Raw genomic sequence first — 55,609 nt, forward strand, 5'->3', positions numbered from 1 at the left:
CGGCCGTGCCCTTCATGGACACCACCCTGTTCGTCGGCCCGGTCGCGGCCGCGCTGCATGGTGCCGATTTCGCGTACTACGTGGCATTCCTGGTCTCTGTGGCGGTCTATGCGCCTTTGCGGCTTTTTGTGCGCACCGGTAGCGACGAGGCGGCGGAGATGGTCGCGGCTGCGCCGGGAACGGGCGGCTGAGCCGGGCTCACGGGTGGCCGGCCCGGAGTGCGGGGCGGGGCACGCACTCCGAGACGGTGTCCTAAGCGTGCGCTGAGCAGCGTGTTCAGGCCCGGCGCGCGGGTGGAGGGGGCGGCGACTCCGGCGCGCGCGAGTGACCGGGGCCGACGCCCCTCAGGCGGGGAGGCGGGTCCGGGACTGCCGTCATTCGCCCTGCCGCGCAACGAAAGGAACGCAGTCCCTTTTACCCGACGGATCGTGCAGCAAACCGGGGGTGATTTCCGATTGTCCGCGGCGGATACGGGCACCCGAATGTCCGGAGGATGACAACTGTGGTTCCCCTTCTTCTGTTGCATGCCGCACTGATCATTTCCGGTGCCGGAATCGCAGGGAAGGCCTGATGGTCGTGGCGGTCCTCGTGCTCACCGTGCGGCTACCGGCCCGGTGAGGTGTTCCGCGGCACTCCGCTTGTCCGTATCCGTTTGGGCAGGCCGGGGTTCGATCATTCCGATGTTGCGAAGAGCAAACATTTTCGTCCGAACTCGGAAATGTGTGGTTGATACCGCGGGGAGAGGGCACGCTTTCCGGCCTGAAGGCAAGTCGACGCGATACGAGGTGAGCTTTATCATGAGCACCGCCGAGGCTCCGCGCACAGTCACGGCGTCGCCGGTGCTGGAGCTTCAACTGGACTGCTATTCCGAAGCCGTCGGGCCCGCACGGCACCTTGCGGCCACGTTCCTGGAGCGCCTGGAACCCTCCCTGGAAAAGGATGCCAGGGACGCGGTGATCCTGGTCGTCTCCGAACTGGTCACCAACGCCGTACGTCATGCGGGCGGCAAGCTCTGCACTCTGCGGCTGACGACCGACCCGCAGTCGGTCGTGGTCGCCGTGGGCGACTCCAGCCCCGTTCTGCCGCGCCCCCGTACGCCCGACGTGACCGGAGAGGGCGGCGGCTTCGGCTGGTCGATGGTCTGTCGCCTCGCGGCATCCGTGGAGATCCGCAGGGAGCCGGCCGGCAAAACCGTGACGGTGGTCATCTCCCGTCAGGGTGCCTCGTGCAGCGGCGGCTCAGGCCGCGACGCAAGAGTCACGGCCTGAGCGGGAACCGTCCGCCCCGTATTTCTCCGTGATCCCTGTCACCCCTGAGTGGCCCGGCGGATATTGCCGGGGGTATGCACGGAATCCGCGCCACCGGCGGCGAGAAACGTGGGGCTATCAGTCTTCTTGCGGCATCCTGGGTGGCCCATCCGCCGGCATTGGGGGCGTCCCTGTTGGGTAAGGGCGGCGTGACCGAGCGTATTTGGGGAACCAGCAACTCCCCGCCGGCCATCGGGCCGGACCTCCACTGACGAGGTCGTCATGGCTGACGAAACCGGAATGGGTGAGGAAGCTGCCCAGTTGTCGTCCGAATTCCTTGACGGTGGAATCGACATCCGATGGTTCCGTGTCGCAGCCGGTCGAATCCATGGCACCGTCAACAGCCCGGTCGGCGCGCAGAGTTACCCGGCAAACCGGCGGAGGCGAAAGCGCGATCGCTGATCGCCCCGGTGAAGGCCACTCGGCGCCCTTGTCTTCACAGCTGTCGGGCGCGCGGCGGCATTCGTCCCGCGGTCAGGAGAGGGCGTCCGGCCAAGGGACCTGAGTGACGGTCGGGGCCGTGTAGTCGACCCCCGGTACCGCGAAACCGTAGAGCCGCTGGACCTCGGCGTGGAACCAGTCGAGGTCGGCGAGGCGGGTGATGGTCTCGGTGGTGGCCGTCTCCCACCGCTCGGTGACGGCGGCCTGCACCGCGCTGTTGAGTTCCCAGGCGTCGAGACGGACCCGGCCGTCATCGTCGACATCGAGGGGCCGGGCACCGGTGAGCTGGTCCCACAGGCCGGCCAGCTGGGCGATCGGGGGCACCATGGCGTCGCCGAGGACGCCGCGCAGCAGGCCCACATAGAGCGCGATGCCGGGGATGGCGGTGGAGGACTGGGTGACCGCTGCCCCGTTGACGGAGGTCACCGCGCGGCCGCCGACCAGCTTGTCCAGGCGCTCGTTGAGCGTACGGGCGGTCGCTTCCAGGTGGGACTTGGCGGCGCCGATGGTGCCCTGCCGGTAGTTCCCGTCGGTCAGAGGGGAGCCGATGTAGGAGAGGGCGGCGGTGGTGAATCCGTCGGCGAGCAGCTTGCGGTCGGCGAGATGGTCGATCCACCGCTCCCAGTCCGCGCCGCCCATCACCGCGACGGTCTGCTCGATGTCGTCCTCCGTGGCGGGCGGTGTCTCCACCACCTTGACCTCGGGAGTCCCGTCGCTGTCGAAGGCGAGGGTCTTGGTGCGGAACGCCTCACCGATGGGTTTGAGGACGGAGGTGTAGGTGGCACCGGTGTCCGGGTCGGTGCGGCGCGGGGCGGCGACCGAGTAGATCAGATGGTCCAGGCGGCCGAAGCGCTCCCGGAGCAGCTCCGCGACCTGGTCCTTCATCGCGTCGGAGAATGCGTCGCCGTTGAGGAAGACCATCTCGTGACCGTGCCGGCGGGCGAGTTCGGCCGTGGCGGCGGTGCGGTACCAGCCGGCCGTGGCGGTGCGCCGCTCGGTGGGGGCCTTCTCGAAGCAGACGCCGATGCCGCGGATGCCCACCCGTGCGAGGCCGGCGATCGTCGCGGCCAGCCCGTAGCCCGCCGAGGAGCCGACGATGAGCGCCACCGGAGCGCTGCCCGGGACCTCGGCGGGGGAGGGGACGGCCTGCCACATCTCCTGCACCAGGCGCTCGCAGCCGGCCGGATGGGAGTCGAGGAAGAGGAAACCGCGGCTGCGCGGGGTGATGACTCGTTCGCTCATGACGCACGTCCTTCGGGTTGTCGCGGAGGAAGAGGCGGCCGGCGCCGGAGCACGCACCGCACCCTGCAAGTCTGCGACCACGCACCCTCGCATGATCGGCGGGGCGGACACAGTAATGAGGAGGCGGTTTTGGAGGTTTTCCCTCAGTTCGGGCAGTGACGGGGGCGTGCCGATGCGTCCGCGGGTGGTCCGGTGGGCCCCCGCCGGCCTACCGGACAGGCCCTGGCTGCGCCCCCGCACCCCGCACGCCCCGGACCCGGCAAGACGACCCCTCAGCCCGTCGTGTGATCCCTCGTCGGCGGCAGACGGCGCAGCCAGTGATCCTCGGTGCTCCAGCCGAGGAAACGGCGGGCCCGGCCGCCGAGCGCCGTCCCGTCGGCGGTGAAGCTTCCCCCGGCCGCAACCAGGTGCAGCCCCGCCAGGGCGGGCGCGAGCCGGGCGGCGACATGCGCCGGGTGACGGGCCGTCTCCTCGCCCAGCCCGCCGAGCAGCCGTGTCTGCTCGGCGGGCGTGCACAGCGCGAGAAAGAAGAGCAGCTGCCGCCACGCGTAGGCCGCGTCCTTGATGGTGGCCAGGGGCCGCGGATTGTGGTGCACCCGGGCCGTCAGCCGGCAGACCGTCCGGAAGCAGCGACGGGCCAGATCCTCCCAGCCGGGCTCCGGAACGATGCCCACCTGGCGCACCAGCGTCGCCAGATTGTGCGTGGTGAGGATCTGCGCCTGCTCGATCACCGTGCCGTTCGCCGCCACCGGGCCCCGCGCGGACGCCCCGGCCCGCGCGGCGCACAGCCGCGCGAACTGCGGCGAGGTACGCGGCCGGTAGCTGCGGGTCAGCGCCTCAGCCGCCTCGGCGATCGCCAGGTTGCGGATCTCCGCGTAGTCGATTCCGTAGTAGTGCTCGTACAGCGTGCCACGCAGCAGCTCGCCCGCGATTCTCGCCGCCGTGAGGAACTTCGGGGTGAAGGTGCCCATGAAGATGTCCGCCGCCAGCTCCTCGACCATCGGTGCACCGAGGTCGGCCTGGCGGGCCAGCACACCGAGTTCGCGGACCAGAGGGTTGGGCAGCAGCGTGCCGGGAAACCCCTGCACGGCCAGCTCGCCGAGCTGCCGCAGCGCGGTATACGCGCCCTCCTGCGCCGCCTCGTCGCCCCGCTGCCCGGACACCGCCCGTACCCAGGGCAGCTCCTCGACCCGCACCTGCCGCTCCAGATGGAGCAGCAGCAGCGAACGGCGGTTACGGAACGCCCGGTAGTTCGCGGCCATCAGGGTCTGCAGCGCCTCGTCCGGAAAGGCCTGTGCGGTTGTGGCGGCGACCAGCTGCGGCACCAGTTCGGCCAGGACCTCGGCCGACGGCACCACGCCCCGTTCCACGAGTGTGCCGAGCGGAGCGCTCAGCGTCGCCTCGACGACCCCGCGGATCGACGCCGGAACCGGGGCTCCGCCGGGCAGCCCGGTCTCGCGGTGTTCCCGCTCGGTCACCCCGACCACCAGCGATCCGACATCGGCCGCGCCCACGTCCTGGGGGAGCGCGCCGAGCCGGCGGAGCACCAGCTGTGCCAGGGCGTGGTGCGAGGGGAGCGCGCCCTGTGCCGTCTGCCGGCCACGCAGCGTCAAGTGCCGTTCGGAACCAGGCATCCCGCGACGCCGCACCATGGACGCGACGGCGTGCCGCAGCAGACCGAGCCGGCGGGCATCGAGCGGACGCCCGGCGGCGGTGTCCTCCAGCGCCCCGCGCAGGATGCCCAGGTTCTCCTTGGGATTGCGGTGCTTTCCGCAGCGCCCATGGGCCGCCGCCAGCAGCCGGTAGCGGTGCAGCAGGGCGGCGCCGCGCTCGTACCAGCCCACGTCCGGCGTGCGCGCGAGGACCCGCTCGCCCTCGGCGGTCTCCAGCCAGTGGACCAGCAGTTCGTCGGCGAAGGGCTGCCAGACCGTGAGCGCTTCCCGCTGGGTCTCGACCGCCGCATGCGGCCGCCGTCGCGCCAGGGCCCGGCCGGCGTCGGCGACCGTCCGGCGGTGCACCGCGGAGGCGTCCGGCGCGGGCGCGGCCGACGGCCGGGGGGTGAACCGCAGCCGGTCGGCGAACGGTGCCAGCACCTCGACGAGGTCCAGCGCCTCGGCCACCTGCCCGGAGCGCATCAGCCAGGCGACGGTGAGCAGCGCGGCTTCCTCGGGCACCGACACCTCATAGCGCCCGTCGTCCAGCAGCGCGCACAGATCGGCCAGCCCGGCCTCGGTCAGCGCGTGCACGAAGAGCGCCCGGCGGTCGGCCGCCACGCCGGCCCGGCGCGCCGCCTCCTTCTCGTACGGCTGGAGCGGCCCACCGGCGCTCGGCTCACCGGTCGCGAAGCCGCCCCGGACGACCTCGGGGGTCACCCAGACCGGAAGGCCCGCCACCGGAGTGCGCGAACCCACCGTCAACGAGCCATCGGCCAGGCCGTCCAGCACTCCGCGCCAGCGGCGGGCCCGGTCCTCCGCGCGATGGCGGGTTGCGGGGTCCTCGTGGGTCAGCGCCGTGACGAAGGCCTTCGCCAACTGGTCCCGCGCATAGGGCGGGTTCCGGGTGAGGGGCTGCTGCTCAGCGTCGTCGTTCATAGCCGACGTGGCGGGTGCCGCCCCCGCGCCCTCCGGGTCCTGAGCCCGGCGCTCTGCTGCTGAGCTACACGTCGATGATCCGTGAGATTAGACGGATCCCCGGCGGCCGTACAAACGAGTTTTCGACAGCGGGCGCGGAGCCGGACTCCCCGCCCGATCCGGGCACCGGAGCCCGCCGTCCGGCGGGGCGCCGCTGCTTCGTAGACTCCCTGCATGCTCCCCGGACGTACACCTGCCCCTGACGCCGCCATGTTCCGCTTCGGCAAGCAGCGGATGCGCCGGACCCTGCCCGCTGCCGTTGCCGCTCTCGCCCTCGGATTCGCGATGCCGGCCGCCTGCGCGGTCTACGGATACGGCGTCGGCACCTGGGTGTTCGCGGTGATCTGGTTCCTGGTGCTCGGCGCGGTCGGGGTGTTCATGGCGTGGGTCGGCTGGGGGGACCGTGACGCCTACCTGGCGTTCGACGCGACCGGCGTGTGGTGGTGGCACGACACATCGGTACACGCGGTCCTCCCGTGGGACGCGCTGGACGCCGTGGGCCTGTTCTGGTGCCACCAGGAGTCGGGCAACTCCGGGCACCGGCTGGTGAGTCTGGAGCTGTGCCCCACCGGCGGCGTGCAGGAACCGCAGGATCCGGTGCTGGCTCCGCTGTTCGTCCAGGAGCAGGCCGGTGTGGCGGGCGTACCCGACCGGCGCTACCGCATCGGCATCCCGGTCTTCGCCCTCCGCCACTACGGCAGCCAGCTGACCGAGGCCGCCCGCTCCCGCGCCGCGCACCGCTGGTTCGGCGAGCACGAACGGCCCGCCGGTTACCTGCGCCACCAGGACCTCATCAGCTAGGACCCGGGGCCGCCCGCCCGGGCCTGCCCGGTCAAGCGCGCCCGGCGGGCGGACCGCATTGTCAGACCCTGCGGCTACGGTCTGTAGGTATGGACGAACTGTCACCGCACGCCGCGCAGTTGCGGGCTGCGATGGCCGGGCCGCAGCCCGACGCCGACTGGTCCGGCGGCATCCGGTCCGCCTGCGCACACCTGACGCCGGGGGAACTGGGCGCGCTGCTGCCCGCGGCCCACCGCACCCTCGCCGACGAGAGCGCCCCGGACCACGCCCGCCATGTCGCCCGCGAAGTGACCGGGGCCGCAGTGCAGCCGTCCTTCACCGCCGCCGCTCTCACCGAGTTCTACGCCGCGCTGGCCGAGTCCCCGCGGCCCACCGATGTGCGCCATGCGGCCGGGGCGTTGCTGCGCTGCACGGAGCCATGGGATCAGGAAGCACTGGCGGAGCCTGCCGCCCTCCTCGTCCGGGCGGCCGGGCCGAAGGCCGGCCAGGCCGACCAGACCGCTGACGCCGCGCTGGCCGTGGCTGTGCCGGCCGGCCCGGAGGTGGAGGAGGAACTCACCGCGCGTCTGCGGGTGCTGTACGCCGACAGCCCGCTGCGGCTCGCGGAGCTGGAGGTGATGCTCGCGACCGGCGCCCGGGACCGGGTGATGCTCGCCGAGAACCCGCGGTACGGGCCCCTGCCGGGCGACTGGCCGCCACTGCCGGAGCGGTACACAGAGCCGTCCGAAGCGCTGCATGCCGGGCTCGCCCGCCGCGCCCTGTGCACCGCGGCCGGCCACCTCGCCGCCATCCATGCCGGGCGGATCCCCTACGCCGCCGACAAGGCCTTCACCCCGGCCGACACGGACACCCTCCGCCGCGCCGCCCGGCTGGCCCTGCGGCGTGACGAACCATGGGCCGAAGAGGTCTTCGCCACCCTGCTGCCGCAGGTCGCCGTGGCGCCCACGAGCGCCAGGACCCTTCCCTCGCAGAGCGTCTGTATCGCCCTCGCGCAGGCCGTCGAGGCCTACCCGACGCCCGAGGCCATCGCCGCCCTGCGCGAAGCCCGCAGGGTCGTACGGCATGCCGGCGTCAGCAAGAAGCTCGACCGCCTCCTGCGCTGCGCCGAACGCCATCTCGGCCGGCGGACCGAGGTCGCGCTCCGCCTCCCCGACCTCGGCTACGGCCCCGACGGGATCCGGCGCATCCCCTGCGGCAGCTGCACCGCCGTGCTCACCGTCACCGACGAAGCCACGCTGACCTGGGAAGGCGCCGACGGACGCGCCGCGAAGTCGCCGCCGGCGTCCGTCCGGAGTGCGTACCACGAAGAAGTCGCTTTCGCCCGGGACCTGTTGGGGAAGACCCGGGCTCAGGTGCGCACCCTGACAAGGGCGCTGGAGGGCGGCTTCGCCGAAGGGACCGTCCATCGCTACGACCGCTGGCGCGCCGCGCTGGCCGGGCACCCCGTGGCCCGGGGGACCGCCCGTCGCCTTGTCTGGGAGATCGAGTACGCGCCGGGGATGTGGCGGGCGGTGCTGCCCGCGGCCGGACCGCTGGACTTCCCCGAGCCCGAGCCCTCCGCCGCAGTCCGGCTCTGGCACCCCGCCCGGGCCACTCCTGCCGAACGGCGGACCTGGCGCGACCGGATCGCCGCACGGCACCTGCGCCAGCCCTTACGGCAGGCTTACCGGGAGCACTACCTGCCCGAGGAGTCCGGTCACGCCACCTCGATGTTCCATGGACACCTCGTCCGCATCGAGGCCGTCCTGGGCCTTGCCGTGCGTCAGGGCTGGAACATTGAGGACGAGGAACTCACCCTGTCCGTAGGGGACATGAAGGCCCGCTTCGGTGTCGCCGGGAGCCTCTACCCCGGCGCTTCGGGCTGGGCGGAGGCGCAGGACGTCTTCCTCCAGCGCGCCGACGGAAGCCCCCAGCGCCTGGACGGCATCGATGCCGTCCGGCTGTCGGAGATCCTGCGCTCCGTCGACCTCCTCATCAGCGCCGGCAGCTTCGCCTGGTGCGCCGGCCACGACCAGGACCCTGACACCTGGCACGCACGGAACCGTCTCTACGCCCAGCCACTCGGCCGGACCGCACGACTCCGCCGGGCGGCACTGCGCCGCGTGCTCGCCGGGCACATAGCCTCCGGTCGCATCGAGTTGGGCGACCGGCACCTCCATCTGGACGACTACGACATCCACTTGGCCACCGGCCGGGTGACCCAGGAGGGCGATCCGGTCGACATCGTTCTGCCCATCGGCCGGCGCGCCGTCCCGCTGCCGTACCTGCCGTACGACGAGGCGCTGTTGGAGCGAGTCGTCCACACGGTGGGCCACCTCCTGGAGAATGGTCCGGTTCCCCGCCGGTAGCGGGGTGGCCGGTCCGGTCCGTCGCCCTGTCCGGGATGAAGAGGGCGGCCAACAGGGCGGAGATCTCGGCGTTGCGGAACGGGCGGCAGCCTCGATGTGACCGTCGCGCAAGGCGTCCTTCCTGCGGGGAAGGCGATTTACCCCGCCAGAAGCGGAGCGTGATGAAACCGATAGCAAGCAATTCGTGAAGAGGATGTGAGAGTCGGTGTGATGCGTGGCACACTCCCTTCACCGGTCGCGAACGACGAGGGGGGCGAGCGGGGTGCAGCGGATTCCTGTGCGGTTCGGGGCGGAGTTACGCCGGCGAAGGATTGAAGCGGGGCTGTCGCTGGGAGAACTGGCGAGCCTGATCTGTTTTTCCAAAGGACACTTGAGCAAGATCGAGCGCGGTGTGAAGGCACCCAGCCACGATCTTGCACAGTTATGTGACAGCGCTCTCCATGCCGGCGGACAACTCAGCAGCCTGATTTCCGCACCCGAAGAGCGCAGTACCACTGTGACGCCGATGACCGAGGCGGATGTCGCTACGCCCTGGACATTACGGATGCACGCCGGCGGCGAGAGCGATTTCGTGGCATTCGACCCCGCGTCGCCCGGTGGCGGGGCCCATCCCTCCACCATTGTGAGTTGGTCTCTCGCGCCGCCTCTCCTCGAAAGCGGAGAGACGAATGCGGCATTGCCGTACTTCCGTAATGTCTTCGACGAGTTCCGCCGGCTGGGACAGCTCTTCGGGCCGTCGGTCGTCGCACAGCTTTGTATCGCGGCCACCAGTGCGCTGCGCGGCATGGCGCACCAGGCACGGCCCGCCCACCGCGATGACGTGCTCCGGCTCGCCTCCCGGTTCGCCGAGTACACCGGCTGGATGGCGCAGGAGGCAGGCAGCGATGCGGCATCGCTGTGGTGGACCGAACAGGCCGTCCAGCTGGCCGCGGACGGCGGTGACGACGAACTGGCCGCCTACGCCCTGATCCGACGGGCGGAACTGGCCCTGTACACCGGCGATTCGGTGGCCACCGTACAGCTGGCGCGACGGGCCGCACAGCAGGCCCGCAGCGCACGCATCCGCGGACTCGCCGCGCAGCGCGAGGCGCAGGGGCACGCGCTGGTGGGGGACCGCGACGCCTGCCGCCGGGCACTCGACCGCGGCGCGGAGCTGACCTCCGGTGCGATGACGCCGGACGGCGCGGACCCGGTCCTCGGCAGTATCCATCTGCCGGATCTGACGGCCTTCGTCGCCGGCTGGTGCCTGCACGACCTCGGCTCCCCGGCGGAGGCCGTCACTTTGCTCGGCGACGGTCTGGAGGCCATTCCGCCGGAATCCCGCCGCGCCAGGGCCCGATATGGCGCCCGGCTGGCGCTTGCACTGGCGAACGTCGGGGAAATCGAACAGGCCTGTGCGATCGCGGAATTGGTCGCTTCCCATGTTGCCCTCATCGACTCTGCCACCATCCGCGCCGATCTTCTGCGCCTGAGTCGCGCACTCAATCGTTGGCCAAAGAATCCGACCGTCCGTCGGACCCTTCCGCACCTCGCGATCGGTCTGCACACCCACCGGACCGGTCCGGGAACTCCGGCCTGACTTCTCGACCACCGGCCCGCACGGTACGGAAGGCCGCCCGAAGAACCGCACTCCCGCCGAACCCGTGGTGTTCCGTTGCCCGGCCAAAAGGCCGTGGGCAACACGTTGACCACGCCTGAAACCCCTGTGAATCTCGGCTTTATCCCCCTGTGCCCGCGACAGCCCGAGTAACCCGCACAGCACCCGGCTGCCGCAATCCACCGCTGTCCTCATGAGGAAAGGCAGAACAATCATGGCCGGAGTATTCATCAACTACCGGACCGGCGACGGTGCCGTGGCGGCTGTCCTGCTCGACGAGGAATTGAAGGATGTATTCGGACCGGAGAACGTCTTCCGGGACCGCCGCACCACTCCGCCGGGTGCGCACTTTCCGCCCGAGCTGTGGCGCCACCTCGAAAGCTGCGGGGTCCTCCTCGTGCTCATCGGCCCGAACTGGCTCTCGCTGTGCGACGCCGACGGCCGGCGCCGGATCGACGTACCGGGCGACTACGTCCACGACGAGATCCACCGTGCCCTCAGGTGGCGCAAGACCGTCATCCCCGTGCTGATCGACTCGGCCGAGCTCCCGTCCAAGGAGCAACTGCCCGCAGAGATCGCCGAGCTGACGGAACGACAGTTCATGCAACTACGGGTGCCGTACGCCCATCTCGACCTCCCCGTCATCACGGAGGCACTGCGCAGCCACGTACCGGTGCGCAGGACGGACCCGCGGCCGGCACCTCCCGCGGGCGGCCTCCCGCAGCCCGGCGCGCACTCCACCTACCACGACTGCGCCGTGAGCAACGGGAGCGGCAACGCCACCGTGAACCAGGGCCGCGACGCACAGAGCGGAGGCCGGCAGTGAGCGAGACCGAACCGGCCGGGCCGGTGGGAGAGGCGGCGGAGGTGCCGGTCGACGAGCCCGCTGCCGCCGCGGAGGAAACAGCGCAGCCCGCGGCCGAAGCCCCGGAGCCTAGCCCGGCAGGGCCATCCGACGGCACCGGGGCCACCGGCGCGGGCGCTGTGAACGACCCCGCAGCGGGCCACAACGGCGACAGCCGGCCATCGGCCCAGGAAACCGTCCGGGCAGCTCCCCGCCGGGAGACCGGCGACGGCGGCGACTTCACCCGCTACCAGGAGGCCCGGCAGCAGAACGCCCTGAACAAGCTCAAGCGCAGTGCGGTCGCCAACGGCAGCGGCTCCGCCTTCTACGCCGAGCAGCTGACCCTCGGCGGCGACAGCGGCGTCGAGATCCAGGTGCTGAACGTCGCCTCGCTGACCGTCGCCCAACAGCTGGACACCCATCAGGACGTCGACCAGCAGACACAGATGGCCGCCCGGCTCGCGGCCCAGCACGTCCTGGTGCTCGCCGGGCAGCCGGGAAGCGGCCGTCAGTCCACGGCTCTGACCCTGCTCGCCGGCTGCTGCCCCGACGACCGCATCAAGATCCTGCACAGCGAGGCCCAGGGCATCCTGCAGGCGCTGTGCCAACGCGCCGACGACCTGCTCACCCCCGGTGGCTTCGTGGTGGATCTGGACGATCAGCCGCTGAAGCTGTCGACGCTGGAGACACTCGGCCATCTCGCCCGCAAACACCGCGCCTTCCTCGTCATCATCGGCGAGCTGGGCCGGGTGGACCCCGACCGGCTGCGGCCCCACGCCTTCGAGCACCGGCGTCCGGACCCCGGCACGGTCCTGGCGGTACATCTGCGCAGACTGCTCGCGGGGCACCCCGGAGCATGCCCCCAGCAGGACTGCACCACCGAGCACACCACGGCATTCACCGCCCGGATGCTGGCGTCCCAGCAGGTGCAGCGCACCCTCGACGGGGCGCCGTCCGTGCGCAGCGTCGTCGAGTTCGCCGAGGTGCTGGCACAGAGCATCCACTCCGAGGACACCAGCCTCAGCGACATCATCGGCCAGTGGCGCGACCGGCTGCGCCGACTGGCCAAACAGCTGCTGCAGGTACCCGCCGAGACCTCGCACGGCCCGGTTCTGGATCCGCACCGCCAGGCGTTCCGTATCGCCTACGCGTTCTTCCACGGCCACCCGCTCTCCGATGTCTTCGAAGCCGGCGAAGTCCTCAGCAGGGCCGTGCTGCCGCGCTACGAGACCCGTGAACCGGCACCCACCAACCATGTCTTCGAGCGGGAACTGGACCAGCTGATCCCACAGGAGATGCGCGCCTCCGGCGACGCCATGTCCGGTGGCCGCACCGCTGACAACCCCCGGTGCGCCCGGCTGGTGGACGAAGAGCTGATGCACGCCGTCATCGAGGTCGTCTGGCACGACTACGACAGTCTGCGCGATCCCGTGCGTGAGTGGCTGACGGCGCTGGTCGCCGGGCCGCTGGAGCGGATCCGGGTACGGGCCGCGCACATCGCCGGGATTCTGCTCAGCCATGACTTCGACAGCGTCTACCGGGACTTGATACGACACTGGGCCCGGAAGTCCGCGGCCTACCGGCAGTCCGCCGCGCTGGCCCTGGAGATGGCCGCCCACGACCCCCGGATGGTGGGCCGGGTGCGGGCCCAGATCAGAAGCTGGCTGAGCAGCCCCCGGTGGGAGTTCCAGGACAGCGCGGCCCGCGCGTACGGCACCCTCGTCGGTGCCCAGGACGTCCCGGACACCCTCTGGGCGCTGCGCGAACTGGGCACCCGGCCGGAGCTGGCGTTCAGCAGCTCGGTGGCCTTCTCGATGTCCTGGCTCTACCTCGCCGGCGCCCCGGGCCCGACCGCCGACGCCCTGGACCGCTGGATCACCTCGGACAACGACCACCTGACCAAGCACGCGATCCGCACCCTGCTGATCCTCAGCCGCTACGGCGCCGGCCCGGACCGCCGCGACCGGCCCGTCCTCGCCGATACCGCCATGACCGACCAGGACCGTGCCGACGCCCTGGTCCGCCTGTGGCGCCACGCCCTGATGGGGCAGGACAGCTCGACGCGCGCCTGGGACCTGCTGCGGCGCTGGCTGCTCGCGGGGGACGCGGACAAGGAGCTGGCCGCGTTCCTGGAGGTCCTCGTCCCGCGCATCTGCGCCCGGCCGCTCTCCCTCCGCGCCGGGTTCTACCTCGGTATGTGGGCCGGCCGGCACCCGGACTCGCGCACCATTCGCCAGCTCCGGGACCAGCCCGCCAAGGCGGCCCCCGCTCCCGGCTCCGCGTCCTGACGACACCCGTACGAAGAGGAGACAGACCATGACAGAGCGCAAAGGACTCCGCACCAGGCTGCGCAACTGGTGGCGCCGGGTAACGGGCAAGGACGGTACGGAGCCCGCCGGCGCCCCGGAGACCGTCGGCGACCCGGAGAGCGAGGACACCCCGGCGCTCGGGCAGGCGGCACAGGCCGAGGTGGGCGTGGAGCTGCCGCCCGTCGAGGAGACGCTGTCGGTGGCGGCCAACGGAGATGTGTTCGCCTTTGAACTCGTCCCGCACTTCCGCTGGAGCAGCCGGGAGATGACGCTGGACGTCCTGCGCGAGCGCGCGGCGCTCCACGAGGAGGCGGCCCGCGGCAAGCTGCTGCGGCGCGCCTGGTCCGTCGCCCGCGACTGCGATCCCGGCGATCCGGTGGCCGCGGAGAAGGCCGTCAACAAGGAGCTGCGCGGCGGCTGGTGCTACCACGACGAGAAGGGCCTCATCCGGTGCCGCCCCTCGGTGCGGATGCGGATCGACCCGGCGCTGCGCGACCATGTGCTGCCCTTCCACCTCGCCGAGGTCCGGATGGAGCAGGAGCACCACCTCGGCAAACTCAAGGCGGACCAGGTCAAGGAACTCACCGAGCGCTGGCTGCAGGTGCTGAGCGAACTGGAGCTCCTCGGCACCCTCGGCGCGGCTGAGCGACGGCTCCTGGTGCCCTTCGCCGCGGCACTCGCCGACGAGGACTTCTTCAAGGTCATGCAGGCGCTCAAGAACACCCGCCGCAACGGCGCCGAGGCACTCGCCGACGTCCTCACGGCGGCGACCAAGCACCACGAGCAGGTGGGCCTGTTCGAGTACGCCAACGCCTACGACAAGGCACTGAGCGAATTCTGCCGCCAGATGGGGCTGAGCCCCTTCTCCTGGGTGGACACCGTGGGCGATGTCGAGGAGCTGGCACCGTGAACACCGCCGACATAGCAGCGACCCGGGCGATCCGCCGCCGGACAACGCCCACGATCGCCGGCGCCCTGGGAACGGCGCTCCTCGCCGGCCTCCTCGGCGCATGCGGCGAGGCACCACCCCTGGACGCCTGCGCCTGGATGAAGGACCCCGTCGACACCGCCGGCCGTACGGTCGTCCTCGTCGACGACTCCACCTCCGTACGCGGCCCGGCCGGCGGGCGCGACTACTCCCACAGCATCGGCGCACTGCTCACCTCGGTGGTCGAACGCAAGGACACGGTCTCGGTCGGCAGCTTCAGCGGCGACTCGGCGCAGATCACCTGGCTCGCCAAGGACCGCTCGACCGACTGGGTCAGGGACAACCACAACCCGATCAATCAGAAGAAGCGGAAGCACCAAGCGGCCGGCTGTCTGACCGACCTGGTGGGCAAGGCCGAGCGGGCCGTGCCCACCAGCGGCGGCAGCAATGTCCTTGCCGCCCTCACGGCCGGAGTGTCCTCGCTGGAGGGCGCACCGGGCAGCCGCAGCCTGCTGGTCCTGACCGACGGGCTCTCCACCACGGGCTGCGCCGACCTGCGCGCGGCCGCCTTCCGGGACAAGAGTGAGATCAAGGCCATCACCCGGGTCTGCGCCGCCCGGGACGAGACGCCGTCCCTGGCCGGAGTGCACCTCACGCTCGCCGGGCTGGGCCAGCCCGCCCCCGGCCAGCCCGCACCCACGGCAGCCCAGCGGACCTGGCTGAGCAGCCTGTGGCGCAGGCTGTGCGGCGCCGGCAACAAGGCCGCTCCCGGTACCTCCTGCACCCTCGCCCCGACGGCCATTGGCACGGCAGAGCGGGGCAGACCGCGGAAGAAGCCGCCCCAGGACCCGGCCGTCCACTACGCGCAGGACCGTCCGGAGACCTACGAACTCCCCGGTGCGGCGCTCTTCGACACCAACTCGTCCGCCGTCCGCCCCCAGGCCCTGCCCCTGCTCAACGATGTCGCGGTCAGCGCCCGCACCACCCCCGGCAGCAGAGTCGCCGTCTTCGGTTATGTCGACCCGCGTGGCCGGCCGGACAACAACCACCAGCTGTCGCAGGCGCGCGCGGACGCGGTGAAGGACGTCCTGACCGGACTCGGCGTGCGGCGGGTGACGGCACACGGGCGGGGCCTCCCCACGGGCTGCGCGAAGCAGAACCACACCGCCGGGGGCCGGATGTCCGCCGAGGACAAGCTGCAGTGCGACCGGCGCGTCGACATCGAAATCACCAGGAAGTGAGGGCGGCGGGCAGCGATGAACACCACCAACGGAAAGAACCGGGCGGGGCCTGCCGCCCGCTACCAGTCGGCGGTCGACTGCCCCGGCAGCGACCCCGCCTTCGTCGGACCGGACCTCAGGAAGCGGCCGTCCGCCAGGCCCGTGGACCAGACCGACAGCCGCGAACAGGCCGCCCTCATGCGCGCCTTCACCGACGCCAACACCGCGCTGACCGCAGCACAGCCCGGCCTCGGCACCGCGGCCACCGAGGCCGCCCGCACCTTCCAGGAGGCCCGGACGACCATCGAAGCGGCCGAGCGGTTCGTCGTCGCCCGCTCGTCCCAGCAGGCCCAGGAGCGCGTCAGAGAGTTGCACACCCGCCATGCCGATGACGGACCGGAGAGCCTGCGCCGCCCGCCGGCGCTCTGGCGACGTCTGCTGTGGCCCACCCTGGTGGCCTGCGTGGCCTTCGACACGATGTTCATCGGCACCCTGATGCAGCGGTTCTTCGGACTGGGAGAGACGGAAGCCGGCTACTACCTCGCCTACTTGCCCGGCTTCGGCGTCGCCGTCTGTCTGCTGGCCGCGGGCAGTCTCCTTGCGGAGTCCGTCTTCCGGCGGCGGACCCGTACCGCCCGCACGCTGGAGCGGACGCGCCGTGCTCCGGCCGCCGCCCTGCGCGAAGCGTTCTGGCCCACGAGCCCGCGTACGGAACGGCGGAAGGCCGGCGAACTGCCCTGGCCCCAGGCGGCCGGGCCGGTGCTGTTCACCCTGGCCCTCCTCACCATGGTCGGCATCTGGGCGCGGATGCGCGCGGCCGGCGCGGTGCGCGAGCATGTGGATCTGGCCCCGGACCAGAGCGCCGTCGTCATCCTCACCCTGGTGCTCAGCACCGCCGCGATCGTGGTCAAAGTGCTCGCCCACAACCCCTGCGCCGACAGCGACCGGGAGGCCCGGCGAGCCGTCGTCGACGCGGAGCAGCAGGGCAGAAAGCTGCTGGGGGCGGCGCGGCGCAGCCTGGTGGCGCACACCGAGACCTGGTGGCGGCTGCGGTCCACCGTCGAGACGGCGGCGAGCGACGCCCACCGTACGCTCGACGAGGCCTGCATCCGCATCGTCGAGGAGCGCGCCCGCACCGGTGTGGCCGGCAGCTACGACCTTCCACTGACCGCACCCGCCTGGCCCTACCCCGCCTCCGCACGCAACGGCGCCCGCCCGCCCACCGGAGACCGGGCGCCCGCCCGCCCCACACCGCCCCGGGCCCGCCTCGAACTCCTCGATCACGCCTACACGGTGCTCGCACGCTACGGCCCCGATCCGCTGGAGGACCGCCTCAACGACATCGCCGGCGATCTGAACACACAGTTCCGTGCCTCGCCCCGACCGCTCGCGGATCGAGCCGGAACGAAGAGCGCCGACGAGGACCGGGCACCCGAAGCGGCCTCGGAGCCGGAGGACGTCCCGGCCCCCGAGGAGAACCGGGCACCTGAGGGGGCCCCGGCACCCGGCCCTGCACCCGGCCCTGCTCCCGGCCAGCCACCCGGCCCGGAGCAGCCGCCCGGCGAGGACCAGGCACCCGTCGGGCCCCCTGCGGCACCCGCGGGGGAGTCCCGCGACACCGGCACGGACAACCGGCCGCCCGAGGAAGGAGGCCCGGCATCATGACCGCACAGCCGCCCCTGTGTGCGGAGGAAGTGAAACATCTGGAATTCCTGCAGGCCGTGATCGCCCGCCACGCCAACACCTCCTTCCTGGTCAAGAGTTGGGCCATGACCGTCAGCGGCGCCTTCATCGCGGTCGCCACCCGAGGGCCGAGCTGGAAGACGGCCGCGGTCGCCCTGGGACTGGCAGCGGGATTCTGGCTGCTCGATACCTACTACCTGCGCCAGGAGCGGAGGTTCCGCGGCCTGTACGAGAAGGTCGCCGACCGCGGGAGCCCGGGGGTGCCGCCGTTCAGCATGGACGCCGAGCAGCACGGCGGACCCGTGCCCTGGCGGGCCGTGGCGCTGTCCCGCACGATGCTGCTCTCCTACGGCGTCCTGGTCGCCATCGACACCATGACGGTCCTCTTCCTCGCCTGACCGCCACCGGTCCCGCGCACGGGTGGCCCGCGCCGCGGTTCACGTCCCCGCGGGCGGAACGGCGGTCCACGGCAGCAGCAGGCCGTCGCCCTCGGCGCGCGGCACGAGGTGGAGATGAAGATGGCGGACGGTCTGGGTGGCCGAGGGACCGCGTGAGGTGATCACATTGCAGTCCCCGGCCTCCGCCGCGAGTTCGGCGGCCCGCAGCATGGTGGCCGCCGACACCACCGGGTCCTCGGCGACATCGGCGACATGCACCCGGGGGATGACCAGCACATGCCCGGCGGTGACACCGCCATGACGAGGCCGGATGGCGAGGGTCTCCGGCCATTCGCGCAGCACCGTGGCCGGGGCCCGGCCGCACACGATAAGGCAGAAAGGGCAGCCGGGCCGCCGGGGAGTCCGCGGACGGGCGTCCGGCGCATCGTCCGCCACCTCGCGGAACTCCCCGTAACTGACCATCGATCCTCCGCAGGGGCGGGCCGGACGGGGCCGGACCGGTGTCACCGGGCCCACGGGCACATCCGCTGCCTCAATAATCGACCATGGGCTCCGCTCATGCGGCACTTGACCGTATTCCGGCCGTTTCGCCCGCCACCGGGCGCCCTCACCGGGCAGCCGCCGTCACCAGAGTTTGTCGATCTCGCCCGGGTACAACTCGATGCGGGAGTGCGGGAACGAGGAACGATGGCTCCGGCCCAAGGGCGAGAAGAAGTCGGCCATGGTGACCTTGTCGAAGCCGGGCCGGTCGCTGGGGAACGGGGCCAGGGGCGTACCGCCGATGAGCACCGCACCGGGCAGATGCTGCCAGCCCGCGCTCTCGTAGAACGGCTGAAGCGGCCGGTCGCAGGTGAACACGCCGATATCCAGGTTCATGGTGGCCATCGCCGCGTGGGCGGCCGTCACCAGACGGCGGCCGTGGCCCTTTCCGCGGGCGGCGCCACGGGTCACGACCGTGCTCAGGCCCGCGGCCCGGTACCGCTGTCCGGCGTGGACGAACTCCTTGGTGAGGATGTCCAGCGCGGCGAGCACCGTGGCATCGTCGACCAGCAGCATCGACACCGGCCGCAGTGCCGGGTCGTGGGCCCAGGTGGCGGGCGCCGACGGGGAGTCCGGCGGCCACGCCTCGTCCCGGAGCTCCGACACCTGCGTCTGCAGTGCGGGCGGGGTATCGGCTTCCGGGAACGTCATGAGAGGCACGCGCCCATTGTGACGGCGCCGTACGACGGAGTCCACGGGGTTTCCCGCACCGGACCGACGGGCCACAGGGCGCTCCGTCTCCAGGTTTCGGACCCGCATCGTGCCTGCATGTGGCGGTCACCCCTGGGGCAGGCGACAGCCATGGGAATGTTGAGGCGTTGGGAACGCGTGGTGGAGGACTGCGAGAACGCACTGCTGGCCAAGATCTTCCGCACCGACCCGGTCCAGTTGTTCGATGTGCTACGGCAGGAGTGCGACGACCACGCGGTCGTGTGCAGCCAGAGCCGAGTCCTCGTCCCCAATGACTACACCGTCGAACTCGCGAAGCCGGTGCACGATGAACTGGCGGCACGCGGCGGACAGGTGGGCCGGCAGCTGACCGATGTGCTGGCCCGGCACGCCGTGGACCGGGATTATGAATGGGCGGGCCCGCTCACGGTCCATGTCACCACGGCCGATGTGCCGAACGGCAGGTACCGCGTTTCGAGTGCGGCCCTTGCCCACATTCCCGCCGCTGCCGCCGGTCCGCGGGGGACCTGACCGGGAAGCCCACCGATGCCTCCGGCCGGCGCCGGGCTCTCACGCCGCCGCGTCGGCCAACTCGGCGATCACCTGCGCATGACAGGGCTCCGGAAGACACCAGCAGCCTTGCTTGTCGTGACCGGCCGGACGGCCGTCCCCGCGTGACCGCGGATGTGCGCGGGGACGGGCCGCCCTACTCAGGATTTACTGCCGGTGACTACCGGTGAAGTGCCGGAAGCCGTGGAGGGTTTACAGCGGCCGGGCCCACAGGTCCCACTGGAGGCCCGAGCCGTCGCAGAAGGGGTCGGCCCACTTGCCGCTGCTGACCAGGTCGGTGCCGGCCGCCTGGCAGCCGCCAAGGGTCCAGAACTTCTTGCCGGTCCAGACGGTTCCGGGCGGGCCGTCCATCGGCTTGACCTGGTGCTGCGCGGAGGAGGCGGCCGGCGCGGCGGCCTCGCTCCCGGTGGCGGCGTGGGCCTGGGCGGCACCGCCCAGCCCGATGACCGTGAGCGCGGCGGCGGCGACCGCGGTGCTGAGAATTCGCCTGTGACGCATGTGTTGTCCTTTCCCCGTAGTCAGGGCCCCTTGCGGGCCCGTCACCCTGCACACGGACGGAGCCCCCTCGACGTATGACACCCTCTCGCGTGACGTGCATCACACGCCCTTGGTGGTCGGGTGCGGGCGCCCCTTCCTGCCCCTGGTCATGAAGTGGTGTGACCGAAAAGGTATTTGACGCTAAGTCAGCCCTGTGGACCCGGCTCTGTGGGTCTGGTGGGGAAGTGTGCCGTGGCGCCCGATTTCGCCTTCCCTCGTGAAGTCGGCGCTGTGGGTGTGGTGATGACGGGGCGTCCGGTGTGGTGCGCAGGTGTCGGGAGGTGCGGGAGTGGTCGCGCGAGCTGTCCCTACCTGCGGATTTACCTGTTCTTTTCGGGGTGTTGGCCGGAGACGCTTGCCTTGGAAGTGCGGGGGTGGATAGCGTAACCAGCGCCTAAAGCTTTCAGGACAGCTTTAGTGAAAGCTAAACATCGTATCGGTCCCGGGTGGGGGAGAAGTATGCAGATCAAGGTTGCGGTGGCGTATCACAGTGGATACGGCCACACCGCAAAGCAGGCGGCGGCCGTGGCGGCCGGCGCGGAGAAGGTCCCCGACACCCAGGTGCGCCTGGTCTCCCTCGCCGAGCTGAACGACGAACTGTGGGAGGTGCTGCAGGAGTCCGACGCCCTGATCTTCGGCACGCCGACCTACATGGGCGGCAGCAGCGCCGTCTTCCGCACGTTCGTCGAAGCCACCAGCCAGGTCTGGGGCGACAACATGCGCTGGAAGAACAAGATCGCGGGCGGTTTCACCAACAGCGGCAACATGGCGGGCGACAAGCTCAACGCGCTGATCGACATCGCGCTGTTCGCCGCCCAGCACGGCATGGTCTGGGTCGGCCTCGCCGAGTACGGCGGCTGGAACACCTCCGCCGGCAGCCCCGAGGACATCAACCGGCTCGGCAGCTGGCTGGGCGCCATGTCCCAGTCGAACAACGACGAGGGTGCCGACGTCACTCCCTGCGCCAGCGACCTGCGCACCGCCGAGGCACTCGGCCGCCGGATCGCCGAGACCGCCCACGTCCACCGGGCCGGCCGCGCGGCCGTCGGGTTCGACGAGGTGTCCGCCTGACCTTCGACGGGCCGCACTGGGGCAGCTGCGACGGGGGGACCCGATGAACAGCCGTCAGGAGCCGGCGGTGTCCCCTGCGGACGCACAGTCCGAGGTGGTACGCCGCGGCATGATCAGCCGTCACGAACTCATCGGGAGGGCTGTGACCGGGGCCAAGGCGGCCCGCGTCGTGGGGGCGCGGGCACCATGGCCGGGCACGCTCCCGGCGGCTGTCCGGGCAACCCGGCCCGCGCCCTCCGTAGCGCAGCCCTCCACCGCGGGGTCTTCGGGCTCGAGCCCGCCCGGGGCCGCCCTCCGTACGGCGGCCCCGACGACGGCGGCCCGACGACCGCCCCGACGACCGCCCCGACGACCGCCCCGGCGAGCGAACCGGCCGTCAGCCGCGCGCCGCGGGCGGGAGCGGCGGCCCTCGCTCCCCTCCCGGGACCGGCCCTGGACCGTTTCTGCCCGGCGCCTTCCGTGTCCGGCACATCCCGGGACGCCGTGACACCACCGTCATACGGGCTCCGCGAAGCCTTCCTCGTCCGGCCCTCGACCGCCCGCTCACCGCTCCACCGCACACCGGGCGAGGCCACCGCTGCCCGGCTCCGCACCGGCCTTGTGCACGAGGCCGGGAGGAAGCGCCGGGCCCGATGAAGCTCCACGGTGCCGCGTGGTCCGGGCGGCCGGACTCTCCGGTGCGGTCCTGGTGCCGGGCGGCGGCAGCGGGCGTCGGTCGCGGCCCGCAGCAACACCACTCCGGGGGCCATCCCCCGGAGTGAAGTACCACGGCCGCCATGGCGTGGCACACCTCCCGCTCGCCCTCGCGGCGCAGCCGGACCCGGTGCGCCCCTGGGCGTACCGGCTCCCACCGGTCCCGGCCGGCTGAAGCTCGTCCCCGTTCGGCAGTCCCACCGCCTTCACCGTGCCCGCGGCCGTCGCGCGCACGGTATGTCCTGGCCGCGCACCGTCTGCGTGGCCGTTCCCTGCCATCCCGAGGAGATCAGCCATGTTCAAGACCACCACCGACGCCGAGCTGGCGGGCAATCCGATCGATGAGGTGATCGGCTCCACCATCCGCTACGCGGCGCTCACCTCCGCCGCCAGGCTCGGCATCTTCCGGACCCTGGAAGAGGACGGCCCCAAGACCCTCGACGAACTGGCCGCCGCGATCGGCGCGAGCACGGACGGCACCCGCGCGGTGGCCGACGTCGTCGCCGTCCTCGGGTGGCTGACCCTGGAGGACGGGCGCTACCGCAACGGCCCGCTCGCCGAACGCTGGCTGGGCGGGAGTGCCGAGTACGACTTCACCCCGGCGCTGCTGTGGGCGTACGAACTCACCAACGTGATGTGGGATCTGCCGCAGGCCGTCCGGGACGGCAAGCCCGCCCAGTCCCTGTGGGAGCGCTGGGCCGGCAACCCCGAGGCCGGACGGGACTTCTCCGCGTACATGCGGGTCAAGTCGCGGCTGACCGTGCAGCCCATCGTCGAGGCCGTCCCGCTGCCCGAAGGGGCACGGCGCCTCCTCGACCTGGGCGGCTCGCACGGACTGCACTCCATGGCCATGTGCGAGCGGCACCCCGAGCTCTCCGCCACCATCCTCGACCTGCCCGAGGCGCTCGCCGACACCGGCGCGGCGATCGGGAAGGCGGGGCTGTCCGACCGGATCACCCTGCAGCGCGGCAGCTTCCTGAGCGGTGACCTCGGCACCGGATACGACGTGGTCTTCCTCTTCGAGATCGTGCACAACCACACCGACGAGGAGAACCGGGACCTGATCGCGCGGGCCGCCAAGGCGCTGCGCCCCGGCGGCCGGATCGTGGTGCTCGAAGACGTCCGCGGTGAGCAGCTCGACGAGCACAACGCGGCGTTCTCGCTGGCCATGTACGCCTGCTCCGGCGACCGCACCTACAGCCTTCCGGAGATCTCCGGATGGCTCACCGACGCGGGGCTGAAGACCGTCGAGCGCATCGCGCTGCCTTCATCCGTGTCTCTGGTCGTCGGCACCAAGTAAAGCCGGCAGCCGGGGAAGGGGGGAGCACCGTGCAGATCGATCTGGCACACCGGTCGACCAGCTCATGGCTGGACGCCGCGGACCTCGCTCGTGAGGTGTACGCCCAGGCATACGGCGCTGATGTGGCGCCCCGGCCCGACTCGTTCATCGTCGCCCGGCCGGCCTGCGGCGCGGCGGAGAAGCCCTGCGCGCCACTGGCCTGCGCGGGGCTCACCTTCGGCAGTGACCAGGAGCTGTTCTCCGAGCGGTACCTCGATTCCGGCGTCGAGGACGCCGCGCTGGCCCGTCTCGGAGCCTCGGTGGACCGCAGGCGGGTGGTGGAAGTGGGGGCACTGGCCACCCGCCGCGCCTCGGTCGGCCGCGAACTGATCAGAGCCACCCCGATCATCGCCTGGTGCCTGGGCATGGAGTACATCCTGTGCACCGTCACCCGGAGCCTGATCACGACGCTGGACCGGACCGGTATCTCCTTCGTGCCGTTCGGCCCCGCCGACCCGCGCCGGCTGACCGTCGACGAGGCGGCGCGCTGGGGCACGTATTACGACCAGGAGCCGCAGGTCGGCGTCATTCCGCTGAACGCCCTGGACCGGCTCTTCTCCGACGCCACCGGGCGCTACTCCGTCACCGATCTCCAACTGAGCATCAGCGCCATGGAGGTGGCCGGTCATGCTGGGCATTGAGCAGAGCCTGGTCAGGTTCGGTGAATCGGAGCGTCCGCTGATCGAGGTGCTGGGGGAGGACGGCACTGTGGCCCGGACCCTCAGCTATCAGGAGGTGACGCGCCGGGCCGCGGACCTCGCCGAGCGGATCGGCCGGCGCGACGGCCGGCCGCTGCGCATCGGCGTGGTCTGTGGCAACACCCCCGAATTCGTGGTCGCCGACCTCGCACTGATCGCCGCGCGCGCCACCGAGGTGCCGGTCCCGCTGGCCTTCTCCGCCGAGCAGGCCGCCGGGCTGCTGGCGGAGACCGATCTGTGTGTGGTGGACGCGGCCGGGCAGGAGCGGCTGACCCAGTGGGGCAGGGACCGGGTCCTGCGCCCGGACTGCACGGTGCTGCCGCTGTCCACGGATGAGCCCGTGCCGTCCGCGCCCATGGTGCTTCCGCCGGCCGGCGTCGGGGGAGCGGACTGGGAGTGCAAGATCATCCATACCTCCGGGACGACCTCGCGTCCCAAGGGGGTACGCATCCGGGCGGCGGCCCTCAATGAACTGCTGGGCTCACTGCGGTCGGTGATGCCCGGCGGGGCCTTCGCCCGCTATCTCTCCGTCGTCCCGTTCAGCCTGCTCATCGAGCAGGTCACCGGCCTCTACATGGTCCTGCTCGACGGCGGGACGCTGGTCCTGATGCCGCCCGGCAGGGCCCTGGTCGGCACCGCGGCGGCGGCCCCCGCCGATGCCATGCCGTATGTGACGGCCGCCCGTCCGACCGCGATGGTCGCCACGCCCGCGCTCGTCGACGCCTTCGCCACCGCCGCGGACGAGGCGGTGGTGAGCGGAGACACGGTCGCACCAGCCCTGTTCGGCACTCCCCGCGCGCCGCTCATCTGCTGCGGCGGGGCGCCCGTGCACCCCGAGCTGCTGCGGCGGCTGGAAGACCATGGGCTCCCCGTGCACGAGGGGTACGGACTGTCCGAGAACAGCTCCGTGGTCAGCTGGAACACCCCGGACGCGCGCCGCCTCGGCACCGTGGGCCGGCCGCTGCCGCATGTCCGCGTCCGGACCGCCGAGGACGGTGAACTCCTGGTCAGCAGCACCTCGTTGTTCGCCGGCTACACCCGCGACGACCCCTCCAGCCTGGTCCTCGACGCCGACGGCTGGCTCCGCACCGGCGACCTGGCCCGGATCGACGGGGACGGATTCATCAGCATCACCGGACGCAAGAAGAACGTCATCATCACCGCGGCCGGCCGCAACGTGGCTCCCGAGTGGGTCGAGGCGCAGTACGCCCAACTGCCGTTCGTCCGCGCCGTCGCCGTGATCGGTGACGGACTCACCGCCCTCCACGGCCTCTTCCTCGTCAAGGAGTCCACCGACCTCGCGATGGCCGAAGCGGCCGTCCGGGAGTTCGGCGCAGCGCACCTCTCCGAGGTGGAGCGGGTCGCCGTACCGCACCTGACCGTCGCCGACGAGCGCCTCTACCGCCGGTTCTTCACCGTCACCGGAAGGCCCATGCGGGCAGCCATCCGCACTGCCCTGTCCAACGGAACGCTGTACGACCACCAAGGAGCAGACGCATGACCACCATCGCTGACGTCGAGCCCTACGGGGCCGCCACCGGCCGGCTCGTCCTGCCCACCGGGGACCGGTCGCTCGGTGCACTGGACCCCGCATGGGTCACCGGGCTGCTCGCCGACGCCGGCTTTCTGCTGTTCCGGGGCTTCCGCACCGGCCTGGAGGAGTTCACCTCCTTCGTGAAGGCGCACTCCAGCCGGATCACCCTCGACCCGGCGCGCTCCTTCCACGGCGGCGAGGTCGCCCAGAAGGTGGACGCGGGCACCGGCGCCGTCGGCCTCCATCTGGAGAACGGCAACAGCCCCTTCGGCCCCGACCTGACGTGGTTCCTGTGCGAGAAGGCCGCCGCCGGCGGCTCCCAGACCACCGTCTGTGACGGCTACCGCGTCTGGGACGCGGCGAGTGACACCGCCCGCGCGGTCTTCGGCGTCAAGGACATCATGTACAGCCGCCGGGTGGAGGAGCCCAAGTGGAAGGCGTTCGTCTGCCACCAGACGGAAGGCCGCAAAAAGCTCGACGACATCACCTTCGCCGATATGAAGGACCTGGTGGGCAGCAGTGTGTCCACCACTCTCCAGCTCAACGACGACGGCTCCCTCCACTACGCGTACCGCATCGGCGCCGTCCACCCCACACTCTTCGGCAGCCGGCTCTCCTGGGCCAACAGCGTGTTCGGCCCCTCGTACAACTACGAGGCCCCACGCATCACCTTTGCCGACGGCACGGACATCCCCGAGGAGCTCCTCGCAGAATTCCGCCGCCTCACTGAGGAGCTGACCGAGGAGCTGGACTGGCAGGACGGCGACGTGGCGCTGATCGACAACACCCGGGTGATGCACGGCCGGCGCGAGATACTTGACACCGACCGGACCATCTACAACGCGCAGAGCTACCTCGACCCCGCGCTGCTGGCCGCCGTGCGGGACGGGAGGGCACAGGGATGACCACCGCTGCCACCGGACTCGGCGACGAGCGCGTCGGCGCCGTCCTGGACGAGATCGCCCGGACCGCCGAGCGCAACGACCCGGACGTCATGAAGCGCGCCTACGCCACCGCGGCCGACTGGCCGCAGCCGCCCACCGCCCAGGAGGCGGCCGAGCTGTGCGCCCAGGCCGCGCTGCCCGTACACCCGCAGGTCGGTACCTTCCTCTACCAGCTCATACGGAGCCTGCGCCCGGCACTCGTCGTGGAGTTCGGCACCTCCTTCGGCGCCTCGACGATCTATGCGGCGGCCGCCCTGCGCGACAACGGCGGCGGCCGCATCGTCGGCTCTGAGCTGCATCCCGGCAAGGCCGACCGGGCACGCAGCCACCTGGAGCGCGCCGGGCTCGCCGCCTACGCCGAGATCAGGACCGGCGACGCCCGGGAACAGCTCGGCACGCTGCCCGGGCCGGTCGATCTGCTGCTGCTGGACGGCTGGAAGGAGCTCTACCTCCCGGTGCTCAAGCTGCTCGAACCCGCACTGCGCACCGGTGGCCTGGTCGTCTCCGACAACCTGCCGATGCTGCCACCCGAGTTCACCGACCATGTCCGCGCCGCCGGCAACGGCTATCTCTCCCAGCAGCTTCCGCTGGGCGACGGCATCGAATTCTCCGTCCGCCTCCAGGAAGAGGCCTGACACCGGTTCCGCCCGGCTTCACGAAGCCGTCGCCATCCGCGTCACCCCGTACACACGGAAAGGGCACCGAACACCCGTGAACCCCCGTACCCACCGACGTACCCTGCTCCGGGCCGGCGTCGCCGCACTGCCCCTGGCGGCCGTGGCACCGGCCGCACAGGCCGCCGAACGCTCCACCAACCTCACCGCCGCCCAGGTGTCGAGCTGGACCGACGCCTATCTTGAGGCATGGCGGACCAAGAACGACAAAGCCGCGGTCCGGCTGTTCACTCCCGATGCCGTGTACGAGGCGGTGCCCGGTGTGCCCGCGCAGACCTTCCGGGGCCGTGAGGCCATCGGCAAGTACTGGCGCGACATCACCGCCGGCCAGAGCGAGATGACCGGCCGTCACGGCACCCCCGTCGTCACCGGCAACCGGGCGGCCGTCGAACTCTGGATCACCCTGCGGGCCCCCGCCCTCAACCCCGACGGCGACCACTGGGTCACCTTCCTGGAGACCAACTTCCTGACCTTCGCCCCCGACGGCCGCTGCCGGCGCAACACCGAGTACTGGAACCTGCAGCTGGGCCGCCTGGCACCGCCCCAGGGGTGGGGCACTGCATGACCTCCGCACGCCTGCTCGTCACCGGTGGCCGGGTCCTCAGCATGGACCCGGCCACCGGTGAACTGCCGTCCGCCGACTTCCTGGTGGCGGACGGCCGGATCACCGAAGTACGCCCGGGCATCGACCCCACGGCCGCGGACGAGCGGATCGATGCCCGGGGGTGCCTCGTGCTCCCCGGCTTCGTCGACACCCACCGGCACATGTGGCAGGCGGCGCTCCGCGGCAGCGGCGCCGACCAGACCCTCGACCAGTATTTCGCGACCGTCCTGCACACCCTGGCCCCCCGGCTCACCGCCGACGATCTCCACCTGGGCAATCTGCTGAGCGCACTGGGCGCCCTGGACGCGGGGGTGACCACCGTCCAGGACATCTCCAATGTCGCCAAGCCGACCGAGGAGCACACCGACGCCCTGCTCGACGCGCTCACCGAATCCGGGCTGCGCAGTGTCTTCGCCTATGGACACGGCACGGCACAGGACGCCCGCCGGGTCCGCAGCGGCCGGCTGCATTCCCAGCACAGCCTGGTGACCATGGCGCTGAACGCCGAGGCCGGCAGCGACGAGAGCACCCGGCGCAGCTGGGCCCTGGCCCGCGAACTCGATGTGCCGACCGCGCTGCACGTCCGGGGCGGCAGCCCCGTCTCCCGGCTGCGCCGCCTCGGGGTACTGCGCCCCGGCACGGTGTTCATCCACGGCACCGGGATGGAGCCCGGCGAGCTGGAGCTGATCCACGACAGTGGCGGGGCGCTGTCGATCGCACCCGCCATCGAGATGACGATGGGGCACGGTCTGCCGCCGTTCGCCGCGGCGGCGGCCGCCGGTTTGCGTCCCGGCCTCAGCGTGGATGTCGAAGTCGCCGCGCCGAGCGATATGTTCACGCAGATGCGGGCCGCCTTCCAGATCGGACGGTTCGCCGCGCTGCAGGGCCACGCGGGCCCGGAAGCGCCGTTGCTCACGGCCCGGGAGGTGCTGGAGTTCGCGACGCTCGGCGGCGCCGAGGCGCTCGGGATGGCCGGCCTCATCGGCTCCCTCACCCCGGGCAAGCAGGCCGATCTGCTCGTCCTGCGGACCGACCGCCCCGGAGTGGCGCCGGTGCACGATGCCACCGCGGCCGTCGTGTCGTCGATGGACCGCGCCGATGTCGACACCGTGCTGGTCGCCGGGCGGATCGTCAAGCGGGCGGGGCGGCTGCGGTACGCCGGGATGCCGCGGCTGCTGGCACGGGCGGAGGAGGTGCGCGACCGGCTGGCCGGCCGCTGACCTTTCGCGTCAGCGCCGGATCAGCACGCCCTCCTCGATGGCGGCCAGCGCGATGCGCAGCTGTTCGCTGAGGACCTTCGCGGTAGGTTCCGGAATACGGTCGACGAGCCGGGCGTGCACGGCGGTGGTGGCACGCACCGCCGCCTCGGCGGTCTCCACCCCGGTCGGTGTGAGCTGCACCCAGCTGCTGCGCGCATCGTCCTCGGCCGCCGCGCGGGTGACATAGCCGGCGGCCACCAGGCGCTTGATGACATTGCTGGTCCCACCGGAGGACAGCAGAAGAGCGTGGGTGAGGTCGGTCGGCTTGAGGCGGTAGGGGGCGCCGATCCGCCGGAGGGTGGCGAGTACTCCGTACTCGGCCTGTGTGAGCCCCAGTTTCTCCAGCTCGGCGCCGGCGGCGATATCGAAGGCCGAAACCAACAGGGCGGTCCTTTTGGCCAGTTCCAGGGGAAGGCCGGCGATTTCGGGCAGCTCGTGTCCCCATGCCGAGATGATCTCGTCTACGTGGTCAGGCTCCACTGTGAACCGCCTTCCCTCTACCCGATGCTCAGTACAAAGATATCCCACCCTCCGCACAGGCACGTTCTGACCTGGGGAGACTGTGTGGTTGCCAGATGTGGGCGCTGTGAAAAGCTTTCCATCTATCTTTCAATATAGCTTTTTCCAATGCTTTCTCTCTATGCTTCTCCCATGTTCAAGCGTGAGCCGAGACGTGCCCTGGCCATGACGGCGGTCCTGTTTCTGGCCCTGACCAGCGCCACTGCCTGTGCCGGCCGTGACGCGGTAACGGCCCCACAGGGGAGCGCGATGGCGGAAAACCGACGCTCCACCGAGGAAGGAACCATCGCAGTGCGAGAGTTCAGCGCCACACCGGACCGGCTGCCGTCGTGCTTCCACGGCGTCGGCGGCGCCACCGCGTACCGCCCGCCCGGTTCCTCGGGGGACGGCCGCCTGGTCACCCTGGGCACCGGGCCCCGCGGGGTGGTCTTCGCCCCCATCTCCTGGGGTGACGCCTGTGAATGGGCCGCCGAGGCCAAGCGGCTCGCCGCCGGCGGCTATCACGTGGTCACCTTCGACTGGGGCGGGGACCGCCGCCGGACCGTGTCCGAAGCGACCCGCTTGCTGCGCTCGCGCGGCGCCACGAACGTGGCGTGGGTGGGCGGTTGCATGGGCGGCACGCTCATGCTCGGCATGCTGACGGACCGCACCGACCGCCCGGCCGGCGTCGCCGGTATCAGTCCACTCGCCTCGCTGGGCGGCTACTCCGCCGGAAAGGGCACGTCCTACGACGGCGAACTGCTGCTCCTGGGCACCGCCGACGACCCGCTCTCCGACGAGGGGCGGCTGCGCGAGGTCGCCCACAGCTTCCCCGAGGCCGAGGTCACGGTTCTGCCCGGCACCCTCCACGCCGCCGAGATCTTCGCCGGCCCACACGGCGCGGCGGCCCGCCGCAGCCTCGACGGCTTCCTCGACCGGACCTTCGCCCCGGCGGGCAGCTGAGCTTCCGGCGCCGCGGGCCCAGCGGTACGGGCCGAAACCGGCCCGTACCGCTGGGAAAAAGAGCCGGCCGGCGGACGCCCCGGGGCATCGATCGGCCGGCGCGCCGCTCAGGAGTGGGTGGCGAAGTCCTGTGTCCACCACGGGCCGTTGCCGCTGAGATTGACGCCCACACCGGTGGCCTTGTAGGAGCAGTTCAGGATGTTGTCGCGGTGGCCCGGGCTCTTCATCCAGCCGTCCAGCGCCGTGGCCGGGTCCTTGGGGCTCTTGAAGATGTTCTCGGCCCAGCTGCCCCACGGGTACCCGGCCTTGGTCATCCGGGTACCGGGGTCGACGCCTTCCGGGGTGTTGTGCTCGTAGTAGTTGCGGGCGGCCATGTCGTCCGAGTGGGCCTGTGCCGCCTTCTGTATCCGGGGATCGACGGTGAGCGGGCCACAACCGTGCTGCGCCCGCTGCGCGTTGACCAGCTCGACGACCTTCTGCGCGAACCGCGCGGCGGTGCCCGACGCGGCCTGCGCTCCGTTCGGCGTGGTGGTTCCCACACCGGAATCGGGGCGGGGCGTACGGGGCGCGGTGTGCTTGGCGCTACCGGTGCCGCTGCCGGGGCGGCTGGTCCGCGGCCGCGGCGAAGCGTGCCGCTTGGCGTGCTTCTTGGCCTTGGACGGGGAGGCCGAGGGCTTGTGGGGCTTGGGCGAGGGCGAGGTCGCCGGCGTCGAGGAGGCGGACACCTTCGCCGTGGGCGCCGACGGCATGGACGCATCCGCCGCGAGCGCCCGGTCGGCTCCGGAGTCCGGGCGTATCAGCACCACGGACGCGCCGCCCACGGTGACCACTGCCGCCACCGCCAGCAGGGTGGCCTTGCGCCGGGGGGCGCTGCCGGCGCGGTGCAGGCCGCTGGTCCGCCCGTGCCGGCCTCCCGTGCGGCTGCCCGCCCCGCGGCCGCTGCCGGCCGGAGTCTCGTCGTGGCGCTCCGTCTGAAGGTGGTCGTTGTTCATGGTTCCGTTTCCTGTGGGGGATGGGGATCCGCCGGCCCGCGGAGCCCGGGGGAACCGCTGCCCTTGCGGGCCGACACATGGGAGACCACGGGGCCGGCGCCCGATAACGGAAAGTGCGAAAAGTTTTTTCGTGGGCCGTCAGCAGGCCGGTTTCCGCGCTGCGTGAGCGGGCCGGGGCCCCTGGAGCGCGCCACGGGCGTCGGCCGGTGACCGCGGCTCTTCCGGTTGCACGTAGGTTTTTTCTGTTATCACGGCGAGCGCGCGGGATCTCCTGTGTGCGGGGGCTCGGGTACGCACGAATGAACGGGAACGAATGGGCGTGAAGCAGGAAAACGGGACGGAGGCCGTCGAGGCAGCCAAGGCCGGTGACGAAGCGGCCCGGGAGCAGCTGGTCGCCGCTCACCTGCCACTGATCTACAACGTCGTGGGGCGCGCGCTGGACGGCCATGCGGACGTCGACGACGTGGTGCAGGAGACCATGCTGCGCGTCCTGGAGTCACTGGCCGACCTGCGGGAGCCGGCATCCTTCCGCTCCTGGCTGGTGGCGATCGCCATGAACCAGGTACGCCGCCGGTGGACCGCCGCCCGCAAGACACCCGTCGTCGGCTTGGACCAGGCGGCGGAACAGGCCGACCGCTCCGCCGATTTCGTCGACCTGACCATCTTGAAGCTGGGGCTGTCCGGCCAGCGCCGTGAAGTGGCCGCGGCCACCCGCTGGCTGGACGAGGGAGACCGGGCGCTGCTGTCCCTGTGGTGGCTGGAGGCCGCCGGCGAGATCTCCAGGCCGGAGCTGGTCGCCGCCGTCGGGATCGACTCCCGCCATGCGGCGGTCCGTGTGCAGCGGATGAAGGAACAGCTAGAGGCCGGCCGCGTCGTGGTCCGCGCCCTCTCGGCCACTCCCCCCTGCCCCGAACTGTCCCGGCTGACGGAAACCTGGAACCACGAGCCCTGCGCCCTCTGGCGCAAGCGAATAGCCCGCCATGCGCGCCGCTGCACGGCCTGCTCCGGACACTGGACCGGCCTGCTGCCCGCCGAGGGCCTGCTGGCCGGTCTCGCCCTGCTGCCGCTGCCCGCGCACCTCACTCCGCCTACCGTCCTGCCCGCCCCGGCCGCCGCGACCGTGCAGGCGACCTCGGCATCCGCCCACCACGCGTCCGGTGCGTCCGGCGCACACCACCTGCCGAAGCGGCCGCCCCGGGTGAAGAAGGGCACGGTCGTTGCGGGCACCGCCACCCTCGCGGTGGCCGTCAGCGCCGCCGTGTGGTGGTCTCCCGACACGGCCCCGGACAAACAGAAGGACGAGCCGAAGGCGCCCCGCACCGTGGCCGAGCGCACCCCCTCGCCGCGCCCCACCCCCACACCCACCCCCACGCCCACCCCGACCCCATCGCCCTCCAAAACCACGCCCCCCACGCGGTCCGCCTCACCGACCCCCACCCCGTCGGCCACCCCGCCCGACCTCGAAGAGCAGGCCACCGCACTCATCAACCAGCGGCGGGCGCGGGCCGGCTGCGGGCCGCTGCGCATCGACCGGCGACTGCACGCCGCGGCGCAGCGGCACTCCGCCGATATGGCGGCACGCCAGTACTACGAGCACGAGACCCCGGACGGCACCGGCCCCGACGAGCGGATCACCGCCACCGGATACCGCTGGAGCAGCTGGGGCGAGAACCTCGACCGCGGCCGGCGGACCGCCGCCGGGGCGGTCAACGACTGGATGGGCGACTCCATGCACCGCGACAACCTGCTCAACTGCGCCTTCACGGAAGTCGGAATCGGCATCGTCGAGGGCGCGGGCGGGCCCTGGTGGACCCAGGACCTCGCGGCACCGCGCTGACCTTCGCCGCCGAGGGAGGGCAAGTGCCTTTCCCTTGGCGGCCCGCCCGTCGTCGTCTGCCGCGTGGTCGTGCAGGGGGCGGAGTCCGCGGATACCGCAGACCGCAGGCCGCGGAATGTCCCGGGGGCCGGTAGCGCTGCCCCTGACGGAGAAGCAGTCCGTCGCGCACAAGGAGAACAGCGCATGACCGACACCGTGCACGAGTGGCACCTGTCCGCACGCCCCGTGGGGCGCCCGGTGCCGGGGGATTTCCGGCTCGTGGAGCGGGAGTTACCGGCACCGGCCGAAGGTGAGGTGTGGGTCCGTCACACCTTCCTCTCGGTGGACCCTTATATGCGGGCCCTGATGAGCACCGCGGACACCGGGAGCCTGGCCTACGGGTTGGACCGGCCGATGACGGGTGGAGCGGTCGGTGAGGTGGTCGTGTCGCGGGCGGCCGGTCTGTCGCCGGGGGATCTGGTGCTCAGCGACCTGGGATGGCGTACCGCGGCGGTCGCTCCTGCCGGATGTTTCACCAGGCTGCGGCGTATCGAGGGGGTACCGGACTCCGCGTTCCTCGGCGTCCTGGGGATGCCCGGACTGAGTGCCTACGTCGGGCTGACCGAGATCGCGGGCATGCGCGCGGGGGAGACGGTCTTCGTGTCCGGCGCAGCCGGGGCGGTGGGCAGTCTGGCCGGGCAGATCGCGCGGCTGCGCGGGGCGAAGGCGGTGATCGGCAGCGCCGGGTCCGCGGCGAAGCGGGAGTATCTGACCGGCGAACTCGGCTTCACCGCAGCCTTCAACTACAAGTCCGGCACGGTGCGCGAGCTGCTCGCCGAGGCCGCCCCGGACGGTATCGACGTGTACTTCGACAACGTCGGAGGAGAGCACTTGGAGGCCGCCATCGAAGCGCTGAACCTGAACGGCCGGGCCGCGCTGTGCGGAGCGATTTCCGGGTACCACGACACCGAGCACGCGGCGGGGCCGCGCAACATGGTCGAACTGGTGAAGAAGCGGATCACGCTGCGCGGTTTCGAGGTCGGGGACCACGAGGGTCTCCAGCCGCGCTTCGCCGAAGAGGTGGGCGGCTGGCTGGCGGACGGCAGAATCAGCTTCCGTGAGACGGTGGAGGACGGCATCACCCAGGCGGTGGAGGCCTTCCTCGGGCTGATGGACGGCCGGAACACCGGAAAGATGCTGGTGCGCCTCTGACCGCGCCGCCGTTGACGGCGATGACCGCCCACAGCGATGACCGCCCACAGCCCAGGAGTCCGGCAGCAGCTGCGCCCCGGGGAGCACTCGGCCCCGGTCACCGGGCGGGCGCATGGACCGGCCCGCCCGGTGACCGGGGCGGTGTGCGAGGAGCGGTACGGGCGTACTAGGTGTATTGCCCTGTGAGGTTGGGGACGCGCCGGTGCAGATGTCGCAATCCCCACCAGGCCAGAAGGCCCTCACCCATTTCAAGATCACATGCCCGTGATCGCCATCACCGTCCACAACCTCCCCGGACACAACAACTAGGGCGCGACGTGCCAGCTCAGCGAACGGGACAGCAGTTTGCGCAGCGCCGGGTCACGGACCGCCTTCGTACGGTCGGTGGCCCGGGCCGTGACCGTATGGGAGCGGCCGTCGGCCGGGACGCCGAGCGTGCGCGGGAGGACCGCGGTGCTGCCGCGCGCGGCCTTGTGCTCGCGCCCGTCGACGTACCACTTCAGCTGCGCGGAGGCGGGTACGGTGACCCGGATACGGGTCCCGCGGGACACCGCGTGGTGGGTGGAGACCGGGCTGCTCAGCACGCTCGCATAGCGGTAGAAGCCCGCGATCATCGCCTCGTGGCCGGGGAGGTTGAACTCCCGGCCCAGGGTCCGCATGATCGAGTTCTCGGTGGGGCGGTTGAGCCCGTACTGGTAGTAGCCGCCGCCCTCGAAAGCGCCCACCACACCGCCGTCCGGGGACTGCTGGCCGATCCAGCGGTACCACTTCTGCTGCTGAGCGGTCATCTGGTCGGCGGAGAGCTTGCTGAGGTTGGCCTGGGCGGGCTCGGGGCCGGAGTAGGTCCCGGACTGGCCGTAGTCGTACTCGTCGGCGAGCTTGCCGAGCGAATGACCGGTTTCGTGCACCGCGATCTGGTCCGACTGGTCGTTGTCGGAGGAGGCGGTGGCGATCCCGTCGTAACCGACCTGCGAGGAGATGTCGTTGTAGCCCGCACCGCCGTACTTGGTGGAGTTGGAGAGGACCACGACGAGGTCGGCGGCCGGGGCCTTGGAGGCGTACGACTCGACCTTGCCGGTGTCGACGCACAGCAGCCGCTCGGTGTCTTCGCAGAAGAAGGCGGAGTCGAGGGCGGTGTCGCGGACCACGTCCTTCGTCGGGTCCCCGGAGACGCCGGACTCGTTGGAGACGGCGTCGACGGCCCAGACGTTGAACAGGCCGCGGTAGGTGGCGTACGGCTCCACGGCGGAGATCTTGGCCCACTTGGCGCGGACGTCGGAGTGGAAGTCCTCCTGCTGGGCGGCGGTATAGCCGTCACCGATGAAGACGACATCGAGCTTGGAGTTGACCGGGCCGTTCTGCACGACCGAGGAGACATCGCCGTCGCCGGCGGCGATCGCGGCCTTCTCGGACGGTGCGAGCGGCTTCGAGGCCGGGACGGTGGTCTGCTGTGGGTGGCCGCCTGCACCGTTGAAGTACTCGACGTGCTGGGTGCGTTGGGCGGGCGGGGCCGGGGTGGCGCCCTCGGCGGTGGCCGCGGCGGCCGTTGCGGCCACCGCCACCGCGGCGATGCCGACGGACACCGCGGTGCGTATGGAGGTGCGTCTGCGGTGATGTCCGGAGGTGTTTCTGCGCATGGGGGGTTCCTCCCGAAGCCCGCCGATAGGGGCGGGCTGAGGTGAATTCAGGCGCGCTCAACGTAAAGGCTCCGGGGGCTCCAGGCAACGGATGGTGCCTGAGTGGCTCACCGGACAGCTGAGTTCGGGTCACCCGAGGGCGAGAGAAGGTGCCTCCTTGGAGCAACATCCGGGGTCGGCAGGGGACTTGGGCGACCGGTTCCTGAGTCCGTCGGCCGGCCGGTCGGTGTGCGGATGGCCCGTGCCCCGTAGGGCCGCACGGGGATAGGTGTAGGGGGTTTTGCGGGTGGTGGGGCGAGCGCGGGGGCGTGCACGCCTGGCGTGGTGTGGTTGTGCATATGTCCGTGTTTTGTCACACCAACAGGGATTTCTTCCGCCAAGGCATGACGGGCCGTCACTCTGTGGAGGCCCGGTCAAACCGGCCGGGCGTCCGGTTTCTGGACGCCCTGAACGCGGCGTCCCCCACAGGAGGTTCGATGTTCCGTAACGCTTCGCGTGTCGCCATGGCTGTACTGGGCTCCGCGGCCCTGGCAGCCACCGCCGCCCTCCCGGCCAGCGCGGACGGTCACCACCGCCACACTCCGCAGCGCTGGCGGTCCGCAGTGGTGCTGGGGCCCATCCAGTACGACAGCCCGGGACGCGACGACAGCTCGAACCGCAGCCTCAACGCGGAGTGGGTGACGGTGCGGAACACCGGCCGCACACCCGTCAACATCAAGGGCTGGAGCCTGTCCGACAAGAGCGGACACACCTATCGCTTCGGCAACCTGCGACTGGCCGGCCACAGCCGGATCCGCGTCCACACCGGCCACGGCCACGACAACCGCTGGGACGTGTACCAGGACCGGCGCCACTACGTCTGGGACAACCGTGACACCGCGACCCTGCGCAACGACCACCGCCGCGTCGTCGACCAGGTGCGCTGGGGACACGGCCACCGTCACTGACCCCGTGCGGATCTGACCGGTGGGGGAGACAGCGCCCATGCCTCCCCCACCGGCCACCGCTCCGATACCCGGTGCGCCACAGGCAGCCAGCCTGTGGCGCACCGCCTTCTTTGCGCGGCTCGTCAGCGGCCCGCACACCGGCCGCCGCGGGCTCAGACCGTGATGACGAGCTTGCCGCGCACATGCCCCGCTTCGCTCAGCTCCTGCGCCTTGGCCGCATCGGCGAGCGGGAAGGTCGCGACGACCGGTACCGCGAGCCTGCCCTCGACGGCGCGGCGGGCGTGTGCGGCCATGACTGCCCGGATCTGCTCCGACGGCGTACCGCCCGCGGAGAACGGCACACCGTGATCGGCGGCGTTCATATCGGCGATGGTGACGATCCGGTCCGTCGTCCCGCCGCGCAGCGCGATCGAGACCGGCAGCGTGTCCTGCCCGGCCGCGTCGAAGACCGCGTCGACGCCCTGGGGGGCGGCCGTCCGCACCCGGTCGGCGAGGCCCGCCCCGTACGCCACCGGAAGCGCACCCAGCGTGCGCAGGAAGTCGTGATTGGCGGGGGACGCCGTACCGATGACCGTGGCGCCGCCGGCCACCGCGAGCTGGATCGCGACCTGGCCGACCGCGCCCGCCGCCCCGTGCAGCAGCAGGGTCTCGCCCTTCGTCAGGCCCAGCAGGTCGAGGACGCGCTGTGCCGTCTCACCGGCCACCGGGAGGGTCGCCGCGGCCTCGAAGGAGAGCGCTGCGGGCTTGCGCACGATGTCTCCCGCGAGGGCGTACTCCGCGTACGCACCGGTCCTGGTCAGGCCGAAGACCTCGTCGCCGACGGCGAATTCGTCCCCCGCGCCGTCGCCGAGTGCGTCCACCACCCCGGCGAACTCCAGGCCCGGCACGGCGGGAAACGTCGTCGGGTAGAACTGCTCCACCCATCCGTAACGCCGCTTGAAATCCAGCGGATTGACGCCGACCGTCACCACTTTCACCCGTACCTCGCCCGGTCCGGGCACCGGCTTGTCGGTGTCCCCGAGGCTGAGCACCTCGGCGCCGCCGAAGGTGTGGTACATGATCGCTCGCATAACGGTCTCCCGGTTCGAGGCAGGAAATGCCGTGGAGGCAATGGGCTGATGCCTTCAGCCTCATTCCTGGGGACGCGCACGACGCCGGCCATCGGGACAGTCCGACCTGGCCGAAAGGCCAGCCTCTGCGCCGAAGCCCCTGGCTACGCTGAGGCTCATGCAGTTGACCGGAACCGTGCCCGCCCTCACCGCCGCATACGAGGTGATCCGCCAGCCACTCGGCGAGATCCTGCCCCGGCTCTCCGCCGTCCTGGCCGAGCTGGTGCCGCACCGGGCCGCCGCTGAACTCTCCACACACTGCGCCCACTCACCGTTCAAGACATACGGCGCTGCCGAGATCACCGGCCGGCTGTCCACCGCCGATCTGGCGCCGCTGCTCGCCTCCGGCATCCCCGGCCGCCCCTGGCAGGGCATGCTCACCCTCGCCGGCGCGGAGCGGCCGGCCCTCGTCGTGACGAGCCGGGCGACACCCCGCGGTGCCCTCCTGCTGCTGGTACGGGACGAGGACGCCGCCCCGGTCGACGAAGCGGCCACCGCCCTCGTCCAAGCGCTGTGGGACGTGGTCACCAGCCACTTCGACCGCCTGGCGGCGGAGGCCATGCCCGGTGCGCTGGCCCGCTCGCGGACCGCCGCCGGCACCCGGGCCCGAGTGCTCGCGGAGCTGGGCGAGGCCTACTCGGCCGCGCTCACCGGGCTGCTGGGCGTTCTGCGCAGCCGCACCCTCGACGATGCGGCGGCCCGCGCCACCGCGACGGATCTGGCGGTCTCGGCCCTGGTGAACCTGCGTGCGGAGGCGGAACGCGACCAGCAGATCGCCGAGGAGCCGGCCGGTCAGGCCTTCGCCCGGCTCGCCGACTCCCTGCGGCCGCTCGTCCGCCACAGCCCCGTACGACTGGAGCTGGGCGCACCCGACTCACCGCGGACCGTGGCCGCCGACGTGGCACACACCGCGCGCGCCATCGTCCGGGCGCTGCTGCTGAAAGCCCTGGAACAGCAGGCGGTGACCCGCGTCCACGTCGCCTGGCAGATCACCGACGACGAACTGCGCGCAACCGTACGGGACGACGGGCCCGGCACCCTCACCCACGGTGACCTTGCCCCCGGCGGCGTCGCCGAGCGACTCGACGTACTGGACGGACGGCTGGACGTCGACGCGGTACCCGGGTGGGGGACCACGGTGTCGGCGACCATCCCGCTGCGGGTGTCCCAGGACCCGGCCCCCGACCCGCTCACCGCACTGGGCGAGCGGGAACTGGAGGTACTGGCCCGGCTCGCGCTCGGGCACCGCAACCGGGCGATCGCCCAGGAACTCCACATCAGCGAGTCGACGGTGAAGTTCCATGTCGCGAAGATCCTCACTAAACTGGGCGTCGAGTCACGGGGCGCGGCAGCGGCCCTCTTCCACGCCGTGGCATAGCCGCCCGCCCGGACGCCCCCCCGTCCGCACGGTGAACTGCCGGACCGCCACCGCATCCACACCTCACGCCGGCGCCACGCCGCCTGCGGCCGGTCCGCACCTTCCACCGGCGGGAAGTGAACGGTGACGGGTGTCGCTGCGTATCTCTCCATATCCGTGCCCCCTGGGGCACCGGTCCACGATGTGAGGAGGCAGCATGACTGACCCGGGTATCCCGCAGCTGCAGGCATTGCCCGACGGAGACGCCGAACTTGCTCTGGTGGTTCGTCTGCAGTGGGAGGACGTCGCTGCGCTCGGTCAGGACGCCGCCCGCTTGGCTGCCCGGTTCAAACGCCCGGTGTCCCTGGACGAGGCCGCCAGTCACCGGCTCCGGATCCGCCCGCCCGCGGCCCACGCCAAGGCCATGCCGCAGGAGCGGACGCAGCCCGCCGTGGCCTCCACGACGGTGTCGCCGCTGCCCGCCCGCTCCCCGCAGGAACAGGCCCGGCAGGCGATCGAGAAGATCAACGGCAACGCCAGTCATGAGACGGCGTAACGCGGCGAAGGGCTGAAAGGCACGAGGGAGACCGGCGGGTCCCCCTCGCGGAGGGGTTCGGCGGTGTGGGGCTGCCGGGCCCCTCAAACCTTGTTCGTGGGCCCGCGAGCGTTGTTCGTGGGCCCACGGCCCCGCCGGTGGCCCGCCGCCGGACCAACTCCTGAAGTACGCCGAGCCGTCGGCTGGGCCGACCGGGCGAAGAACATCGGCCCAACGGCCCAACCCGGCCGCACCGTGCATGCTGCCGCGCGCCCACCGGTGATTGTGTGACGAGCCGGCGCGACCGGCGCTGTGCCCCGGCAGGGCCCCGTGCACCGAGGAGGCAGGCAATCGTGGATGCCGAGGCCGGCGCTCTCCTGAACGTCCCGAGCAGCGAAGGCACGTAGGCATGCACACCACGGTCACCCTGCTGGCGGACGCCCCGGCCCAACTGCTCCCGGCCCGGGAGCTGATGGCATTCACCTTGGGCTCCCACATCATTCTGGTACCGCTCGGAGTGGCGCTCCCGCTGATCACCCTGGTGATGCACCATCGCGGCCTCCGCCGGAACGACCCCGTTGCGCTGCTCCTCGCCAGACGCTGGTCGGCGGTGATGGCGGTGCAGTTCGCGGTCGGGGTGGTCACCGGCACTGTGCTGTCCTTCGAGTTCGGGCTGCTCTGGCCGGGTCTGATGGGCACGTGGGGTGGTGTCTTCGGCATCGGGTTCGGAGTGGAGGCATGGGCCTTCTTCCTCGAAGCGGTACTCATCGCCATCTACCTCTACGGCTGGCGGAGGCTGAAGCCCCGCACCCACTTCCTGCTCGGCCTGCCCCTGCCGGCTGCCGCCCTGCTCGGCGCGTTCGGCATCCTGGCGGCCAACTCATGGATGAACACGCCCCAGGGATTCACCCTCGACGCCGACGGCAAGCCCGAGAACGTCCACATCTGGTCGGCGATCTTCACCCCGATGTTCGGGCCGCAGTACTGGCACTTCGTCGTGGCGATGCTGATCACCGCGGGCTACACCGTCGCCGGTGTCTACGCCGTCGGCTGGCTGCGCGGCCGCCGCGACCGCTACCACCGGCTCGGCTTCACCGTCCCCTTCACCCTCGCCGCGGTGTTCACCCCGGTGCAGTTCCTGCTGGGGGACTCGATCGCCCGGTCGGTCTTCCACAAGCAGCCGGTGAAGTTCGCCGCGACGGAGCTCGTCTGGCGGACCGACACCCACGTACCCGAGTACATCTTCGGCCGGCTGCACCCGGACGGCAGCATCTCCGGCGGCATCAAGATCCCCCAATTCGACTCCATCCTGGCCGGGTTCACCCCCGGTACCAAGGTGACCGGGCTGACCTCCGTCCCGGCGGACGACCGGCCGACGGCCGCGCAGGCCACCATCGCCCACTGGGCCTTCGACTCCATGGTGGTGATCGGCTCCCTGCTGATCCTCCTCGCCCTCTGGTACGGCTGGTGCTGGCTGCGGCAACGCCGGCTGCCCACCTCACCGTGGTTCTTCCGCGGCGCCGCCTGCGCGGGCGTCGCCTCCGTCATCGCCGTCGAATGCGGGTGGATCACCGCCGAAGTGGGGCGCCAGCCCTGGATCGTCTACCGGCACATGCGCATCGCCGAGGCGGTGACACCGACCCGGCCCGTCAGTCTCTGGATCATGCTCGGCCTGGTCGTCGTGGTGTATGTCTTCATCTTCGGATCGCTGCTCGCCGTGCTGCTCAAGATGCGTACAGGCTGGCGGCTCGCCGACGCACGCCGGGCGGCGGGGGAGCGGGCCGAGGAGCCGGAGGCCGACACCCCGTACGGGCCCCGCTCGCGGGTACCGGCCGGTGACCCGCCGTCCGGCGGCGGCACCGGGGCCGGACCGGCCGAGGACGGCCGGCCGTGATCGCCGATGTCATCGCCGTGGTGCTGCTGCTCGCCGTGGCCGCCTACGCCTGCGCCGGAGGCACCGACTACGGAGCCGGGTTCTGGGACCTGACGGCCGGTGGCGCCGCGCGCGGCGCGCGCCCCAGGTGGCTGATCGACCATGCCATGGCCCCCGTATGGGAGGTCAACAACGTCTGGCTCGTCTTCATCTTCGTCATCATGTGGACCGGCTTCCCGACGCTGTTCCAGACGGTGTTCTCCGCCATGTGGCTGCCGCTGGCCCTGGCCGCCATCGGCCTGGTCCTGCGCGGCGCCGGCTTCGCGCTGCGCAAACCCATCCGCCGGATCGCCGGGCGACGCCTCTACGGCGCCGTCTTCGCCCTCTCCTCGCTGCTCACCCCGTTCTTCCTCGGCGCGGCCGTCGGCGGTATCGCCTCGGGCCGGGCGGTACCGGGAACGGAGGCCTCGGCCCACGCCTGGTCCAACCCGACCTCCCTCCTCTTCGGACTGATCGCCATTGTGGCGACGGCGTTCCTCGGCGCCGTGTTCCTGGCCGCCGACGCCGCCCGCTTCGGCGCACCCGACCTGGTCGGCTACTTCCGGCGGCGGGCTCTGGTCAGTGTCGTCGTGCTCGCCGTACTGGCGGCCATCATGCTGACCGTCACCCGGACCGATGCCCCGCATGTCTGGCACGGGCTCACCCACGGCGTCGGCCTCGGCCTCGTCATCCTGGCCGGAGTCTGTTCCCTCGCCACCGGATGGCTGCTAGTGCGCCGGTCCGGTACCTGGTCCCGGGTCACCGCCGTCGGCGTGGTCGCGGCGGCGGTCATCGCCTGGGGGGCGGCCCAACGCCCTTACCTCATCCCCACGTCCCTGACCGTGGCCGGGGGCGCCGGCGCCCCCGCCAGCCTGCGCTGGACCGGCCTGGTCACCCTCGTGGCCGCGGTGCTCGTCTGCCCGGCCGTGGCCTTCCTGTACTGGCTGGACACCCACGGCGAACTCGAACCGCTCTCCGACACCGACCTGCGCCGGACCGAACCGGCCCGGGACGATCCGACCGAGCACAACTGACCACGGTGCAACTGGCCCACGGGACGGGCGGCGAGAGGACCGGAACGCCCGAGGCGTTTCGGAACGGCGCCGGGCGACGTGAGCCGAGGTGGTCACGCACTGGCCGGACCTGCTGCAGCTGGTCGGCTCCCTGGTCACTGGGCAGGTACGGGCGTACGACCTGAACGACGACGTCGCCCGGCTCTCCCCGTTCCAGCACGCGAACCTCAACGTGCTGGGCGCTACAGCTCCCGCGCCTCCACTCCGGCCGGCGGCGGCCTGCGCCCGCTGCGCAACCCAGCCCGCGGCCGAGCCGGACGACGATGACGGCGGTGCTGGGCGCTTGCGGTGCCGGCTCGCCCGTCCACTATTCCGTCTTGCTAAGTACCGGTAGTCAGCGTTACGGTGTACCGGTAGTCAATGTCACTGAATAGCTCAGGGAGGAGGTGTTCCATGGCCAAGCTGGTGACGGAGATGCTCAAGGGCACGCTGGAGGGCATCGTCCTGGCGATCCTGGCCGCGCGGCCGGCCTACGGCTACGAGATCACGGCGTGGCTGCGGGAGCAGGGTTTCTCCGACATCGCCGAAGGGACCATCTACGCGCTGCTGATCAGGATCGAGCAGCGCGGTCTGGTCGACGTGGAGAAGGTTCCCTCCGAGAAGGGGCCGCCGCGCAAGGTGTATTCCCTCAACGCTCAGGGGCGGGAGTACCTCGAAGAGTTCTGGAGGACATGGAGCTTCCTCACGGAACGACTGGAACAGCTCCACGAAGGAGGCAAGTAGCCATGTCTGATGCCGAAAAGAGCGGCTTCATCTCGAAGGTGATCGGGCCCAAGAAGCGCTGGAGGGCGTACAAGGCGCGCGTCAAGGAGCTTCCCGAGAACCACCGCACGGCGGTCGAAGCGATCGAGCGGTACCTGATGTACTTCGTGCCGACCGAGGGCGACAGCACTGAGTCGATGCTCGAAGACCTCGCCGACCTGTTCGAACAGGCCGTGGTTGACGGAACGCCGATCCGCGAGATCGTCGGAGAGGACCCGGTGGAGTTCGCCGAGGCGTTCGTCCAGAACTACTCGGAGGGTGGCTACGTCCCCGCCCGTGCGCGGAAGCAGCTGACCGACGCCCTCACGCGCGCCACCGGCGAGGACACCGGAAAAGCAGACAAGGCAGTCTGACAACGACACAGCGCGTCGTCATGACAGCCCATGAGCTGGCTTCGGAGAGGAGCAGCGGCTCCAGAAAGAGCCCTCGCCGGCGCGCGTTGCCGCTGCTTTCCGCACGTCCAGGCCGCACGTCCAGACCGCACGTCCAGGCCTCCAGGCCGTACGTCCAAGGCCGTCCGTCCAGGCCGTACGTCCTCGGCTTCGCCCCCGGGCGCTCCGCCTGGACATGCGGCTCGCCAGCGAGGGTGCATCAGCGACGAGAAAATCCCTCTCGCTGCCCGGTTCTGCTGATCATTCGCCGAGTGGGGCCGACTCGGCTTCGCAGGGATCAGCGGGTGGGGCGCCGCCGCTGAGCTCCACACGGGCCCAAGACTCAGCTCCACAGTCCATGAGCGCCAGGCCGGGACGGGGCCTGCAAGTCGATCACTACAGGGAAGGAAATCATGAGGGGTAAAGGCAACAGCGGCTTCTCTGAAGCAGGGGTACGCAGGCTGCGCGAGGTGCTGGCACGGCATGTCGAGTCCGGGAAGATTCCCGGACTCGTCGCCCTGGTCAGCCGGGGCGACGAGACGCATGTCGAAGCCATGGGGACGATGCGCCATGACGGTGGCGCGCCGATGCGCCGGGACACCATCTTCCGGATGGCCTCGACGACCAAGCCGGTCGCGGTGTCGGCGGCGATGGTCCTGCTCGACGAATGCAGGCTGCGGCTGGACGACCCGATAGACCGGTGGCTGCCCGAACTCGCCGACCGACAGGTGCTGAAGCGGCCCGACGGCCCGCTGGACGACACCGTGCCGGCACGGCGGCCGATCACCGTACGGGACCTGCTCACCTCCACCCTCGGGCTCGGACTGGATATGACGGCGCCGACCTCTCCGATCATGGGCGCATTCTTTGAGCAGGGGGTTTACGGCCAGGAATGGTTGCTGCCGTCACCGGAACCGGATGAGTGGATGCGCCGCCTCGGCACGCTTCCGCTGATGTACCAGCCCGGAGAGCGGTGGCTGTACAACGTTGGCGACGACGTGCTCGGCGTGCTGGTGGCCAGGGTCACCGGCCAGTCGTTCGAGACGTTCCTGCGCGAACGCATCTTCGACCCGCTGGGCATGAAGGACACCGGTTTCCACGTGCCCGGCGACAAGATCGACCGGCTGCCGCCCCTGTACGCCCCCGATCCGCAGACCGGAGAGTTCATCGTGGCGGACGAGGCCGACGGGGGACACCACAGCAAGCCTCCGGCGTTCGAGTCGGGCGGCGGTGGACTCGACTCGACCGTCGACGACTATCACGCCTACTTTCAGATGCTGCTCAACCACGGGATGCACGGGACCCAACGGATCCTGTCCCGGCCCTCCGTTGAGCTGATGACCACCAACCGCCTCACGCCCGAGCAGCGAGCCGCCCGGGAAGACTGGGCCCGCAGCGTCGTCCATCTGTCACACGGCCAGGGGCAGCACGGCGGCTGGGGCTTCGGGATGGCGGTGCGCACCTACCGTGGTGACTTCGCGCCCATCGGCCAGTTCGGCTGGGACGGCGGAGCCGGCACCACTACATACGCCGACCCGGAAAACCAGCTCGTCGGCATCCTGCTCACCCAGACCGGGATGTCCACTCCGGATTCGGCGCGGGCCATCCACGACTTCTGGACCACGCTCTACCAGGCCATCGACGACTGACACCGAGCCCGGGGCACGGTAGGCCCGCCCTCACCCCACGGTAGCCAACGGTCAGCCCCTGGCCGGGCGAACGAGAAAGGCCGCCGCCGGCCACGCCCGCCTCGGCGAGCCGTGGATTGCGGTGCCGCACGCCGATAACGGGGGCCGACGGGACGCTGGGAACCGCCCCGGCACGTGCAGTGGGCCCCACCCGAAATGCCTGACCGCACGCCGGCCACTCCGCTCCGGGCGGTGCCGGGCCGCTGTCAGCAGTACCGGCGGAGCGAGCCCTCGGTGCCGGCGGGGCGGACATCGCGGTCGCTCAGGGTGAGGGAGAGCTTTCTGCCCCAGGCGCGGCAGGCGGCCGTGAAGTCAGGCTTCGTATATTCGATGATGAAGACCCGGTTGGCGTAGGCCGTCGCGAAGTCGGTGCATTCCTCGTAACGGGCGCATTCCTCGACGACGGCGAAGTCGAAGCCGATGCGGGCCCGTTGCGACAGCAGGTCGGTGGTGTTCTTCTGGGCGATCGCCAGATGCCGCTGGTGGGCGCGGTGGGCCAGGAGCCGGGCGAAGTCCGCGGCGTGCCGGGCGGTGAGCTTGCCGTCGGACCGCTCGTAGGAGTCGAGGTTGTCGGGTTCCACGGCGTCATAACCGGCCTTGGCGCAGCCGTCGATCCACGGGCCGACGATCTCCATGAGGGCGGCCCGCTTGGCACCGGTGGAGATGTCGAGCAGCGGTTCGTCCCAGTCCTCGTCGATGACGGGGTCTCCGTGCTTGTCCCGCAGGAGCAGTTCCGGGTGGTCGTCCTCCCAGGAGCCGGCATCGTCGGGCTGGGCCTGGAAGGCGTTCACGTAGCAGATGTTGTAGCGGCCGGGGGCTGGTTCGGCGGTGCGGTCGCGGGAGACGGCCCGGACCGTGCCGGGCGGCGGATAGGCGCCGCCGAGCTGATAGTCGAAGACGGCGTTCGCGGCCGGTGGCCGCACCGCGGTGGGAGCGGCGGGGGAGGGCGCCGATGTCCCGGAACCTGCGGTGTGCGGGGGACGGTCGGCAGAGCATGCCGTGCCGAGCGCCATGATCAGGACGAGGGCGCCGACGGCGAGGGAGCGTGGAGAGTGCACGGACGGAGCTTATGCGGGGATGCCGCGCACGGACGCCGGCAACTGCGGTCGGCAGAGCGGTTCCGAGTGTGCCTCCCGGTCCGTGGGAGCCGAGAGGCACTGTGGTCGGCGGCTGTGATCCTGCGGACCCGAGCCCGAAGGCACCGGATCACGCCCCCCGTTCAGCTGCGCGAAGCCGCCGTGGTCAGCGCTTGACCACGAACGCCTGGCCCTTCTTCGCCTCGGACGAGCAGGAGTTCTTCTCCGCGGTGGTCATCTTGCGGGTCTTGACGGTCACCGCATTGCTCTGTCCGTCCGTCCCGTTGGGCGCGGGCCCGGTAACGGTGTCCGGCACGAACCAGTAGTAGTGCCCCCACTTCGGGCTGTCGTAGTGCGTCTGCCAGGTGCCGGAGACGGTCTGCATCACCTGCGCGCGCGAGATCCAGCCGACCTCGCCGGGCTTCACCGTCATGTTCAGCGAGCTGTTCTCGGTGTGCGAGCTCGACCAGGTGTGGCTGTAGGTGGCGGTGACACTCAGGTCGATCAGACCGGCGATGTTTCCGCCGGCCGTGACGGAGACACCTGCCGAGTCCGTGGAGCCCACGGTGTCGGCCCAGCCCATCGACTGTGTGGCGTCCGATGTGCTGCAGTTGTACAGGGAGTTGGAGACCTGGCGGAAGTCTCCGAGATACGCCTTCCCGAGAGTCGGCTCGTTGAAGCTGCACTTCCCTTCACCGGAAGCGCAGTCGGCTATGAGCTGCTCCCGCTGGGGCCCGTCCTCCGCTGCGGCCGGTACGGCCATCGCCGCGACCAGACCCAGTGACGCCGCGGACAGCGCCATCAACCGGCTCCCGTGGCGGATCATTCTGCTTCTTGCCATGTGCTGTTACCTCTCGCCCAGCCTTGTGGAAGCGACGAGTCCGAGTGTGACGTTCGTCGCTGTTACGTTTGAGACTGGTGTGAAATCTGATTCAACTACACCAAGAATTGGCAAAGTTGTAGTTGATGGTGAAACGGACTCTTTAAGGGGATTGAAACGGAGGCCGCATCAGGTCCGTGCGCGCGCTCCGTTGAGGACGGTGCCGACGGTGCGCGACACGAAATCCTCCCCGAGAGGGAGTTGGCGGAGGACGACCCGAATCCAGGCGGCCCCGGCCAGTAGATCCACCAGCAGCATGGTGTCGGCGTCCGCCGCGAGTTCACCGCGGGCGACGGCGCGGTCGAAGACGGGCCGCTCCAGCGCGATCCGGTCGGCGAAGAAGTCCCTTATGTGGACGGCCAGTTCGGGGCTGTGAGTGGCGGCGCCCAGTACCGAAACGGCGATATCGGAGGCCGGTCGCGTGGTGAGGAGCGTCACCACCGTGTGCAGCAGAGCCTCCAGGTCCCCGGTGAGGCTGCCGGTGTCGGGGGGTGTGAAATCGAGTTGGCGCCCGCCGATGAGTGCGGCACCCAGGAGCGCTCCCTTGGACGGCCACCAGCGGTAGATCGTGGTCTTGTTGACGCCGGACCGCTGGGCGACCCCCTCGATGGTCAGCCCCTCGTAACCCTTCTCCGCCAGCAGATCCAGCGCGGCATCGAAGATCTCCTGCGCCTTCCGTGGGCCGCCGCTGCGCCGTGTTCCGTGCCGCTCCTCGCTCATAAAGAGAGGTTAGCACCAAGAACAACGCAACGTTGCGTTGCATTTGAGGTAGCGTGCCGGGCATGGAGCCCAATGAAGCCAGGCTGCCCCTCGTCTTCGTGCACGGCATGCGCGTGAGCGGCACGATGTGGCGACCCCTGATCCAAGCCATCGGCGAACGCCATCCCATGGCGGCGCCCGACCTGCCGGGCCACGGCGAACGGCGAGGGGAACCGTTCAGCATGCCCGGCGCCGTGGAGGCGGTCGCCGAAGCGGTGGACGAACTCGGCGGCCGTGCACTGCTCGTGGGGCTGTCCCTGGGCGGCTATGTCGCCCTCGCCGCCGCCGGCGCCCACCCGGACCGTGTGCGCGGCCTGGTGGCCATGGGCTGCACGGCGCTGCCACACGGGCCGTTCGGCGCCGTCTACCGGGGGGCGGCACGGCTGGCGGCCAAGCACCCCGAGGAGTTCAACCGGCTCAGCGCCTTCGCCTTCCGCCGCGCACTGCCCCGTCCCCAGGCGGACGCCATGGTCGCGGGCGGTCTGAGCTCCGAGGCCGCGCCGGGCATCATCGCGGCCGTACGGGAGATGGACCCACTGGCGTCACTCTCCGCGTATCCGGGCCCGGTCTGGCTGGTGAACGGCGAACGCGACCACTTCCGCCGCCATGAAGGCCGCTTCCTCAACGCCTGCCGCGACGGCCGCCTCATCATCCGGCCGAGGTGCGGTCACCTCACCGGCCTCACCGATACGACGGACCTCGCTCGGCAGGTGCGCGATGCCGCCGCAGTCGTCACGGCCCGGACGCACGGGTCCACGCCCCAGGGGAGGCTGCGATGACCGGGCGGGAGTGGAGCGTGGAGGAATCCCTGGAAGTCCCGGTCCCGCCGCAGGTCGTCTACGCGGCCCTCGCCGACGTCCGGCGGATGACGGAGTGGAGCCCGGAAGTCATCTGGGTGTGGTCCCGCGGAGACCGCTTCGTGGGAGTCAACCGGAAGGCCTGCTGGGTCTGGTTCGCCACCTGCCGGATCGTCACCGCCGACCCCGGCCGTGAGTTCGCCTTCGACAACACCACATTCGGCCTGCCCGTGGCGCGCTGGGGCTACCGGCTGACCCCGACGGCGCAGGGCACCTTGGTCACCGAGTACTGGATCGACCGCCGTCGCCGCGGGTGGCGCCGCTGGACCGCGGAGCTGCTCGGGCTGCTCTTCACCGGCACCCCGGCCGCCCGGCGCGCCGCACACAACCGCGCCGGTATGCGCACGACCCTCGGCCGGCTGAGTGCAGCCTGCCGGACGGCCGCTTGAATCGCCCGCCTCCCCAGGGCTGAGTCCGCACACCTGACCCGTCAGCCGGTTCGTCTGTTCGTCTCCACGGGGAGGGCGGCGTGAGCGACGCGAGAGTGACGTCGCGGCAGTTCTGGCAGCGAGCATCGGATGAGAATCGTCGCTCCGCTCCGTGCCTACAGCAAACTGCCTTGCAGAACACGATCGAGCGCTGCCCGGCCTGCGGGTCCCCATGTCGGCTTGCCGCCAGGAAGGCCCCGGTCTCCGTTCTGGCCCATCAGCATGAGGAACAGGCCTTTCAGAGCGGCGAGCCCGCGGGCACGCCGGATCGTCGCCTCGTCCGCATGTGCATAGGCGTCGAAGAAGCGTGCGGCGGCGCCCGCGGGAAGGATTACCCATGCGGCCGCGAGGTCCCATGCCGGATCTCCGGCGCACATGTCACCGAAGTCGATCACGCCTGTGAGCGTTCCGTCCGAGACGACGACGTTGGCAGGATGAAGGTCGCCGTGCACCCATACCGGCGGACCTTCCCACTCGGGGGCCGCAATGGCGTGATCCCAGACGGCCCGGACCTCGTCGGCGATGCCGTCGAGTGCAACGGCTTGAAAGAAGTGGTCGAAGCCGTCCGTGTACTTTTTGGGGTGGGCGCCGCGGTCCGAACTGATCGGCGCGTCAGCGGGCGCCTCCACGTGGAGCGCTGTGAGGAAGCCCGCCAGGGCATCGGCCGCGTGGTCACTGCGGCTGATCGAGGAGTGGTCCAGGGGCTCGCCAGGAATCCACGCCATCACGGTCCAGGGTTTCGGGAAGCGCGCGGACGCTTCGCCGATCCGCACCGGGGTCGGGATGGGGAGTGGCAGACGCGGGGCCAGGACGGGCAACCACCGACGTTCCTTGCGCTGGAGGTCCGGAGCCCGTTCCGTGCGCGGCATGCGCACGACTAACTCGTCCCCAAGGCGCCACTGTTGGTTGTCCCATCCACCCGATACCTCGCGGATGGCCAGCCCTGCAAGGTCCGGATGCTGCTCCTGCAGCAGGTTGTGGATCAGGTCTGCGGTGATCTCGATCTCGGAGTCGGTCATGCGAAGCCACTGTACTGGGACAGGCGAAACGGCTCTCGTCGGTCCTGACGGCGGATCTGGTGACCGCTGCCCTCTGGATCTGGCTCCGACGGCAATCCGCGACTGGCTAGCTGCCCGAGCCGATGGCCGACTGCGGTGCTTCGACGACGAAGAACAGGAAGTTGGGATGGGTCGAAAGTTCCTGGAAGCCGTCCGGGAACAGCTCACGGGCGGCCGGGTCGGGCTGCGGCTCGCTGATGGCGGAAAGACGGAATCCGGCTGTGGTGAAGGCATCGGTCATCGCGTGCAAAGGCCGGCGCCAGAGCTGTATCGGGACGGACTGCCCGTTGAGCGTCCAGTCGAAGGTATAGCTGGTGGTCGCGTGGTAGTCGGGCCGGGGGTCCCGGTGCGCGTAGGCAGTGAAAGGGTGGCTCACCGAGGCGATCAGCCGCCCGCCGGGCCGGAGCACGCGTCGCAACTCGGCCAGCGTCGGCCCCCAGTCCTCCAGGTAATGCAGGACGAGCGACGCCACCACGTCGTCGAACCTGTCGTCGTCGAACGGCAGGGGGTCGCTCAGGTCGACCACGTGCAGGCAGGCGTCGTCACCGAGCCGCCTCCTGGCCAGCGCCAGCATTCCGGCGCTGGCGTCGATGCCGGTGACCACTGCACCACGGTCGCGCAGGGCAGCGGTCAGAGGGCCTGAACCGCAGCCGGCGTCCAGGACCCGACGGCCCGTCACGTCTCCGGCGAGGTCCAGCATCGCGGGCCGCTCGTAGTACGCGTTCGCGAGGCTGTTCTCGTTCCCCGCCGCGTACATTTCGGCGAAGCTGTCGTAGTCGTTCGCCTGGCCCCGATCTGCAGTCTGCATCGTCGCAGCCTAGTAGTCACACGATCCGCCGGGCAGGCTCGCACGTTCCCACAGCCGCTCAACCTTCCCTGCGAGAGATCACACGCGTACCGGCCGCCGCCTGACCGCCCCCCCCGGGCCTTCAAAAACCGGCACCAACGAGGGCCTGGACGCGGCCCGCGCCCGCGGCCGCGTCGGCGGACGCCCCACCGCAGCCACCGAGGAAGTGATCCGCGCCGCCCGCGACCTGCTGCGCGACCCCGGCCGCTCGATCACCTCGATCGCGAAGCTGCTGGGCGTCTCGCCGGGCACCCTCTACCACCACCACATCCCGGACCTGAAGGAACTGCGCATGGGTGCCGTACTCCGCCAGCTTGAAGCGCTCGCGAAGGAGGCGAACCCAGCAAGATCAATCTCACCGCAATTTCCTCTACCTCAACTACTCACACCCGGAGAGGGCGAGGGAGGGGCGCCCCGTCTGCGCGCAAGGGCCATCAACAGGTAGGCCATAAGGGTATAAATGACCGCACCTTGTGCGTCCGTTTCCCCACCGGAAGAGGCGTTCCCGTCGCAAAGCGCAAGGTCTGCCCTCTCTTCCGCTTTTGGTGCACGGCGGGGTACTTCTGGTGGTGGCGCGCGCCGACCGGCTCATCAGGACACCCACGCGGATCAGGAAGGACGGACCCGCCATGAGCAACGACCTGTCACCCGAGGCGGTACCGGAAGAGAGGGCCCGTGAGGGCTGGTACGTCGATGCGCGCTGCACCAACTGCGACGTGGCGCGACAGCTGGCACCCGAGGTGATCCACGAGCAGGACGGGCGGGCGGAAGTGTTCCGGCAGCCGCGCAGCGAGGCGGAGCAACGGCAGTTGTACGCGGCGGCCTTCGCCTGCCACACCCGGTCCATCCGTCACCCCGCGCAACACCTCACCCCCGACCTGGACCCCTTCCCCCTCGCCCTGGACGACACCGTTCATCTCTGCGGCCACAACTCCCGCCACACGGCGGGGGCGAATGCCTACCTGCTGCGGCGGCCCACGGGAAGCACGATGATGATCGACACGCCCCGGTGGAGTGACGAACTGGCCACCCGCTACGAGGCGTTGGGTCCCGTCACCGATGTCCTGCTCACCCACCGGGACCATGCCGCACACGGCCGCCGCTACGCCGACCGGTTCGGGGCCCGGCTGTGGATCCACGAGGGCGATCTCGACGCCGCTCCGGATGCGGACCACCTCATCCGGGGCACCGACCCGCGGGAGATCGGCGCGGGGGTGACGGCGTATCCGCTGCCCGGCCATACACGTGGCAGCGTGCTCTATCTCGCCGATGGGAAGTACTGCTTCAGCGGCGACAGTTTCTACTGGTCGCGCGCCACAGCCGACCTGGAGGTGGCCGCCAGTGTCACCTGGTACTCGATCACTGAACTCGCCGCTTCCCTGGCCCGGACGGCTCATCAGCTGTGCTTCGAATGGGTGCTGCCCGGCCATGGCGACCGCAAGCGGCTCCCGGCCGAAGAGATGACCCGCCGTCTTGAGCAACTGACGGTCCGCACCCGCACACTTCAGCCGCAGCCCATCGATTTCACCGCAGTGCGCTGGTGAAGCGGCCGGGCAGGCCGGTCCAGAAGGAGACGGACCGCCTGCCCCGGTGCGTACGGCCGCCGACGCTCACCCACCAGGACCGGCCGTCCGCCCGTGCGGCTCGCTCACCCACCAGGACCCGCCGTCCGCCCGTGCGGCGCGCTCGCTCATCAGGCCCGGGTGGCCACCACCAGCCGGCACCGGGGGCTGCCGTCGGGCCGGCGGCCGAGCTCCGGGAGAGCTTGCTGCTGCACATCGAAACCGGCCTGGACCAGCTCTGCGCGTACCTCTGCGAGCCGGAACGTGCGGTAGTACATGACGAAGTCCGGGCGCCACAGCGCGTTGCGCACCCGCATCGCCGCGTCGAAGGCCAGCAGCGTCCAGTAGCCGGCCGACCCCGGCCGGGCAGGAGCCCCGATCGGGAAGACGAACCGGCCACCGGGGCGCAGCACGGAGTGGACCTGCGCGAACAGCCCCGGCCGCTCCCGGGGGAGGAAGTGTCCGAACGCGCCGAAGCTCGCCGCGAGGTCGAAGACCGGCCCGAAGGGGAGGGCCCGTGCGTCCGCGCGCACCCACTGGACGCGTGGTGCGGCCGCGGTCGCCCGTTCCCGGGTGCGGCCCACGGAGAGCATCCCCGCGCTGATGTCGACACCGGTGACCCGCTCCCGGCAGACCTGCCGCAGGACATCCATGCCCGCGCCGGTTCCGCAGCACAGATCGAGACCGCTGTCGAACGGACCGAGCCTGTGCAGCGCCCGTGACACCGGCGTCAGCACCCGGTCCGGGGTCCGGAAGGGAGTGTGGTCGAACTTCGGGGCGAGCAGGTCATAGCCCCTCTCGACGGAGGACAGCGCCTGGACGGCGAGTTCACGGAAGGTGGGTCCCTGGGGTGCGAACATCGCCCTCAGCATAGATCCGGTCCGCACTTCACCGCAGCGTCCGCTCAGGGTGGTGGTATCGTGCCGGAGAGACGCACGTGTGTTCGCCGCATTTCCGGCGCCGGTGCCTCCTTCTCCGTTGCGGATTGCTTCCCCTCACTGGGGCGCCCGCCGTTTCCCGGCCGGCGATCCAGCACCACTTTCCGGCACCCGCAGTCCAGCGATGCCGCAGCTTCTCTCTCCGGCCGCGGGCCTTCCCGCCCGCGGGGCGTGATCTCACCGCCCTTCCCTGCCGGCTCCCTTCCCATCGGCCATATACCAACGTCCCGAGAGGACTCCCGTGACCAGTAGCACTCGTATCAGCACCCCCACCGCTGCCACTTCCCGCACCGTCGCACCGCCCGCTGCCGAACCCTCGACACCACCCGTCGTCACGGCGGCCGGGGTCCTGGACATGGTGAACGGGCGGCAGGGATCTGGCTTTCTCCGGGTGGAGGGCTGCCGTGCCTCGTCCCACGACGTCCAGGTGCCCGCCGCCCTGATCCGGGCAGCCGGCCTGCGCACCGGCGACTTCGTCGTGGGGGGTCTGCGGCCGGCCGCGGGTGCCTGACCCGGCTCACCTTCCTCCCGTGCCGACCCAGGCGAAGTGGCCCCCGGAGAGATTTCCGAGGGTCACTTCGGCCGGCATCGGCCGGGACGGCTGCGGTCCTGAACGACCGTGCGCCGACCCTGCGCCGACGGGCGTCAGCCGGTCAAGCAGGGTTCGCCGACGGTGGGGTTGAACAGCCCGATGACGTTGACGGTGTTGCCGCAGAGGTGGACCGGAATCTGAATGGGGATCTGGATGTTGTTGCCGGACACCACACCTGGTGAGTCGAGAGCCGCACCCGCGGCGCTGCTTTCGGCACCGGCGATACCGGCCCCGCCGAGAACGACGGCGCAGGCGCCCGCAGTTACCAGAGCACTCTTGATCCGGTGAGCCATCGGTCAGTCTCCTAACTGGTGGAGGAACTGCGGCTCATGGCGTTGCAGCCCCGTTGACCGCTGTGCGCCACGGCTGTGAGCCGCCCGTACAACGCTGTCGTTCCCCACCGGCTCCCGCTCCAGAGACACCGGGCCCGAAGAGCAGACCTTTAGGTGATATGGCCGCCCGGGTTGACGCCCTGACGCCCTGACGTCGTGATGCCCTGACACCCTGGCGGCCGGACTGCCGCGGCCTCAGGCCTGTTCCGCGGGCAGCAGATGGACGCCGGTCCGGTCGGTGCTCAGGCACAGCGAGCAGACCATCGCGCCATGGTTGTGGCAGGCGGTGAGATCCGGACGTTCGAAGTCCTGCCGGCACACATGGCACCGGAACGTGGCCGAGCTGGGGTTGCCTTCCGGGTCCAACAGGGGAGCGTTGATCCCGTCGGAGGTGCGCCGCAAGTAGAACCTGCCCTTGGTCAGGACCGCCATCAGCGGGGTGACGACGAAGGCGATCACGGCCGCCGCGACAGGTGAGTACGGCTGGAGCGTGTCACCCAGGGCATGGAAGTACATGGCGATCGACAG

General features: G+C 70.9%; 56 protein-coding genes and 1 tRNA gene (2 of these 57 running past the window's edge). 38 read left to right on the top strand and 19 right to left on the bottom strand.

All coding sequences use genetic code 11. The features are described 5' to 3' along the window. The 3 genes from AB0C46_RS23220 to AB0C46_RS23230 all read left to right on the top strand — a co-directional run. Positions 1-191: the 3' end of a cytosine permease gene (locus AB0C46_RS23220; RefSeq protein WP_362829963.1), read on the top strand. Its footprint begins 1,228 nt before the window's first position; 191 of the gene's 1,419 nt are visible here — the last part of the coding sequence; its start codon lies beyond the left edge, outside the window; it ends in the stop codon at positions 189-191. A 606-nt stretch (positions 192-797) separates the two neighbouring features. Beyond that, positions 798-1,268, top strand: a complete 471-nt coding sequence (locus AB0C46_RS23225; protein ID WP_362829965.1) for an ATP-binding protein — start codon at positions 798-800, stop codon at positions 1,266-1,268. A 261-nt stretch (positions 1,269-1,529) separates the two neighbouring features. Then, positions 1,530-1,709 (top strand): hypothetical protein, encoded by a 180-nt coding sequence (locus AB0C46_RS23230; RefSeq protein WP_362829966.1) that lies wholly within the window; start codon positions 1,530-1,532, stop codon positions 1,707-1,709. A 72-nt stretch (positions 1,710-1,781) separates the two neighbouring features. On the opposite strand, the gene fabV is transcribed toward AB0C46_RS23230, so the two are convergent. The 3 genes from fabV to AB0C46_RS23245 all read right to left on the bottom strand — a co-directional run bounded on the left by fabV (position 1,782) and on the right by AB0C46_RS23245 (position 5,655). Then, a complete protein-coding gene (fabV, locus tag AB0C46_RS23235) occupies positions 1,782-2,990 on the bottom strand; it encodes an enoyl-[acyl-carrier-protein] reductase FabV (RefSeq protein WP_362829967.1) in 1,209 nt (402 codons plus the stop codon). A 272-nt stretch (positions 2,991-3,262) separates the two neighbouring features. After that, positions 3,263-5,581 carry a hypothetical protein gene (locus AB0C46_RS23240; protein ID WP_362829968.1) on the bottom strand — a complete coding sequence of 773 codons (2,319 nt, stop codon included), beginning with the start codon at positions 5,579-5,581 and terminating at the stop codon, positions 3,263-3,265. A gap of 2 nt (positions 5,582-5,583) precedes the next feature. Then, positions 5,584-5,655 (bottom strand) — tRNA-Leu (locus AB0C46_RS23245). A 139-nt stretch (positions 5,656-5,794) separates the two neighbouring features. Between AB0C46_RS23245 and AB0C46_RS23250 the strand changes: the two genes are divergently transcribed. The 9 genes from AB0C46_RS23250 to AB0C46_RS23290 all read left to right on the top strand — a co-directional run bounded on the left by AB0C46_RS23250 (position 5,795) and on the right by AB0C46_RS23290 (position 17,748). Next, positions 5,795-6,421, top strand: a complete 627-nt coding sequence (locus AB0C46_RS23250) for a hypothetical protein (protein WP_362829969.1) — start codon at positions 5,795-5,797, stop codon at positions 6,419-6,421. An 89-nt stretch (positions 6,422-6,510) separates the two neighbouring features. Then, on the top strand, positions 6,511-8,769 hold the full coding sequence (locus AB0C46_RS23255; RefSeq protein WP_362829971.1) for a DUF4132 domain-containing protein: 2,259 nt from the start codon (positions 6,511-6,513) through the stop codon (positions 8,767-8,769). A 277-nt stretch (positions 8,770-9,046) separates the two neighbouring features. Next, positions 9,047-10,348, top strand: coding sequence for a helix-turn-helix transcriptional regulator (locus AB0C46_RS23260; RefSeq protein ID WP_362829972.1), 1,302 nt, complete (start codon positions 9,047-9,049; stop codon positions 10,346-10,348). A 232-nt stretch (positions 10,349-10,580) separates the two neighbouring features. Further along, on the top strand, positions 10,581-11,192 hold the full coding sequence (locus tag AB0C46_RS23265) for a toll/interleukin-1 receptor domain-containing protein (RefSeq protein ID WP_362829973.1): 612 nt from the start codon (positions 10,581-10,583) through the stop codon (positions 11,190-11,192). Beyond that, complete coding sequence (locus tag AB0C46_RS23270) at positions 11,189-13,498, top strand: hypothetical protein (RefSeq protein ID WP_362829975.1); 2,310 nt, start codon at positions 11,189-11,191, stop codon at positions 13,496-13,498. The genes AB0C46_RS23265 and AB0C46_RS23270 overlap by 4 nt, the downstream gene beginning before the upstream one ends. Before the next feature lie 28 nt (positions 13,499-13,526). Further along, positions 13,527-14,429, top strand: coding sequence for a hypothetical protein (locus AB0C46_RS23275; RefSeq protein ID WP_362829976.1), 903 nt, complete (start codon positions 13,527-13,529; stop codon positions 14,427-14,429). Then, positions 14,426-15,688, top strand: a complete 1,263-nt coding sequence (locus tag AB0C46_RS23280; protein ID WP_362829978.1) for an OmpA family protein — start codon at positions 14,426-14,428, stop codon at positions 15,686-15,688. Before AB0C46_RS23275 ends, AB0C46_RS23280 begins: the two co-directional genes overlap by 4 nt. 15 nt (positions 15,689-15,703) lie before the next feature. After that, positions 15,704-17,332, top strand: a complete 1,629-nt coding sequence (locus AB0C46_RS23285) for a hypothetical protein (protein WP_362829980.1) — start codon at positions 15,704-15,706, stop codon at positions 17,330-17,332. Next, positions 17,329-17,748 carry a hypothetical protein gene (locus tag AB0C46_RS23290; protein WP_362829981.1) on the top strand — a complete coding sequence of 140 codons (420 nt, stop codon included), beginning with the start codon at positions 17,329-17,331 and terminating at the stop codon, positions 17,746-17,748. Before AB0C46_RS23285 ends, AB0C46_RS23290 begins: the two co-directional genes overlap by 4 nt. A 39-nt stretch (positions 17,749-17,787) precedes the next feature. Here AB0C46_RS23290 and AB0C46_RS23295 read toward each other — a convergent pair whose 3' ends face one another. Both AB0C46_RS23295 and AB0C46_RS23300 read right to left on the bottom strand, forming a co-directional pair. Continuing rightward, a complete protein-coding gene (locus tag AB0C46_RS23295; protein ID WP_362829982.1) occupies positions 17,788-18,210 on the bottom strand; it encodes an HIT domain-containing protein in 423 nt (140 codons plus the stop codon). A 162-nt stretch (positions 18,211-18,372) separates the two neighbouring features. Further along, positions 18,373-18,939, bottom strand: a complete 567-nt coding sequence (locus AB0C46_RS23300) for a GNAT family N-acetyltransferase (protein WP_362830080.1) — start codon at positions 18,937-18,939, stop codon at positions 18,373-18,375. 150 nt (positions 18,940-19,089) lie between these two features. Here AB0C46_RS23300 and AB0C46_RS23305 point away from each other — a divergent pair, with 150 nt between their 5' ends. Continuing rightward, the gene (locus AB0C46_RS23305; RefSeq protein WP_362829983.1) at positions 19,090-19,488 is read left to right on the top strand and encodes a DUF3662 domain-containing protein; all 399 of its coding nucleotides are present in this window, start codon (positions 19,090-19,092) and stop codon (positions 19,486-19,488) included. Positions 19,489-19,527: 39 nt separating this feature from the next. Here the strand turns inward: AB0C46_RS23305 and AB0C46_RS23310 are convergent, their stop codons facing one another. After that, positions 19,528-19,674, bottom strand: coding sequence for a DUF4326 domain-containing protein (locus AB0C46_RS23310; RefSeq protein WP_362830081.1), 147 nt, complete (start codon positions 19,672-19,674; stop codon positions 19,528-19,530). 45 nt (positions 19,675-19,719) lie between these two features. Next, positions 19,720-20,025, bottom strand: coding sequence for a hypothetical protein (locus AB0C46_RS23315; protein WP_362829985.1), 306 nt, complete (start codon positions 20,023-20,025; stop codon positions 19,720-19,722). A 498-nt stretch (positions 20,026-20,523) separates the two neighbouring features. Between AB0C46_RS23315 and AB0C46_RS23320 the strand changes: the two genes are divergently transcribed. The 8 genes from AB0C46_RS23320 to AB0C46_RS23355 all read left to right on the top strand — a co-directional run bounded on the left by AB0C46_RS23320 (position 20,524) and on the right by AB0C46_RS23355 (position 28,841). Further along, positions 20,524-21,135, top strand: coding sequence for a flavodoxin family protein (locus AB0C46_RS23320; RefSeq protein ID WP_362829986.1), 612 nt, complete (start codon positions 20,524-20,526; stop codon positions 21,133-21,135). 988 nt (positions 21,136-22,123) lie between these two features. Next, the gene (locus AB0C46_RS23325; RefSeq protein WP_362829987.1) at positions 22,124-23,128 is read left to right on the top strand and encodes a methyltransferase; all 1,005 of its coding nucleotides are present in this window, start codon (positions 22,124-22,126) and stop codon (positions 23,126-23,128) included. A gap of 29 nt (positions 23,129-23,157) precedes the next feature. After that, positions 23,158-23,808 carry a thermostable hemolysin gene (locus AB0C46_RS23330; RefSeq protein WP_362829988.1) on the top strand — a complete coding sequence of 217 codons (651 nt, stop codon included), beginning with the start codon at positions 23,158-23,160 and terminating at the stop codon, positions 23,806-23,808. After that, entirely contained in the window at positions 23,795-25,366 is a 1,572-nt protein-coding gene (locus tag AB0C46_RS23335; RefSeq protein ID WP_362829989.1) for an AMP-binding protein, read from the top strand. Before AB0C46_RS23330 ends, AB0C46_RS23335 begins: the two co-directional genes overlap by 14 nt. Further along, positions 25,363-26,304 carry a TauD/TfdA family dioxygenase gene (locus tag AB0C46_RS23340; RefSeq protein ID WP_362829990.1) on the top strand — a complete coding sequence of 314 codons (942 nt, stop codon included), beginning with the start codon at positions 25,363-25,365 and terminating at the stop codon, positions 26,302-26,304. The genes AB0C46_RS23335 and AB0C46_RS23340 overlap by 4 nt, the downstream gene beginning before the upstream one ends. After that, positions 26,301-26,978, top strand: coding sequence for a class I SAM-dependent methyltransferase (locus AB0C46_RS23345; protein ID WP_362829991.1), 678 nt, complete (start codon positions 26,301-26,303; stop codon positions 26,976-26,978). The genes AB0C46_RS23340 and AB0C46_RS23345 overlap by 4 nt, the downstream gene beginning before the upstream one ends. A gap of 76 nt (positions 26,979-27,054) precedes the next feature. Continuing rightward, positions 27,055-27,582 (top strand): nuclear transport factor 2 family protein, encoded by a 528-nt coding sequence (locus AB0C46_RS23350; protein WP_362829992.1) that lies wholly within the window; start codon positions 27,055-27,057, stop codon positions 27,580-27,582. Next, positions 27,579-28,841 carry an amidohydrolase family protein gene (locus AB0C46_RS23355; RefSeq protein WP_362829994.1) on the top strand — a complete coding sequence of 421 codons (1,263 nt, stop codon included), beginning with the start codon at positions 27,579-27,581 and terminating at the stop codon, positions 28,839-28,841. The genes AB0C46_RS23350 and AB0C46_RS23355 overlap by 4 nt, the downstream gene beginning before the upstream one ends. Before the next feature lie 9 nt (positions 28,842-28,850). On the opposite strand, the gene AB0C46_RS23360 is transcribed toward AB0C46_RS23355, so the two are convergent. After that, entirely contained in the window at positions 28,851-29,360 is a 510-nt protein-coding gene (locus AB0C46_RS23360; RefSeq protein WP_362829995.1) for a MarR family transcriptional regulator, read from the bottom strand. A gap of 171 nt (positions 29,361-29,531) precedes the next feature. On the opposite strand from AB0C46_RS23360, the gene AB0C46_RS23365 reads away from it, so the two are divergent. Then, complete coding sequence (locus tag AB0C46_RS23365) at positions 29,532-30,341, top strand: alpha/beta hydrolase (protein WP_362829997.1); 810 nt, start codon at positions 29,532-29,534, stop codon at positions 30,339-30,341. A 107-nt stretch (positions 30,342-30,448) separates the two neighbouring features. Here AB0C46_RS23365 and AB0C46_RS23370 read toward each other — a convergent pair whose 3' ends face one another. Beyond that, a complete protein-coding gene (locus tag AB0C46_RS23370; RefSeq protein WP_362829999.1) occupies positions 30,449-31,333 on the bottom strand; it encodes a CAP domain-containing protein in 885 nt (294 codons plus the stop codon). Between the two features lie 313 nt (positions 31,334-31,646). Between AB0C46_RS23370 and AB0C46_RS23375 the strand changes: the two genes are divergently transcribed. Both AB0C46_RS23375 and AB0C46_RS23380 read left to right on the top strand, forming a co-directional pair. Next, positions 31,647-33,170: a sigma-70 family RNA polymerase sigma factor gene (locus AB0C46_RS23375; RefSeq protein ID WP_362830001.1), complete on the top strand. Its 1,524-nt coding sequence runs from the start codon at positions 31,647-31,649 to the stop codon at positions 33,168-33,170. Positions 33,171-33,353: 183 nt separating this feature from the next. Beyond that, positions 33,354-34,361 carry an NADP-dependent oxidoreductase gene (locus AB0C46_RS23380; protein ID WP_362830003.1) on the top strand — a complete coding sequence of 336 codons (1,008 nt, stop codon included), beginning with the start codon at positions 33,354-33,356 and terminating at the stop codon, positions 34,359-34,361. A gap of 305 nt (positions 34,362-34,666) precedes the next feature. Here the strand turns inward: AB0C46_RS23380 and AB0C46_RS23385 are convergent, their stop codons facing one another. Beyond that, on the bottom strand, positions 34,667-35,998 hold the full coding sequence (locus AB0C46_RS23385) for a M64 family metallopeptidase (protein ID WP_362830005.1): 1,332 nt from the start codon (positions 35,996-35,998) through the stop codon (positions 34,667-34,669). Between the two features lie 476 nt (positions 35,999-36,474). On the opposite strand from AB0C46_RS23385, the gene AB0C46_RS23390 reads away from it, so the two are divergent. Then, entirely contained in the window at positions 36,475-36,945 is a 471-nt protein-coding gene (locus AB0C46_RS23390) for a lamin tail domain-containing protein (RefSeq protein ID WP_362830007.1), read from the top strand. A gap of 152 nt (positions 36,946-37,097) precedes the next feature. Here the strand turns inward: AB0C46_RS23390 and AB0C46_RS23395 are convergent, their stop codons facing one another. Further along, positions 37,098-38,015, bottom strand: coding sequence for an NADP-dependent oxidoreductase (locus tag AB0C46_RS23395; RefSeq protein WP_362830009.1), 918 nt, complete (start codon positions 38,013-38,015; stop codon positions 37,098-37,100). Between the two features lie 157 nt (positions 38,016-38,172). On the opposite strand from AB0C46_RS23395, the gene AB0C46_RS23400 reads away from it, so the two are divergent. The 8 genes from AB0C46_RS23400 (at position 38,173) to AB0C46_RS23435 (ending at position 45,713) form a co-directional block, all read left to right on the top strand. Then, positions 38,173-39,432: a LuxR C-terminal-related transcriptional regulator gene (locus AB0C46_RS23400; RefSeq protein WP_362830011.1), complete on the top strand. Its 1,260-nt coding sequence runs from the start codon at positions 38,173-38,175 to the stop codon at positions 39,430-39,432. 196 nt (positions 39,433-39,628) lie between these two features. Then, positions 39,629-39,967, top strand: a complete 339-nt coding sequence (locus AB0C46_RS23405) for a hypothetical protein (protein WP_362830013.1) — start codon at positions 39,629-39,631, stop codon at positions 39,965-39,967. A gap of 388 nt (positions 39,968-40,355) precedes the next feature. Beyond that, positions 40,356-41,840 carry a cytochrome ubiquinol oxidase subunit I gene (locus AB0C46_RS23410; RefSeq protein ID WP_362830015.1) on the top strand — a complete coding sequence of 495 codons (1,485 nt, stop codon included), beginning with the start codon at positions 40,356-40,358 and terminating at the stop codon, positions 41,838-41,840. After that, positions 41,837-42,892, top strand: coding sequence for a cytochrome d ubiquinol oxidase subunit II (locus AB0C46_RS23415; RefSeq protein ID WP_362830017.1), 1,056 nt, complete (start codon positions 41,837-41,839; stop codon positions 42,890-42,892). Before AB0C46_RS23410 ends, AB0C46_RS23415 begins: the two co-directional genes overlap by 4 nt. A gap of 88 nt (positions 42,893-42,980) precedes the next feature. After that, positions 42,981-43,265, top strand: coding sequence for a hypothetical protein (locus AB0C46_RS23420; protein WP_362830019.1), 285 nt, complete (start codon positions 42,981-42,983; stop codon positions 43,263-43,265). Positions 43,266-43,324: 59 nt separating this feature from the next. Further along, positions 43,325-43,654: a PadR family transcriptional regulator gene (locus AB0C46_RS23425; RefSeq protein ID WP_362830021.1), complete on the top strand. Its 330-nt coding sequence runs from the start codon at positions 43,325-43,327 to the stop codon at positions 43,652-43,654. A 2-nt stretch (positions 43,655-43,656) separates the two neighbouring features. Next, entirely contained in the window at positions 43,657-44,046 is a 390-nt protein-coding gene (locus AB0C46_RS23430) for a DUF1048 domain-containing protein (RefSeq protein ID WP_362830023.1), read from the top strand. Between the two features lie 431 nt (positions 44,047-44,477). Next, complete coding sequence (locus tag AB0C46_RS23435; protein WP_362830025.1) at positions 44,478-45,713, top strand: serine hydrolase domain-containing protein; 1,236 nt, start codon at positions 44,478-44,480, stop codon at positions 45,711-45,713. A 245-nt stretch (positions 45,714-45,958) separates the two neighbouring features. Here AB0C46_RS23435 and AB0C46_RS23440 read toward each other — a convergent pair whose 3' ends face one another. The 3 genes from AB0C46_RS23440 to AB0C46_RS23450 all read right to left on the bottom strand — a co-directional run bounded on the left by AB0C46_RS23440 (position 45,959) and on the right by AB0C46_RS23450 (position 48,428). Then, on the bottom strand, positions 45,959-46,810 hold the full coding sequence (locus AB0C46_RS23440; RefSeq protein ID WP_362830027.1) for an endo alpha-1,4 polygalactosaminidase: 852 nt from the start codon (positions 46,808-46,810) through the stop codon (positions 45,959-45,961). 184 nt (positions 46,811-46,994) lie between these two features. Beyond that, positions 46,995-47,669, bottom strand: coding sequence for a hypothetical protein (locus AB0C46_RS23445; RefSeq protein WP_362830029.1), 675 nt, complete (start codon positions 47,667-47,669; stop codon positions 46,995-46,997). 168 nt (positions 47,670-47,837) lie between these two features. After that, positions 47,838-48,428: a TetR/AcrR family transcriptional regulator gene (locus AB0C46_RS23450; RefSeq protein WP_362830031.1), complete on the bottom strand. Its 591-nt coding sequence runs from the start codon at positions 48,426-48,428 to the stop codon at positions 47,838-47,840. Between the two features lie 62 nt (positions 48,429-48,490). On the opposite strand from AB0C46_RS23450, the gene AB0C46_RS23455 reads away from it, so the two are divergent. After that, entirely contained in the window at positions 48,491-49,246 is a 756-nt protein-coding gene (locus AB0C46_RS23455) for an alpha/beta fold hydrolase (protein WP_362830033.1), read from the top strand. Further along, positions 49,243-49,713: an SRPBCC family protein gene (locus AB0C46_RS23460; protein WP_362830035.1), complete on the top strand. Its 471-nt coding sequence runs from the start codon at positions 49,243-49,245 to the stop codon at positions 49,711-49,713. The genes AB0C46_RS23455 and AB0C46_RS23460 overlap by 4 nt, the downstream gene beginning before the upstream one ends. Before the next feature lie 155 nt (positions 49,714-49,868). On the opposite strand, the gene AB0C46_RS23465 is transcribed toward AB0C46_RS23460, so the two are convergent. Next, positions 49,869-50,771 carry an aminoglycoside phosphotransferase family protein gene (locus AB0C46_RS23465; protein WP_362830036.1) on the bottom strand — a complete coding sequence of 301 codons (903 nt, stop codon included), beginning with the start codon at positions 50,769-50,771 and terminating at the stop codon, positions 49,869-49,871. Between the two features lie 106 nt (positions 50,772-50,877). Further along, entirely contained in the window at positions 50,878-51,618 is a 741-nt protein-coding gene (locus AB0C46_RS23470) for a class I SAM-dependent methyltransferase (protein WP_362830037.1), read from the bottom strand. A 145-nt stretch (positions 51,619-51,763) separates the two neighbouring features. Between AB0C46_RS23470 and AB0C46_RS23475 the strand changes: the two genes are divergently transcribed. After that, positions 51,764-52,102 (top strand): helix-turn-helix domain-containing protein, encoded by a 339-nt coding sequence (locus tag AB0C46_RS23475; protein WP_362830083.1) that lies wholly within the window; start codon positions 51,764-51,766, stop codon positions 52,100-52,102. A gap of 184 nt (positions 52,103-52,286) precedes the next feature. Further along, positions 52,287-53,201 carry an MBL fold metallo-hydrolase gene (locus tag AB0C46_RS23480; RefSeq protein WP_362830038.1) on the top strand — a complete coding sequence of 305 codons (915 nt, stop codon included), beginning with the start codon at positions 52,287-52,289 and terminating at the stop codon, positions 53,199-53,201. 149 nt (positions 53,202-53,350) lie between these two features. Here the strand turns inward: AB0C46_RS23480 and AB0C46_RS23485 are convergent, their stop codons facing one another. After that, entirely contained in the window at positions 53,351-54,079 is a 729-nt protein-coding gene (locus AB0C46_RS23485) for a class I SAM-dependent methyltransferase (RefSeq protein ID WP_362830039.1), read from the bottom strand. Between the two features lie 319 nt (positions 54,080-54,398). Between AB0C46_RS23485 and AB0C46_RS23490 the strand changes: the two genes are divergently transcribed. Beyond that, on the top strand, positions 54,399-54,668 hold the full coding sequence (locus AB0C46_RS23490) for a hypothetical protein (RefSeq protein WP_362830040.1): 270 nt from the start codon (positions 54,399-54,401) through the stop codon (positions 54,666-54,668). Between the two features lie 134 nt (positions 54,669-54,802). On the opposite strand, the gene AB0C46_RS23495 is transcribed toward AB0C46_RS23490, so the two are convergent. Both AB0C46_RS23495 and AB0C46_RS23500 read right to left on the bottom strand, forming a co-directional pair. Next, the gene (locus tag AB0C46_RS23495) at positions 54,803-55,042 is read right to left on the bottom strand and encodes a chaplin (RefSeq protein WP_362830041.1); all 240 of its coding nucleotides are present in this window, start codon (positions 55,040-55,042) and stop codon (positions 54,803-54,805) included. 234 nt (positions 55,043-55,276) lie between these two features. Next, positions 55,277-55,609: the 3' end of an allantoin permease gene (locus tag AB0C46_RS23500; protein WP_362830042.1), read on the bottom strand. 1,368 nt of this gene lie beyond the right edge of the window; the window shows 333 of its 1,701 coding nt (coding positions 1,369-1,701); its start codon lies beyond the right edge, outside the window; the stop codon is at positions 55,277-55,279.

This window comes from Streptomyces sp. NPDC048637 (genome assembly GCF_040650675.1).
Lineage (GTDB): Bacteria > Actinomycetota > Actinomycetes > Streptomycetales > Streptomycetaceae > Streptomyces.

Bases quoted from the DNA above. Each gene is read 5' to 3' on its own strand.
- AB0C46_RS23225 (WP_362829965.1), top strand. From the start codon at position 798: ATGAGCACCGCCGAGGCTCCGCGCACAGTCACGGCGTCGCCGGTGCTG.
- AB0C46_RS23230 (WP_362829966.1), top strand. From the start codon at position 1,530: ATGGCTGACGAAACCGGAATGGGTGAGGAAGCTGCCCAGTTGTCGTCC.
- fabV (WP_362829967.1), bottom strand. From the start codon at position 2,990: ATGAGCGAACGAGTCATCACCCCGCGCAGCCGCGGTTTCCTCTTCCTC.
- AB0C46_RS23240 (WP_362829968.1), bottom strand. From the start codon at position 5,581: ATGAACGACGACGCTGAGCAGCAGCCCCTCACCCGGAACCCGCCCTAT.
- AB0C46_RS23250 (WP_362829969.1), top strand. From the start codon at position 5,795: ATGCTCCCCGGACGTACACCTGCCCCTGACGCCGCCATGTTCCGCTTC.
- AB0C46_RS23255 (WP_362829971.1), top strand. From the start codon at position 6,511: ATGGACGAACTGTCACCGCACGCCGCGCAGTTGCGGGCTGCGATGGCC.
- AB0C46_RS23265 (WP_362829973.1), top strand. From the start codon at position 10,581: ATGGCCGGAGTATTCATCAACTACCGGACCGGCGACGGTGCCGTGGCG.
- AB0C46_RS23275 (WP_362829976.1), top strand. From the start codon at position 13,527: ATGACAGAGCGCAAAGGACTCCGCACCAGGCTGCGCAACTGGTGGCGC.
- AB0C46_RS23285 (WP_362829980.1), top strand. From the start codon at position 15,704: ATGAACACCACCAACGGAAAGAACCGGGCGGGGCCTGCCGCCCGCTAC.
- AB0C46_RS23290 (WP_362829981.1), top strand. From the start codon at position 17,329: ATGACCGCACAGCCGCCCCTGTGTGCGGAGGAAGTGAAACATCTGGAA.
- AB0C46_RS23295 (WP_362829982.1), bottom strand. From the start codon at position 18,210: ATGGTCAGTTACGGGGAGTTCCGCGAGGTGGCGGACGATGCGCCGGAC.
- AB0C46_RS23300 (WP_362830080.1), bottom strand. From the start codon at position 18,939: ATGACGTTCCCGGAAGCCGATACCCCGCCCGCACTGCAGACGCAGGTG.
- AB0C46_RS23305 (WP_362829983.1), top strand. From the start codon at position 19,090: ATGGGAATGTTGAGGCGTTGGGAACGCGTGGTGGAGGACTGCGAGAAC.
- AB0C46_RS23315 (WP_362829985.1), bottom strand. From the start codon at position 20,025: ATGCGTCACAGGCGAATTCTCAGCACCGCGGTCGCCGCCGCCGCGCTC.
- AB0C46_RS23320 (WP_362829986.1), top strand. From the start codon at position 20,524: ATGCAGATCAAGGTTGCGGTGGCGTATCACAGTGGATACGGCCACACC.
- AB0C46_RS23325 (WP_362829987.1), top strand. From the start codon at position 22,124: ATGTTCAAGACCACCACCGACGCCGAGCTGGCGGGCAATCCGATCGAT.
- AB0C46_RS23335 (WP_362829989.1), top strand. From the start codon at position 23,795: ATGCTGGGCATTGAGCAGAGCCTGGTCAGGTTCGGTGAATCGGAGCGT.
- AB0C46_RS23340 (WP_362829990.1), top strand. From the start codon at position 25,363: ATGACCACCATCGCTGACGTCGAGCCCTACGGGGCCGCCACCGGCCGG.
- AB0C46_RS23345 (WP_362829991.1), top strand. From the start codon at position 26,301: ATGACCACCGCTGCCACCGGACTCGGCGACGAGCGCGTCGGCGCCGTC.
- AB0C46_RS23355 (WP_362829994.1), top strand. From the start codon at position 27,579: ATGACCTCCGCACGCCTGCTCGTCACCGGTGGCCGGGTCCTCAGCATG.
- AB0C46_RS23365 (WP_362829997.1), top strand. From the start codon at position 29,532: ATGTTCAAGCGTGAGCCGAGACGTGCCCTGGCCATGACGGCGGTCCTG.
- AB0C46_RS23370 (WP_362829999.1), bottom strand. From the start codon at position 31,333: ATGAACAACGACCACCTTCAGACGGAGCGCCACGACGAGACTCCGGCC.
- AB0C46_RS23375 (WP_362830001.1), top strand. From the start codon at position 31,647: ATGGGCGTGAAGCAGGAAAACGGGACGGAGGCCGTCGAGGCAGCCAAG.
- AB0C46_RS23380 (WP_362830003.1), top strand. From the start codon at position 33,354: ATGACCGACACCGTGCACGAGTGGCACCTGTCCGCACGCCCCGTGGGG.
- AB0C46_RS23385 (WP_362830005.1), bottom strand. From the start codon at position 35,998: ATGCGCAGAAACACCTCCGGACATCACCGCAGACGCACCTCCATACGC.
- AB0C46_RS23390 (WP_362830007.1), top strand. From the start codon at position 36,475: ATGTTCCGTAACGCTTCGCGTGTCGCCATGGCTGTACTGGGCTCCGCG.
- AB0C46_RS23395 (WP_362830009.1), bottom strand. From the start codon at position 38,015: ATGCGAGCGATCATGTACCACACCTTCGGCGGCGCCGAGGTGCTCAGC.
- AB0C46_RS23400 (WP_362830011.1), top strand. From the start codon at position 38,173: ATGCAGTTGACCGGAACCGTGCCCGCCCTCACCGCCGCATACGAGGTG.
- AB0C46_RS23405 (WP_362830013.1), top strand. From the start codon at position 39,629: ATGACTGACCCGGGTATCCCGCAGCTGCAGGCATTGCCCGACGGAGAC.
- AB0C46_RS23410 (WP_362830015.1), top strand. From the start codon at position 40,356: ATGCACACCACGGTCACCCTGCTGGCGGACGCCCCGGCCCAACTGCTC.
- AB0C46_RS23425 (WP_362830021.1), top strand. From the start codon at position 43,325: ATGGCCAAGCTGGTGACGGAGATGCTCAAGGGCACGCTGGAGGGCATC.
- AB0C46_RS23430 (WP_362830023.1), top strand. From the start codon at position 43,657: ATGTCTGATGCCGAAAAGAGCGGCTTCATCTCGAAGGTGATCGGGCCC.
- AB0C46_RS23435 (WP_362830025.1), top strand. From the start codon at position 44,478: ATGAGGGGTAAAGGCAACAGCGGCTTCTCTGAAGCAGGGGTACGCAGG.
- AB0C46_RS23445 (WP_362830029.1), bottom strand. From the start codon at position 47,669: ATGGCAAGAAGCAGAATGATCCGCCACGGGAGCCGGTTGATGGCGCTG.
- AB0C46_RS23450 (WP_362830031.1), bottom strand. From the start codon at position 48,428: ATGAGCGAGGAGCGGCACGGAACACGGCGCAGCGGCGGCCCACGGAAG.
- AB0C46_RS23455 (WP_362830033.1), top strand. From the start codon at position 48,491: ATGGAGCCCAATGAAGCCAGGCTGCCCCTCGTCTTCGTGCACGGCATG.
- AB0C46_RS23460 (WP_362830035.1), top strand. From the start codon at position 49,243: ATGACCGGGCGGGAGTGGAGCGTGGAGGAATCCCTGGAAGTCCCGGTC.
- AB0C46_RS23465 (WP_362830036.1), bottom strand. From the start codon at position 50,771: ATGACCGACTCCGAGATCGAGATCACCGCAGACCTGATCCACAACCTG.
- AB0C46_RS23470 (WP_362830037.1), bottom strand. From the start codon at position 51,618: ATGCAGACTGCAGATCGGGGCCAGGCGAACGACTACGACAGCTTCGCC.
- AB0C46_RS23480 (WP_362830038.1), top strand. From the start codon at position 52,287: ATGAGCAACGACCTGTCACCCGAGGCGGTACCGGAAGAGAGGGCCCGT.
- AB0C46_RS23485 (WP_362830039.1), bottom strand. From the start codon at position 54,079: ATGTTCGCACCCCAGGGACCCACCTTCCGTGAACTCGCCGTCCAGGCG.
- AB0C46_RS23495 (WP_362830041.1), bottom strand. From the start codon at position 55,042: ATGGCTCACCGGATCAAGAGTGCTCTGGTAACTGCGGGCGCCTGCGCC.